Annotated in this window: 49 protein-coding genes and 3 pseudogenes; 19 read left to right on the top strand and 33 right to left on the bottom strand. The window is 61.7% G+C overall.

Annotated features, from left to right (window positions below; genetic code table 11):
- The first annotated feature begins 419 nt into the window (after positions 1–419).
- Positions 420–2,621, top strand: a complete 2,202-nt coding sequence (gene priA, locus AAIL66_RS19555; RefSeq protein ID WP_343497531.1) for a primosomal protein N' — start codon at positions 420–422, stop codon at positions 2,619–2,621.
- A 195-nt stretch (positions 2,622–2,816) separates the two neighbouring features.
- Complete coding sequence (locus AAIL66_RS19550) at positions 2,817–3,938, top strand: asparaginase (protein WP_045840183.1); 1,122 nt, start codon at positions 2,817–2,819, stop codon at positions 3,936–3,938.
- 187 nt (positions 3,939–4,125) lie between these two features.
- On the opposite strand, the gene AAIL66_RS19545 is transcribed toward AAIL66_RS19550, so the two are convergent.
- From AAIL66_RS19545 to AAIL66_RS19525, 5 genes are all read right to left on the bottom strand, one after another.
- On the bottom strand, positions 4,126–5,076 hold the full coding sequence (locus AAIL66_RS19545; RefSeq protein WP_034378058.1) for an AEC family transporter: 951 nt from the start codon (positions 5,074–5,076) through the stop codon (positions 4,126–4,128).
- Positions 5,077–5,203: 127 nt separating this feature from the next.
- Positions 5,204–5,563, bottom strand: coding sequence for a hypothetical protein (locus AAIL66_RS19540; protein ID WP_003065585.1), 360 nt, complete (start codon positions 5,561–5,563; stop codon positions 5,204–5,206).
- Positions 5,564–5,647: 84 nt separating this feature from the next.
- Complete coding sequence (locus tag AAIL66_RS19535) at positions 5,648–6,049, bottom strand: roadblock/LC7 domain-containing protein (RefSeq protein ID WP_034393644.1); 402 nt, start codon at positions 6,047–6,049, stop codon at positions 5,648–5,650.
- The gene (locus tag AAIL66_RS19530) at positions 6,046–6,612 is read right to left on the bottom strand and encodes a GTPase (RefSeq protein WP_034393641.1); all 567 of its coding nucleotides are present in this window, start codon (positions 6,610–6,612) and stop codon (positions 6,046–6,048) included. Before AAIL66_RS19530 ends, AAIL66_RS19535 begins: the two co-directional genes overlap by 4 nt.
- Positions 6,609–7,397: a hypothetical protein gene (locus AAIL66_RS19525; protein WP_193751157.1), complete on the bottom strand. Its 789-nt coding sequence runs from the start codon at positions 7,395–7,397 to the stop codon at positions 6,609–6,611. Before AAIL66_RS19525 ends, AAIL66_RS19530 begins: the two co-directional genes overlap by 4 nt.
- 229 nt (positions 7,398–7,626) lie before the next feature.
- Between AAIL66_RS19525 and AAIL66_RS19520 the strand changes: the two genes are divergently transcribed.
- The 3 genes from AAIL66_RS19520 to AAIL66_RS19510 all read left to right on the top strand — a co-directional run bounded on the left by AAIL66_RS19520 (position 7,627) and on the right by AAIL66_RS19510 (position 11,390).
- A complete protein-coding gene (locus AAIL66_RS19520; RefSeq protein ID WP_343497530.1) occupies positions 7,627–9,699 on the top strand; it encodes a UvrD-helicase domain-containing protein in 2,073 nt (690 codons plus the stop codon).
- A 114-nt stretch (positions 9,700–9,813) separates the two neighbouring features.
- Complete coding sequence (locus AAIL66_RS19515) at positions 9,814–10,137, top strand: hypothetical protein (RefSeq protein WP_343497529.1); 324 nt, start codon at positions 9,814–9,816, stop codon at positions 10,135–10,137.
- Between the two features lie 50 nt (positions 10,138–10,187).
- Entirely contained in the window at positions 10,188–11,390 is a 1,203-nt protein-coding gene (locus AAIL66_RS19510; protein WP_343497528.1) for a phospholipase A, read from the top strand.
- A 38-nt stretch (positions 11,391–11,428) separates the two neighbouring features.
- On the opposite strand, the gene AAIL66_RS19505 is transcribed toward AAIL66_RS19510, so the two are convergent.
- The 8 genes from AAIL66_RS19505 to AAIL66_RS19470 all read right to left on the bottom strand — a co-directional run bounded on the left by AAIL66_RS19505 (position 11,429) and on the right by AAIL66_RS19470 (position 20,147).
- Positions 11,429–12,100, bottom strand: a complete 672-nt coding sequence (locus tag AAIL66_RS19505; protein WP_343497527.1) for a GDSL-type esterase/lipase family protein — start codon at positions 12,098–12,100, stop codon at positions 11,429–11,431.
- Positions 12,101–12,279: 179 nt separating this feature from the next.
- Positions 12,280–12,672, bottom strand: a complete 393-nt coding sequence (locus tag AAIL66_RS19500; protein ID WP_012836821.1) for a RidA family protein — start codon at positions 12,670–12,672, stop codon at positions 12,280–12,282.
- Positions 12,673–12,674: 2 nt separating this feature from the next.
- Positions 12,675–13,136, bottom strand: coding sequence for a thioesterase family protein (locus tag AAIL66_RS19495; protein ID WP_003065610.1), 462 nt, complete (start codon positions 13,134–13,136; stop codon positions 12,675–12,677).
- Positions 13,137–13,213: 77 nt separating this feature from the next.
- A complete protein-coding gene (locus AAIL66_RS19490; RefSeq protein WP_034353026.1) occupies positions 13,214–14,824 on the bottom strand; it encodes a benzoate-CoA ligase family protein in 1,611 nt (536 codons plus the stop codon).
- 53 nt (positions 14,825–14,877) lie between these two features.
- Positions 14,878–16,041 (bottom strand): acyl-CoA dehydrogenase family protein, encoded by a 1,164-nt coding sequence (locus tag AAIL66_RS19485; RefSeq protein WP_343497526.1) that lies wholly within the window; start codon positions 16,039–16,041, stop codon positions 14,878–14,880.
- Between the two features lies 1 nt (position 16,042).
- A complete protein-coding gene (locus tag AAIL66_RS19480) occupies positions 16,043–16,897 on the bottom strand; it encodes an enoyl-CoA hydratase family protein (RefSeq protein WP_034353019.1) in 855 nt (284 codons plus the stop codon).
- 21 nt (positions 16,898–16,918) lie between these two features.
- On the bottom strand, positions 16,919–17,689 hold the full coding sequence (locus tag AAIL66_RS19475) for an SDR family NAD(P)-dependent oxidoreductase (RefSeq protein ID WP_343497525.1): 771 nt from the start codon (positions 17,687–17,689) through the stop codon (positions 16,919–16,921).
- Between the two features lie 145 nt (positions 17,690–17,834).
- Complete coding sequence (locus tag AAIL66_RS19470; protein WP_045840191.1) at positions 17,835–20,147, bottom strand: bifunctional salicylyl-CoA 5-hydroxylase/oxidoreductase; 2,313 nt, start codon at positions 20,145–20,147, stop codon at positions 17,835–17,837.
- Between the two features lie 158 nt (positions 20,148–20,305).
- Here AAIL66_RS19470 and AAIL66_RS19465 point away from each other — a divergent pair, with 158 nt between their 5' ends.
- Positions 20,306–20,788, top strand: coding sequence for a MarR family transcriptional regulator (locus AAIL66_RS19465; RefSeq protein ID WP_223305668.1), 483 nt, complete (start codon positions 20,306–20,308; stop codon positions 20,786–20,788).
- A gap of 94 nt (positions 20,789–20,882) precedes the next feature.
- Entirely contained in the window at positions 20,883–21,305 is a 423-nt protein-coding gene (locus tag AAIL66_RS19460) for a hypothetical protein (RefSeq protein ID WP_046461468.1), read from the top strand.
- A gap of 55 nt (positions 21,306–21,360) precedes the next feature.
- Here AAIL66_RS19460 and AAIL66_RS19455 read toward each other — a convergent pair whose 3' ends face one another.
- A complete protein-coding gene (locus AAIL66_RS19455) occupies positions 21,361–21,834 on the bottom strand; it encodes a universal stress protein (RefSeq protein ID WP_012836812.1) in 474 nt (157 codons plus the stop codon).
- 121 nt (positions 21,835–21,955) lie between these two features.
- On the opposite strand from AAIL66_RS19455, the gene tgt reads away from it, so the two are divergent.
- Entirely contained in the window at positions 21,956–23,128 is a 1,173-nt protein-coding gene (gene tgt, locus AAIL66_RS19450) for a tRNA guanosine(34) transglycosylase Tgt (RefSeq protein ID WP_034353010.1), read from the top strand.
- A 269-nt stretch (positions 23,129–23,397) separates the two neighbouring features.
- Positions 23,398–24,819: a diguanylate cyclase gene (locus tag AAIL66_RS19445; RefSeq protein ID WP_343497522.1), complete on the top strand. Its 1,422-nt coding sequence runs from the start codon at positions 23,398–23,400 to the stop codon at positions 24,817–24,819.
- 29 nt (positions 24,820–24,848) lie between these two features.
- On the opposite strand, the gene AAIL66_RS19440 is transcribed toward AAIL66_RS19445, so the two are convergent.
- From AAIL66_RS19440 to AAIL66_RS19430, 3 genes are all read right to left on the bottom strand, one after another.
- The gene (locus AAIL66_RS19440) at positions 24,849–25,949 is read right to left on the bottom strand and encodes a zinc ribbon domain-containing protein (RefSeq protein WP_034353002.1); all 1,101 of its coding nucleotides are present in this window, start codon (positions 25,947–25,949) and stop codon (positions 24,849–24,851) included.
- 70 nt (positions 25,950–26,019) lie between these two features.
- Positions 26,020–26,877 (bottom strand): DUF2145 domain-containing protein, encoded by an 858-nt coding sequence (locus AAIL66_RS19435; protein ID WP_063665064.1) that lies wholly within the window; start codon positions 26,875–26,877, stop codon positions 26,020–26,022.
- 21 nt (positions 26,878–26,898) lie between these two features.
- Complete coding sequence (locus tag AAIL66_RS19430) at positions 26,899–27,405, bottom strand: hypothetical protein (RefSeq protein WP_343497521.1); 507 nt, start codon at positions 27,403–27,405, stop codon at positions 26,899–26,901.
- A gap of 188 nt (positions 27,406–27,593) precedes the next feature.
- On the opposite strand from AAIL66_RS19430, the gene AAIL66_RS19425 reads away from it, so the two are divergent.
- Positions 27,594–28,367: a DUF3047 domain-containing protein gene (locus AAIL66_RS19425; RefSeq protein WP_343497520.1), complete on the top strand. Its 774-nt coding sequence runs from the start codon at positions 27,594–27,596 to the stop codon at positions 28,365–28,367.
- Positions 28,368–28,377: 10 nt separating this feature from the next.
- Here AAIL66_RS19425 and AAIL66_RS19420 read toward each other — a convergent pair whose 3' ends face one another.
- Positions 28,378–30,330 carry an MFS transporter gene (locus tag AAIL66_RS19420; protein ID WP_343497519.1) on the bottom strand — a complete coding sequence of 651 codons (1,953 nt, stop codon included), beginning with the start codon at positions 30,328–30,330 and terminating at the stop codon, positions 28,378–28,380.
- 105 nt (positions 30,331–30,435) lie between these two features.
- Positions 30,436–31,236, bottom strand: coding sequence for a hypothetical protein (locus tag AAIL66_RS19415; RefSeq protein ID WP_343497518.1), 801 nt, complete (start codon positions 31,234–31,236; stop codon positions 30,436–30,438).
- A 110-nt stretch (positions 31,237–31,346) separates the two neighbouring features.
- Between AAIL66_RS19415 and AAIL66_RS19410 the strand changes: the two genes are divergently transcribed.
- The 5 genes from AAIL66_RS19410 to AAIL66_RS19390 all read left to right on the top strand — a co-directional run bounded on the left by AAIL66_RS19410 (position 31,347) and on the right by AAIL66_RS19390 (position 36,735).
- Positions 31,347–32,078, top strand: a complete 732-nt coding sequence (locus AAIL66_RS19410) for a helix-turn-helix transcriptional regulator (RefSeq protein ID WP_003065639.1) — start codon at positions 31,347–31,349, stop codon at positions 32,076–32,078.
- Positions 32,079–32,278: 200 nt separating this feature from the next.
- On the top strand, positions 32,279–32,683 hold the full coding sequence (locus AAIL66_RS19405; RefSeq protein ID WP_034352986.1) for a YXWGXW repeat-containing protein: 405 nt from the start codon (positions 32,279–32,281) through the stop codon (positions 32,681–32,683).
- Between the two features lie 209 nt (positions 32,684–32,892).
- On the top strand, positions 32,893–33,903 hold the full coding sequence (locus AAIL66_RS19400) for a tripartite tricarboxylate transporter substrate binding protein (RefSeq protein WP_045840198.1): 1,011 nt from the start codon (positions 32,893–32,895) through the stop codon (positions 33,901–33,903).
- Positions 33,904–34,101: 198 nt separating this feature from the next.
- Entirely contained in the window at positions 34,102–35,565 is a 1,464-nt protein-coding gene (locus AAIL66_RS19395) for an NAD(P)/FAD-dependent oxidoreductase (RefSeq protein WP_343497517.1), read from the top strand.
- Positions 35,566–35,580: 15 nt separating this feature from the next.
- Positions 35,581–36,735 carry a peroxidase-related enzyme gene (locus AAIL66_RS19390; RefSeq protein WP_343497516.1) on the top strand — a complete coding sequence of 385 codons (1,155 nt, stop codon included), beginning with the start codon at positions 35,581–35,583 and terminating at the stop codon, positions 36,733–36,735.
- Between the two features lie 241 nt (positions 36,736–36,976).
- Here AAIL66_RS19390 and AAIL66_RS19385 read toward each other — a convergent pair whose 3' ends face one another.
- The 4 genes from AAIL66_RS19385 to AAIL66_RS19370 all read right to left on the bottom strand — a co-directional run bounded on the left by AAIL66_RS19385 (position 36,977) and on the right by AAIL66_RS19370 (position 40,356).
- On the bottom strand, positions 36,977–38,227 hold the full coding sequence (locus AAIL66_RS19385; protein WP_003065653.1) for an FIST N-terminal domain-containing protein: 1,251 nt from the start codon (positions 38,225–38,227) through the stop codon (positions 36,977–36,979).
- Between the two features lie 72 nt (positions 38,228–38,299).
- Positions 38,300–39,172: a PhaM family polyhydroxyalkanoate granule multifunctional regulatory protein gene (locus tag AAIL66_RS19380; protein WP_343497515.1), complete on the bottom strand. Its 873-nt coding sequence runs from the start codon at positions 39,170–39,172 to the stop codon at positions 38,300–38,302.
- A 127-nt stretch (positions 39,173–39,299) separates the two neighbouring features.
- Positions 39,300–39,815 carry a copper chaperone PCu(A)C gene (locus tag AAIL66_RS19375; protein ID WP_034352970.1) on the bottom strand — a complete coding sequence of 172 codons (516 nt, stop codon included), beginning with the start codon at positions 39,813–39,815 and terminating at the stop codon, positions 39,300–39,302.
- Positions 39,816–39,954: 139 nt separating this feature from the next.
- Complete coding sequence (locus AAIL66_RS19370; protein WP_343497514.1) at positions 39,955–40,356, bottom strand: hypothetical protein; 402 nt, start codon at positions 40,354–40,356, stop codon at positions 39,955–39,957.
- Between the two features lie 115 nt (positions 40,357–40,471).
- Between AAIL66_RS19370 and AAIL66_RS19365 the strand changes: the two genes are divergently transcribed.
- Both AAIL66_RS19365 and AAIL66_RS19360 read left to right on the top strand, forming a co-directional pair.
- On the top strand, positions 40,472–41,131 hold the full coding sequence (locus AAIL66_RS19365) for a glutathione S-transferase (protein WP_343497513.1): 660 nt from the start codon (positions 40,472–40,474) through the stop codon (positions 41,129–41,131).
- Positions 41,132–41,175: 44 nt separating this feature from the next.
- On the top strand, positions 41,176–41,589 hold the full coding sequence (locus AAIL66_RS19360) for a VOC family protein (RefSeq protein ID WP_343497512.1): 414 nt from the start codon (positions 41,176–41,178) through the stop codon (positions 41,587–41,589).
- Positions 41,590–41,809: 220 nt separating this feature from the next.
- On the opposite strand, the gene recD is transcribed toward AAIL66_RS19360, so the two are convergent.
- The 3 genes from recD to recC are packed head-to-tail and all read right to left on the bottom strand — an operon-like array spanning position 41,810 to position 51,293.
- A complete protein-coding gene (recD, locus tag AAIL66_RS19355; protein WP_343497511.1) occupies positions 41,810–43,900 on the bottom strand; it encodes an exodeoxyribonuclease V subunit alpha in 2,091 nt (696 codons plus the stop codon).
- Positions 43,897–47,709: an exodeoxyribonuclease V subunit beta gene (gene recB / locus AAIL66_RS19350; protein WP_343497510.1), complete on the bottom strand. Its 3,813-nt coding sequence runs from the start codon at positions 47,707–47,709 to the stop codon at positions 43,897–43,899. Before recB ends, recD begins: the two co-directional genes overlap by 4 nt.
- On the bottom strand, positions 47,706–51,293 hold the full coding sequence (gene recC, locus AAIL66_RS19345; RefSeq protein WP_343497509.1) for an exodeoxyribonuclease V subunit gamma: 3,588 nt from the start codon (positions 51,291–51,293) through the stop codon (positions 47,706–47,708). The genes recB and recC overlap by 4 nt, the downstream gene beginning before the upstream one ends.
- 580 nt (positions 51,294–51,873) lie before the next feature.
- On the opposite strand from recC, the pseudogene AAIL66_RS19340 reads away from it, so the two are divergent.
- Positions 51,874–52,038 (top strand): annotated as a pseudogene (locus AAIL66_RS19340) (IS3 family transposase); the annotation flags it as partial.
- Positions 52,039–52,100: 62 nt separating this feature from the next.
- Here AAIL66_RS19340 and AAIL66_RS19335 read toward each other — a convergent pair.
- The 4 genes from AAIL66_RS19335 to AAIL66_RS19320 form a co-directional block, all read right to left on the bottom strand.
- Positions 52,101–52,598: a hypothetical protein gene (locus tag AAIL66_RS19335; RefSeq protein WP_343497508.1), complete on the bottom strand. Its 498-nt coding sequence runs from the start codon at positions 52,596–52,598 to the stop codon at positions 52,101–52,103.
- Between the two features lie 6 nt (positions 52,599–52,604).
- The gene (locus AAIL66_RS19330; RefSeq protein WP_343497507.1) at positions 52,605–52,910 is read right to left on the bottom strand and encodes an SHOCT domain-containing protein; all 306 of its coding nucleotides are present in this window, start codon (positions 52,908–52,910) and stop codon (positions 52,605–52,607) included.
- A 28-nt stretch (positions 52,911–52,938) separates the two neighbouring features.
- Positions 52,939–53,877: a WYL domain-containing protein gene (locus tag AAIL66_RS19325; protein WP_343497506.1), complete on the bottom strand. Its 939-nt coding sequence runs from the start codon at positions 53,875–53,877 to the stop codon at positions 52,939–52,941.
- A 120-nt stretch (positions 53,878–53,997) separates the two neighbouring features.
- Positions 53,998–55,146 carry a GGDEF domain-containing protein gene (locus AAIL66_RS19320; protein WP_343497505.1) on the bottom strand — a complete coding sequence of 383 codons (1,149 nt, stop codon included), beginning with the start codon at positions 55,144–55,146 and terminating at the stop codon, positions 53,998–54,000.
- 197 nt (positions 55,147–55,343) lie between these two features.
- Between AAIL66_RS19320 and AAIL66_RS19315 the strand changes: the two are divergent.
- A pseudogene (locus AAIL66_RS19315) lies at positions 55,344–55,538 on the top strand (transposase); the annotation flags it as partial.
- A 132-nt stretch (positions 55,539–55,670) separates the two neighbouring features.
- Here AAIL66_RS19315 and AAIL66_RS19310 read toward each other — a convergent pair.
- The 3 genes and pseudogenes from AAIL66_RS19310 to AAIL66_RS19300 form a co-directional block, all read right to left on the bottom strand.
- Positions 55,671–55,989 (bottom strand): annotated as a pseudogene (locus AAIL66_RS19310) (transposase); the annotation flags it as partial.
- Positions 55,990–56,054: 65 nt separating this feature from the next.
- A complete protein-coding gene (locus AAIL66_RS19305) occupies positions 56,055–56,486 on the bottom strand; it encodes a hypothetical protein (protein WP_343497504.1) in 432 nt (143 codons plus the stop codon).
- 537 nt (positions 56,487–57,023) lie between these two features.
- Positions 57,024–57,671: hypothetical protein (locus AAIL66_RS19300; protein ID WP_343497503.1), on the bottom strand; the 648-nt coding region annotated here is incomplete at its 5' end.

Raw genomic sequence — 57,671 nt, 5'->3', positions numbered from 1 at the left:
GGATGCTTCAAGATAACTGCATACCTCATGGCTGCTGGCTCTAGTGCTATTTTTTGAGAAGTTAAGGACTTTGCACAGCGGTTTGGAAGCATTTAGGTTTAGGGAGCTTCTCGGTTGACAGTGACTCGCCGCCTGATTTATGCACAGATATGGCGAGGCAGACTCCCTGCCAACACTCTGCCAAAGCAAGCTCATCATTGCCTCATGAACACATATAAGTCTTTGTTTTAAATAAATTAATTATTCAACCACTCCGCCATCCTGCCGACTTGCAAGCACGAACAGGACTTGCTCAGGCCTTTCGCGCACATTGTTTCTCACAAAGTTATCCACAGAACGCAAAGCCTTTGCAGGCTTCAAAATCTGCTATAGCTCTGAGGAACCGCGGCCTCTGCAGCGCCTTCCCCTGATCCAACTCCATGTCCCATATCGTTTACGTTGCCGTCCAGACCCCTGCCCACAGCGCCGTAGGTGATCTGTTGAGCTACGTTAGCGATGCATGGCTGGAGCCCGGCAGCTTGGCGCGCGTTCCTCTGGGAAAAAGAGAGTTGCTGGGTGTGGTCTGGGATACGCCCGCCGCCCCCGAAGCCATTCCAGACGGGGTGGAACTGCGCAGCATTGCCGGCCTGCTGCAGGGCATAGAACCGCTGAACCAACCCTGGCGACGCCTGGTGGCTTTTGCCGCGCACTATTACCAGCGCAGCTTGGGCGAGATCGCCGTCACCGCCTTGCCGCCTCAGTTGCGCGATATGTCGCCCGAACAGCTGGCACGGCGGCTGGCTCCGCCCAAGACAGCCAAGCCGCCAGCCGGCAAGCGCAAGAAGACACAAGCCGCTGAAGCAGCACAAGCGAGCTCCGAGACGATGGCTCACACACCGGACGCCAGCAGCGCAACGCCTCTGCTCGCCCTCAGTGCCGAACAATCGGCGGTCTTCGAGCAAATTGAGCAAAACCCCGGCCCGTTCCTGCTCTACGGCAGCACTGGCAGCGGCAAGACCGAGGTTTATCTGCGTGCAGTGCAAGCCGTGCTGGATGCCAACCCGGAGGCTCAAGCCCTGGTGATGGTGCCCGAGATCAACCTCACGCCTCAGCTGGAAGAGCGATTTGTCGCCCGCTTCGTGCCTCAGTACGGCAAGGACGCCGTAGTCAGCATGCACAGCGGCATGACCAACCCGCAGCGTCTCAAAAGCTGGCTGGCCGCTCACACGGGCCGCGCCCGCATCGTGCTGGGTACGCGCATGGCTATTTTTGCCAGCGTGCCGCAACTGGCGCTGATCGTAGTCGACGAGGAACATGACGCCAGCTACAAGCAGCAGGAGGGCGCACGCTATTCGGCACGCGATCTGGCCATCTGGCGCGGGCGCGATACCGGCGCCAAGGTCATACTGGGCAGCGCCACGCCATCGCTGGAGAGCTGGCATGCCTCGGAACCCGATGTCGGCCGCTACCTGCGCCTGCATATGCCCAGCCGTATCGGCGCGGCCAGCATTGGCGCGGCCGGCTCAGGCGCGGCCAGCCTTCCCAGGGTGAGAATGGTGGACATGGGCCAGCAGCCCAAACGCGCCGTGTTCTCGCTTCCGCTGATCGAGGCCATCACCGAGCGCGTCAAACGTGGCGAGCAAAGCCTGATTCTGCTCAACCGCCGCGGCTTTGCCCCCGTGCTGTTTTGCGCCGACTGCAACTGGAAGAGCGACTGCCCCCATTGCAGCGCTCACCAAGTCTTTCACAAGGGCGACCGCACGCTGCGCTGCCACCACTGCGGCTTTACCCAGCGCGTGCCGTTTGCCTGCCCCAGCTGCGGCAACCCCGACATCCTGCCGCTTGGCAAAGGCACGGAGCAATTGCAGGAAGAGCTGGAGCGGCTGCTGCGCAATGTGCAGCGCCCCGACGGCAATCCGGCCCGCGTGGCGCGCATCGACGCCGACACCACCAAAGCCAAGGGCAGCCTGGAGCAGCAGCTGGCCCAGGTGCATGCCGGCGATGTGGATGTGCTGGTAGGCACCCAGATGGTGGCCAAGGGCCATGACTTTCGGCGCATCACGCTGGTGGCGGCCGTGCAACCCGACAGCGCGCTGTACTCCAGCGACTATCGCGCCCCGGAGCGGCTGTTCTGCCTGCTGATGCAGGCCGCCGGGCGTGCCGGGCGCGACGCGCAATATGTGCAGGCACAGGGCAGCCATCCAGAGATGTGGATCCAGAGCCACGACCCGCAAAACGCCGTCTACACCGCACTGCGCAAGCATGACTACCCGGCGTTCGCCAGGCAGCAACTCAAGGAACGGCTGGATGCCGGCATGCCGCCCTATGCCTTTCAGGCCATAGTCCGGGCCGATGCACGCATCCAGGAAGCTGCCCAGGCTTTTCTGAATGCCGCCACCCAGGTCGCCAGAGAGGCCAAGCTGCCTTATCTGGACGAAGTGTTCATCTACCCGCCCATCCCCATGGCGGTGCAGCGCGTGGCCAATGTGGAGCGCGCCCAGATGCTGCTGGAAGCCGGCAACCGCAGCGCCCTGCTGCGCTTTCTCAATGCCTGGCAGCAGTATCTGCACTGGCTGCGCACGCTGCCCGAGCACAGGCCGCTGGTGCGCTGGCTGGTGGATGTGGATCCGCTCAGCATCTAAAGTCGTCTGAAATTTAAGGTTTTTAGCTCTTTAGCCCTTTACCCATAAGCGCTGACAGCTATCAATTTATATAAACCGCAGGCGCTTGGCAAATCCATCGGGATTTGCGCGAATGGGCAAGCCGGCATGGCTATTGCATGGTGTGAGGCTCGGCTCCACAAGAGGCCGTTTCATTCAATCACGGAGCACTACTTCATGCAAAAACAAGTCTTCCGCCAGAGCTTGCTGGCCGCCACCATTGCCGTTCTGGGCATTCTGTCCGTCCCCGGCGCAGCTCTGGCTCAGGATGCATCGCCTGCGGCCGCGCAGGCGGCCAAGGCGCAGACAGCCAAGCCCAATGTGGTGGTGCTGGCCACGGGCGGCACGATTGCGGGTGCCGGTGCCTCGACCGTCAACAGCGCCACCTACACGGCCGCCAAGGTACCTGTGGACAAGTTGCTGGCCGGCCTGCCCGAGCTGGCCCAGATCGCCAATGTGCGCGGCGAGCAGGTGTTCCAGATCGCTTCCGAGAGCTTCACCAACGACAATCTGCTGACCCTGGCTAAGCGCGTCTCGCAACTGGCCAAGCAGTCCGATGTGGACGGCATCGTCATCACCCACGGCACGGACACGCTGGCCGAGACGGCCTACTTCCTGAGCCTGACCGTGCACACCGACAAGCCCATTGCCGTGGTCGGCAGCATGCGTCCGGGCACGGCCCTGTCCGCCGATGGCGCACTGAACCTGGTCAATGCCGTCAGCGTGGCAGGCTCCAAGGACGCCCGGGGCAAGGGCGTCTTCGTCACCATGAATGACGAGATCAACACCGCCCGCGATGTGAACAAGGACATCAACATCCAGACTGGTGCCTTCAAGAGCCAGTGGGGTCCGCTGGGCATGGTGGTCGAGGGCAAGAACTACTGGTTCCGCGCGCCCGTCAAGCGCCACACCATGAACTCCGAGTTCAATATCGACAACATCGACAAGCTGCCTCAGGTGGACATCGTCTATGCCTACGGCAGCGTTCAGCCCACGGCCGTAAATGCCCTAGTCGATGCCGGCGCCAAGGCCATCGTCCATGCCGGCACCGGCAATGGCTCGGTGGCCGACCGCATGGTCAAGCCGCTGCAGGATGCACGCGGCAAGGGCGTGCTCATCGTGCGTTCGGCACGCGTGCCCTACGGCTTTGTGCTGCGCAATGCCGAGCAGCCCGACGACAAGTACGACTGGGTGGTCGCCCACGACATGCGCCCCGAAAAAGCACGCCTGCTGACCATGCTGGCGCTGACCAAGGGCGCCAACACCAAGGAACTGCAGCGGATGTTCTGGGAGTATTGATCAACTCCCCCTGAGGCGCTGACGCGCCTTCCCCCTCTCTCGCTACGCGGGAGGGGGACGACAGCCTCGCTGCGGGGCGGCCCTTGCTCGCTGTCTCTTTCGCAAGGGATCTGCATAAGCACGGGGGTTAAAAGCATGAAAAGCGGTTTGCGCAGGCTGGTCTTGCGCAAGCCGCTCTTGTTTTTGATCAGGTCATCAGCGCCACGGCGGCGGAGAAGCTGAGGAAGGCCAGGCTGGTCGACACCAGGATGATGCGCGCCACGCGACCGCTGTGGGCGCCGTAGCGCTCGGTCAGCAGCGACACATTGCTGGCGGACGGCAGGGCCGCCAGCAGCACCAGCACCACCAGGGTTTCGTGCTGAAGCCCCAGTCCCAGGGAGATCGCTGCCAGTCCGACGGCCCAGACCAGCAAGGGATGGACGACAAGCTTGGCCAGCGCGATCGGTACATAGTCGCGCACGGCGACGCGTTCGTGGCTGTTCATCTGCGAGCGGGCCAACACGGCGCCTATGGTGAACAAGGCCACCGGCGAAGCCGCTGCGGCCAGCATGGCCACGGTCTTGTCCACCGGGCCGGGCAATACCCAACCCATGGCAGAGGCCAGGCCGCCCAGCAGAATCGACCAGGGCATGGGATTGGACGCCATGCCCTTGAGCGAATTGCGCACTGCCAGCCAGATTCCTTGCCCTCCCGCCAGATCGAGCCGCGACAGCGCAATGCAGGCCGAGGTGGTGATGACCATGTCGATGGCCATGGTCACGATCACCGGCCCCGCACTCTGCGCGCCCAGCAGCGCCGCCAGCATGGGAACGCCCATGAAGCCGGTGTTGGGGAAAGCAGCGACCAGTGCACCGAATGCTGCATCGTTCCAGCCCAGGCGTGCGCGTGTCAGCAGCACGGTCGTGCCCACCATCAGCGCCGCACAGAGCAGATAGACCAGGATGACGTTGATGTCGAGCAGCTGATGAATCGGTGTCTGCGCGCCAAAGCGGTACAGCATGCAGGGCAGTGCGAAGTACAGCACAAAGGCATTGAGGCCGGGGATGGACGCCTGGGGCAGGATGCCGCGCCATGTGGCGGCAAAACCGCAAGCCACCAGCGCAAAGAAGGGAAAGGTGATGAGTAGAACGGACAACACGCACAAATTGTGACAGCGCCCGACCCCAACCCCCTCACGGCCTGCGATGAAAATTTTTCAGTGCAGACCTACCCAAAAACAAAGCCTGCGCAAGGCAGGCTGCTGTGACGGATACAAGGACAGCACGTCAGAGCTTGAGTTCCTTTTCCACATCTGCAGTCTTGCGGCGCGCCAGCGCCAGGTTGGCACGAGCCTTGTCCAGCACCAGATAAAAGAACACGCCGTCATTGGCGGCCACGGGACGGATGATGTGATATTGCTTGCCCAGAGTGATCAGTATGTCGTCGATCTGGTCGTTGAGATTGAGCATGCGCATGGTCTTGATCTTGGCACGCACGACCTCGGTGTTGCCGGCCGCGGCCAGCTCCATGTCCACGCCGCCGCCGACGCTGCCCATCAGCATGCCGCTTGCGCTGTCCACGAGAGCGCCACAGACAGCACCGTCTGCGGTCATCAGAGCGTTCAGAGAATCCTGGATAGAGGCCATAAATCCACCTTTTGAAAAGCAAGACAAGGAACTCGTGCGACGGATGCGCACCCACTCAGACTCAGAACTCCAGTGAACCTGTGATCAAGAGGGCAGGTACCCTGTGGCAACCTCACCGGCCGCCCAGAGCGCACGACCCAGCAAGGCGTTCTGATCCACCACCAGACAGAGAACGGCCGGGAAGGAGCCGTTCACCGCCTGGAAGACCACCGTGCCCGACTCCGTCTCGAAGGTCAGGCGCTTGCAATCCCTGTGTCCGATCTCATTGGCCACAGCCTTGGCCATGGCCATGAGCGAGCCTGCCATGGCCGACAGTCGTTCGGTCGGCAGATCGCTGCGAATGCGCAGCGCTGAAATCTCGAAACCGTCAGGGGTACAGAGCAAGGCGATGTGGACGCCCGCCACCGGGGAAACCACGCGCGCCAGGATTTCCCGACCTGCCTCCACGGCATGTGGCGGAATCACGAGAGAGTTATGGGTCTTCATAGAGTCTGACTTTGCAAGGACAGCAGCGATGCCAGCACGCTCAGGGCATCCAGCATCTGCTGGCGATCACGTGGATCAGCCTCAACAAGCGGGGTGAGGTCATGGCCTTTGGCAACCAGGGCGGAGCTGAATGCCTCCAGCCTTGCTCCGCTGGCGGGACGGCAACTGAGAATGACCATCAAAGGTGCCTGGTCCAGCTCTGCGATCCCCGTCAGCATCTCGCAGGCGTAGTCCACCGCGCCCGCATCGTTGACGTCCACCATCAGCAGCGCTCCCACCGATGCAGAAAGCACCCAGCGGCGCACGAAATCAAAACGATCCTGACCGGGGCTGCCTACCAGCTGCAGTCGCTCGCCAGAGCCCAGGTCGATCTCGCCAAACTCCGCCCCTACCGTGGTGAACTCCTTGCTGTGCGTCACCTTGTCCAGGTTGCGCACATCGCTGCCTGCCATGAATTCCCCGCACAGGCTGCGCAGCGCCGTGGTCTTGCCCACGCCCATGGGCCCCAGCAGACTCACCCGCAGCAGGCCCAGGCCGGGCTGCATGGGCATGAAAGATGTCATGTACGTCCTCCACGGGTAATCCAGCCCGTCAGCCTGCTGAGCCATTGACGCGTCACGGATGCGGCTGGCTGCTTCTGGGTAATTGATTTCTGCGCAGCGGAGGGGTCCTCGGAGCCGCGCAGACTACAGCGCAGGACTGCCTGAATCTGAGGCAGGGACAGCAGGGTCGATAGTTGCGACATCTCAATGCCGGCGTGCTCGGCCAGCGATCTGGCATCGATAGGCCCACGCGCGAGCAGCGCCAGCGCACGCATGTTCTGCGCGCTGTTGACGCTGCCAGGCAAGGCGACCCAGGATTTGATTTGAAAGCAATGCGTACAGTCGACTCCCTGCGACTGAAGCTCTTGCAAGGCACGCTGCAGCGGCAGGGGCTCACCGGCCCTGTGCCGGGCTCTCCAGTCCATGAGGAAAACCGCGGCACGGTCAAGCATGTCGATCAGGTCGGACAGCGTGAAGTCCACATCAAGATGTACTGCCCAGCCCTGGGAAGAACGCCCCAGCGGCTGCATGGCCGGCTCGCCGCCGAGATAGACCACGCAAGGAGCTCTCGCCTCGGCCCTGGCCAGCAGGCTCTCCAGCCCTTCGATCACCAGCACTTCGGCCGCATGGCGCGGAACCTGACGCCAGCCGGAAAGCGACTTGCGCGCGGCCACGGCGAACAGCGCTTCAAAGCGCTGCTGCACGGCAGGCGTCCAAAGTTCTGCGGCCAAGCTCACTTCACCGATGGTTCTCGCCATGCACAACACCCTGAGGGTTGAGGAAAAGACAATGAATCCCTCAACCATCGAAAATTCGCTGGCGCTGTCGGGATCAAGGCCGGACACGATGCAATCTTCACGCTACAAAACTAACATCTTATTACAACAATTATTCAGATAACAGGAGAGTGCACGTGTAGGTGAAACGCTCGCTGAGTCCCTGATTTTTGTCAGTTGTGAACGCTGTCATCAGGGCTCTTCACAGCGAAGCGGTATGCTCCCAGTCCTTGTTTTTGATGATGGGTCACTCTGCTTCATGTCTGCTGGTCTCAACCTCGCTCAGCTCCAGGCCGTGCATTACACCGAAGGTCCATGCCTTGTTCTGGCAGGCGCCGGCTCGGGCAAGACCCGTGTGATTACGCACAAGATAGGCCGTCTGATCGAAACCGGTCTGGCGCCGCGCCGCATTGCCGCTATCACTTTTACCAACAAGGCCGCCGCCGAAATGCGCGAACGCGCCGCCGGTCTGATCGGCCGCCAGGCCAAGGAGGTGCTGATCTGCACTTTCCACTCGCTGGGCGTGCGCATGGTTCGCGAGGACGGCCACATTCTCGGTCTCAAGCCCCAGTTCAGCATTCTGGACACCGACGACGTCACCGGCATCCTCAAGGACTGTGCGGGCGGCACCACCGATGTGGCGACGGCTCGCCAGTGGCAGTGGACCATCAGCGGCTGGAAGAATCAGGGCTGGGACAGCCGCAAGGCCCTGGCCATGGCGCAGGACGACAACGAACGCAGCACCGCTCTCATCATGCAGCGCTATGAAGAGCGCCTGACCGCCTACCAGAGCGTGGACTTCGACGACCTGATCGGCATGCCCATGCGACTGCTGCGTGGCCACCCCGAGGTGCGCGAGAAATGGCAACGCCTGCTGGGCCATGTGCTGGTGGACGAGTACCAGGACACCAATGCCACGCAGTACGAGCTGCTCAAATTCCTGGTGGGCGAGCGCGCTCACTTCACGGCGGTGGGCGACGACGATCAGTCGATCTACGGCTGGCGCGGCGCCACGCTGGACAATCTCAAGAAGCTGCCCGTGGACTTTCCGCAGCTCAAGGTCATCAAGCTGGAGCAGAACTACCGCTCCACCAGCGCCATTTTGCGAGCGGCCAACAATGTGATCGGCCCCAACCCCAAGCTGTTTCCCAAGACACTGTTTTCGGAACTCGGCGAGGGCGAACCCGTGCGCATCGTCGACTGCGACACCGAAGAGCATGAGGCCGAGCGCGCCGTGGCCCGCATTCAGGGCCTGCGCGCCAATATGAACCCGCAGCCCGCGTGGAAGGACTTCGCTATCCTCTACCGCGCCAACCACCAGGCCAAGCCCTTCGAGAAGGCGCTGCGCAAGGCCAATATCCCCTACAAGGTTTCAGGCGGCACCAGCTTTTTCGACCGCGCCGAGATCAAGGACCTGTGCGCCTGGTTCCGTCTCTGGATCAACAACGACGACGACCCGGCGTTTCTGCGCTCCATAGGCACGCCCAAGCGCGGCATCGGCCACACCACGCTGGGCAAGCTCGGGGAATTCTCTGCCGCGCACAAGCTCAGCATGTTCGGCTCGCTGTTCAATGCCATGCTGGAGGAGGCGCTGCCGCGCAAGGCCTTCGAGAGCCTGCTGGAATTCGGCCGCTATATCAACGACCTGGAATACCGCGCCCGCCACACCCTGGGGTTTGAGGCCTCGCGCGGCTTTCTGATCGACTGGCTCAAGGAAATTGGCTACGAACAGTATCTGTATGACAGCGAAGACAGCGAGTCTGTCGCTGCCGCGCGCTGGAGCAATGTGCTGGAGTTCTGCGACTGGATGGCCCAGCGTGCTGGCGGCCAGATAGAAGATGCTGCAGGCACCAGCACCCAGACCGAGGTCAAGAGCCTGCTGGAGGTCTCGCAGAACATCGCCCTGCTCTCCACCATCAGCGAACGCGAGAAGGAGCAGGACATGGTCGTGCTCTCCACCCTCCACGCTTCCAAGGGTCTGGAATGGCCCCATGTCATGCAGGTCGGCGTGACCGAGGGCATGCTGCCATTCAAGCTGGACGATGACGACGGCAAGCAGCAGCAGGTCAGCGATGAAACGGCAGCACGGCTGCAGGAAGAGCGCCGCCTGATGTATGTGGGCATCACCCGCGCCCAGCGCACGCTGGCCGTGAGCTGGACCAAGCGCCGCAAAAAGGGCCGTGAGATGGTGGCCTGCCAACCCAGCCGCTTCATCAAGGAGATGGGCCTCGATGCGGCCACGGCCAAGGAAGACCCGCGCGAGAAGCTGCGCAAGCTGCGCGAAGAATTTGCCGCGCGCAAGAACCAGGCGGCGCCAGGCGCCGCCAACTGATGACTCCACATGACTTTGAGATCTTTGATTTTCATAGCTGCCAGCACTTTCTCCATAACAGCTTGCGCGCAGTTTGACTCCAAGCCTGTCAGCACTTGTGCGCGAGACTGGCAGATGAGCGACAAGCAGTTGCAAGGGGAATGGGTGGGTTCCGTCGCCGGCAGTGAGGGAACCGCCCTCATGGTGCTGGGCCCGCATCCCGAATGGCAAGGCAATGTCAAAGGCAGCGTCAGCCGCCTGGGCAGCAACCATCCCATGGTGGGCGATGTGAACGAGGGCACGGTCACGCTTGAAGAAAGCGCAGACGGCTCACGCATCACCGGCACCTGGCTGGGCGAGGTGGTCAAGGGCAGCTGCGGTACAGAAATTCACGGCAGTTACCAGGAGGGAGAAAATGTTCCACCACGTGCGTTCATCATGCGCAAGGTCCGACCCTGAGCAGGGCTGGGTGTTGCCAACCGCAACCGGCCTGTGCATTGATTGATCCCATGAGTATTCGCTTTTTCACCCCGCATCCCCTGACCCTGAGCATCGGCCTGGCGCTGGTCGGCAGCTTGAACCCAGTTACCGCCAACAGCGCAGAACTACCCTCCCCCGAAAGCTGGCAGCAATGCGCAGCCACCACCAGCAACACCGACCGTCTGGCATGTTTCGACGCCTGGGCAGTCAAGCAAAGCCCGGCTGTTGCGCCACCCGCTACCAGCTGGAGTTCCCCAGCGGCCAGCACACAAGCAGCACCGGATCCTGCCTCGGCAAACCACGCCACGCCAGCCAGCTCAGCGACGGCGAGCACAGCCGGCGCCGACAGCGGCCTGGGTCTCTCGCCTACCAACGGCGGCTGTCGCGATCCTCGCTACACCGAGGTCTCGCGCTACTACGAACTGGAGCCCGGCACGGACTGCGGCACCTTCAACTTCCGCGGCTACCGCCCCATGTCCGTTTCCGTGGTCGTGGGCGACGAGGTCAATCAGCAACCCTATTCGCCCAGCCGCGGCCTGACGACCGAGCAGCCATACCAGAAGCACGAGATGCGCCTGCAGCTCTCGGCCCGCACCAAGATTGCTTCCGGCCTGCTGACCGGCCCCACTTCGACGGGCAAGGATTCGCTGTGGTTCGGCTATACCCAGCAGTCCTACTGGCAACTGTTCAACGGCGATATCTCGCGGCCCTTCCGCACCACCGACCACGAGCCCGAGGTGTTCTATGTCTACCCGACGGACGCCCAGCTGCCGCTGGGCTGGCGCTGGCGCTACTCGGGCATAGGCATAGCTCATCAGTCGAACGGCCAGAGCAACCCGCTGTCGCGCAGCTGGAACCGCTGGTATCTGATGACCGGGGCCGAGCTGGGCAACCGCTGGCAGCTGCATCTGAAAGCCTGGCAGCGCATGAAGGAGAGCGCGCTTGAGGACGACAACCCCCATATCCAGGACTACATCGGTCGTGGTGAAGTCAAGCTGGGCTGGAACGTCAACGAGCAGAACTATCTGGGCCTGACTGCACGCGGCTCGCTGGGCCAGGGCAAGGGATCCGGTCGTATCGAGTGGCTGCGCACCCTGGGCGAAGGCTGGAACGGCGGCAAGAGCAATCTGCGCCTGCATGTTCAGCTGTTCAGCGGCTATGGCGACAGCCTGGTCGACTACAACAACAAGCGCACGGTACTCAGCGTGGGCCTGAGCCTGCTGGACTTCTGAAGCCGGCCTGGTCCGCAGCCGCTGGGCCGAGCCGTGATTTACGCCAGAAAGCCAGAAGCCCGGGCCTGAGCCACCAGCAACTCGGTAAACCGCGCATAGCCTGCTGCATTGGCATGTACCTGATCGGCGCGCAAGGCACTATTGCCCAGCACCTCGCTCCAGGCATCGGCCAACAATGCCACCCGGTTGTCCTTGGCCAAGGTTTGGTAGATGGAGTGATCCTTCATGCGCCCCGTCAACGCTGCACTCAGGCTCAGCTCCGGCACGGCCACCAGCAGCACGGGCGTCGCCCTGGCTTTGCACAGCTGCAGCATGCGCGTGATCTCGCCTTGCACAACTTGCTCGCTCCTGCGCTGCAGCCAGTCGTTGCCACCGGCGCACAGAATCGCCAACGATGGCCCGTGCTCATCGAGCAGCCCCGGCAGACGGTCCGCAATCTGTTTGCTGGTCTCGCCCGAAACACCGGCATTCACCACCTTCCAGCCCGTGCGCTCGGCCAGCAGGGTGGGGTAGCCGGCATCTGCATTGGCGCCAACACCTTGTGTCAAGGAGTCTCCAAGCGCCAACACGGTAGCCCCGGCAGGAACGGCTGCGGCCTTGGGTGTCTTCTTGCCACAGGCACTTAGCAGCATGGCGCCCCCCGTCAGCAATGCTGCGGCACGCATGCCTTGAAGAACATGGCGTCGGTACGGGTCAAATATCGGCTTCATGGCATCTCACAAAACAGCGGGCTTGCAACGGCTGGAGGGTAGCTCCTTGGGCGCGAGGATAGCTCGGCCTCCGCTGCCCCAATGCAAACCGCGCTGCACAACGGTAAAACTGCAAAGCAGCAGCCGTAAAAAAACCGCTGCGCCCAAGGCCCAGCGGCTATGCGTGCCCAGATTGCCAATCAGTCGGGCACGACTGCAGTCACCTCGATCTCCACCTTGGCCCGGTCCTCGATCAAGGCGGCCACCTGCACGGCCGTCATGGCCACGCTGAATGAGCCGATCAGCTCGCGATAGGCCTTGCCGATCTCGGCCTGCTGCGCCAGATACTCCTTCTTGTCGGTGATATACCAGGTCATGCGCACGATATGCTCGGGCCTGGCTCCACCGGCCTGCAGCACCTCGACGATATTGTGCAGGGCCTGTCTGGCCTGCGCCGCGAGGTCGTCAGTATGAAACCGGCCTTCGGCGTCCCAGCCTATCATGCCGGCCACATAGATCTGGCGGCCGCTGACGGCCACGCCATTCGCATATCCCTTGGGCCGGGGCCAGCCCGGAGGCAGCAGTACTTGCATGTTCAGCTCCTGTTTTCTGTTGGATTGGATGAACTTTGCCAACGCTCGATTGCGTGGCGGATATGTTGCGGCGCAGTGATGGCCTGATGGGTTTGAAGACTGGTGAAGACCAGCACTTTCTGCGCCGTCACGCGCAGCTGTCCCTCAGGACCTGTGCAATCCACATCGAGCGTCAGCGAACGATTGCCCAGCTTGGCAACCGACAGGCCCAGACTCACGGTTTCACCCATGCGGGTGATGGCACGAAAGTCGCACTCCAGATGCACGATGGGCAGGCCCACCTTGTCCTTGTGCAGCATGTCCGCATAGCTCAGGCCCAGCGCCTGGTTGAACCAGTCTTCGACCAGCCCGTTGAACAGCACCAGATATTGGGGAAAGAAGATGATGCCCGCCGGATCGCAGTGCGCAAAACGAATCGGCACCTGCGTCACAAAGCGTTTTGAAGCCATTGCCACTTCATTCATACCCAAACAATTCCTTCAGCAAAATCTGCCTGCAGCGCTTTTCAATCAGGCGCATGCAGCTTTTAAAAACATAGCAATCAGGTTTGATGCAGGCGAAAGCGCTGCAACTTGCCCGTGGCCGTGCGCGGCAGCTGATCGACGAACTGTACGGCCCGTGGATATTTGTAGGGAGCGACCCGGCTCTTCACAAAATCCTGCAGCTCCATGACCATGGCATCGCTGGCCACATGGCCGGCACGCAGCACCACAAAGGCCTTGACGATCTGGCCTCGCTCGCTGTCGGCCACGCCAATCACCGCGCATTCAGCCACAGAACCGTGCTGCATCAGGGCCTCTTCGACTTCGGGTGCAGCGATGTTGTATCCGGCCGAGATGATCATGTCGTCGGTGCGTGCCTGATAAACGAAATAGCCGTCGACATCCATCAGATAGGCATCGCCCGTCAGATTCCAGCCCCGGCTCACATACTTGGTCTGACGACTGTCGTTGAGATAGCGGCATCCCGTTGGTCCCTGCACGGCCAGCCTGCCCACGGTGCCGGGCGGTACCTCGACCCCCGCATCATCCACCACCTTGGCACGATAGCCGGGCACGGCCTTGCCGGTGGCACCGGGACGAGCCTCCTCTTCGCGGTGCGAGATGAAGATGTGCAGCATCTCGGTAGAACCGATGCCGTCAATGATTTCAATACCGGTCGCCTCCTTCCACAGCGCGCGTGTGGAGGCGGTCAAGGCCTCGCCCGCCGACACGCATTTGCGCAGCCGGGTGCGGCGGATGCGTTCGCCCTGCTGGGCCATCACACGGTAGGACGTGGGCGCCGTGAACACCACACTGGCACCAAATCGCTCAATGCCATCGACCAATTGCACGGGGCCGGCTTTCTCCAGCAAGGCCATGCTGGCCCCGATGGACATAGGGAACAGCACCTGCCCACCCAGCCCGAAAGTGAATGCCAGCGGAGGACTGCCTATGAACACATCGTCGGCATTGGCACGCAGCGTATGCACGGGCCAGCAGGCGCAGACCGCCATCACATCGCGATGAAAATGCATGGTGGCCTTGGGCACGCCCGTGGTGCCCGAGGTGAAGCCCAGCAGGCAGGTATCGGTCGCTGCAGTTTCCACGGCCTGGAAGTCATCGCCCACCTGCTCCATCAGGCGCTCCAGTGCATCGGCTTCCACACTGTTGAAATAGCGCACGGCCTTGAGCGTGCTGGTTTTTTCCTGCGCACCCTGCACCTCGGTGCGCAGCGCCGCATCGCACAGCGCATGGCTGATCTGCGCTATGTCGATGATGGTGGACAGCTCCTTGGCCCGCAACAGCGGCATGGCGGCCACGGCAATGCCCCCGGCCTTGATGACGCCAAACCAGCAGGCCACCATCATGGGATTGTTGGGTGCGCACAGCAACACGCGGTTGCCCGGCTGCAGTCCCAGCTCCTGCGTCAGCACATTGGCGATGCGATTGGCCTTGAGCTGCAGATCCGCATAGCTCCAGCGCAGGCCTTCGGCCTGAATGCACAAACGGTCGCCGCGCCCCTCGCTCACATGTCTATCCAGCAGCTCCACGGCACAGTTCAGGCGCTCGGGGAACCTCAGCTCGGGCAGCTCGAAAATGAACTCGGGCTGCTGCTCGGGCGGTGGCAGGTTGTCGGCAGCAAAGGTATCGATATGCGCGGTGTAAGACATGATTCCGATCTTTCAGGCGAAAACAGGATCAAACGCTTGATACAAAAGCGCCATCAGCTATGACTTTTGATAAGGTCACGCCCAATGATGAGCTGCTGCACCTCGGTCGCGCCTTCGTAGATGCGCAGGGCGCGAATCTCCCGGTAAAGGCGCTCCACAGGCTGCTCGCTGACCACGCCCAGGCCGCCCCAGATCTGCACGGCGGCATCGATCACCTGCTGGGCGTTTTCCGTCGCCGTCATCTTGGCCATGGCGGCCTCCCGTGTCACGTTCTCGCCCTGGTCACGCAACCAGGCTGCGCGATAGGTCAGCAGCGCCGCACTGTCGATCTGCGTGGCCATCTGCGCCAGCTTGGCCTGGGTGAGCTGAAAATCAGCCAGCACGCCACCGAACATCTTGCGGCTGGTCGCGCGCTGCAATGCCTCATCCATGGCACGACGCGCAAAGCCCAACGATGCGGCGGCCACCGAGGTGCGGAACACATCGAGCGTGCGCATCGCCACCTTGAAGCCCTCGCCGGCCGCGCCCACGAGCTGGGCGACAGGCACGCGGCAGTTCGAAAACTTCAAACGCGCCAGCGGGTGTGGCGCGATAACGTTGATACGCTCGGCAATCTCAAAGCCCGGGGTGCCGGCCTCCACAATCAGTGCCGACAGACCACGCGAACCCGCAGCCTCGCCGGTACGCACAAAAACGACATAGAAGTCGGCAATGCCTCCGTTGGAAATCCAGGTCTTCTCGCCGTTGATGACATAGTGATCACCTTCCAGCCTGGCCTCGCAGGCCATGGCCGCCACGTCCGAGCCGGCGTCGGGCTCTGACAGCGCAAAGGCTGAGATCGCATCGCCCCTGGCCACCAGGCTCAGATAGCGTTTTTTCTGCTCTTCGCTGCCCGCCAAAGAGATCGCCCCCGAGCCCAGGCCCTGCATGGCAAACGCAAAGTCGGCCAGCCCGCTATGACGCGCCAGCGTCTCCCGGATCAGGCAGATGGCTCTGGTGTCGATCTGCTCTCCTGCGCCGCCGTAGGCCGTACCCGCAACCGCATGCCGCAGCCAGCCGGCTTCGCCCAGGGCCTTGACCAGTTGCCGGCATTCGGCATCCACATCGGGGCCATGGGAATGCGCAATGTTCTGCCTGGCCCAGGCATCCAGCGACTGGGCCAGACGAGCGTGATGGGCTTCAAAAAAAGGCCACTTCAGATAGCTGGTGTCTGCCATATCAGTTTCCTTGAAAGACTGGCTTTTGCTTGGCCACGAACGCGTGATAGGCACGCGAGAAATCCTCGGTCAGCATGCACAGTGCCTGGGCCTGGGCTTCGGCTTCGATGGCCTGCTCAATCGTCATGGCCCATTCCTGGTGCAGCATGGTCTTTGTGATGCCGTTGGCAAAGCTGGGCCCGGCGGCCAGATCGGCGGCCAGCTTCTGCGCATCGGCCAGCAAGCTCTCGGGTTCACACAGACGGTTGAGGAAGCCCCAGCGTTCACCCTCCTCGCCGCCCAGGCTGCGTCCCGTATAGAGCAACTCACTCGCACGGCCCTGACCAATGATGCGCGGCAGCATGGCGCAGGCCCCCATGTCGCAGCCCGCCAGCCCCACGCGGTTGAACAGGAACGCGGTCTTGCTGCGCGCAGTGCCAAGGCGCATGTCCGAGGCCATGGCCATGATGGCCCCAGCCCCCGCGCACACGCCATCGACTGCCGCAATGATAGGCTGCGGACAGGCTCGCATGGTCTTGACCAGTTCGCCCGTCATGCGGGTGAACATCAAAAGCTCGGGGGCCTTGAGCGCGACCAGCGGACCGATGATTTCGTGCACATCACCGCCCGAGCAGAAGTTGCCGCCCGCGCCGACCAGCACCACGGCCTTTACATCCTGCGCCCACTTGAGCTGGTGAAACAGGTCGCGCAGCTCGGCGTAGGAATCAAACGTCAGCGGATTCTTGCGCTCCGGACGATTGAGAGTGATGGTTGCCACGCCAGCCTGCACCTGCCACTGGAAATGCGTGGCCCTATAGCCCGCCAGCTGCTTGTGATTGCCAGCTTGCAGCGCTGGATCGATTGCATATTCGCTCATGTCTGTCTCCAAAAATCCGGTTCACATGACTTCGCCACCAGCGACGGCTATGGCTTGCCCGGTAATACTTGATGCGCCTCGCCCACATAGCCACAGCACGGCGTCCGCCACCTCGTGCGGCTGTACCAGGCGGCCTTGGGGGTTGGATTTGACGAACTCGGCCATTGCCTGCTCTGGTGTGCGACCGGTCTTGGCTACGACGCGGTCAATGCTGGTTTTGACAATCTCTGTTTCGGTATAGCCGGGGCAGACGGCGTTGACGGTGATCCCGGTCTTGGCGTACTCCAGCGCCAGGGCTCGTGTCAGGCCCACCACGCCATGCTTGGCCGCCACATAGGCTGCGACATAGGCATAGCCCACCAAACCAGCCGTGCTGGCCACATTGACGATACGTCCCCAGCCCGTAGCGGACATGGCCGGCAGCACTTGCTGGATGCAGTGCATGGTGCCACTCAGGTTGACGGCCAGCATCTGCTGCCAATGCGCGGCATCCATCTTCATGAACGGTGCACTGCCGGCCTGACCTGCGTTGTTGATCAGGATACTGATGGCACCTTGCGCAGCCACTGCCTTCTCAAACGCCGTTTTCACCTGTGCTTCATCCGCCACATCGGCCAGCACCATCCGGCATTGACCGGGATGTTCTTCCACCAGTTTTTGCAGCGGCTCGGCGCGACGCCCCAGCACCGTGACGCGAGCGCCCTGCGCCAGCAACTGGCGTGCAATCGCCTCGCCAATGCCCTGGCCCGCGCCTGTCACCAGCGCATGTTGATCGTTCCGATCGCCTGTCATTGAGTTCTCCATCGCTCACGAAACTGGCGCGAACCGCCCCTCGGACACCAAGGAAGAGCCGCCCCACGCCACGGGTGTCGCCCCCTCCCATAGCGCGCAGCGTGTGGAGAGTGGGGGGAAGGCGCGCAGCGACTCAGGGGGCGCTTCATTTCAAGGCCTTTTCGCGCTCGAACAGGGCTTCCATCTGGCGCTTGCCTTGGAAGTATTGTTTGGGCCAGACGATAGGCGTGTAACCTATCTTGGCGGCCTCGGTCAGCGTCCAGGCCGGATTGGCCAGATGCGGTCTGGCAATCGCACACAGATCGGCACGTCCTGCAGCAATGATGCTGTTGGCATGGTCGGCCTCGCTGATCGCGCCCACGGCCATGGTCGCAATACCGGCCTCTTGTCGGATGCGGTCTGCAAACGGGGTTTGATACATGCGGCCGAACACCGGCTTTTCGAGCTTGCTGACCTGCCCCGATGAGCAGTCGATCAGATCGGCACCTGCGGCCTTGAAGGCCTTGGCAATCTGTACCGCATCTTCGGGCGTGATGCCGCCAGGCACCCAGTCATGAGCCGAGATACGCACGGACATGGGCTTGTCCTGCGGCCAAACGGCGCGCATGGCCTTGAACACTTCCAGCGGGTAGCGCAAGCGGTTTTCCAGGCTGCCGCCATATTCATCGCTGCGCTGATTGGTCAGCGGCGAGATAAAGCCCGACAGCAGATAGCCGTGCGCACAGTGCAGCTCCAGCCAGTCCACGCCTATGTCGGCCGCCATTTGCGCAGCATGCACAAACTGCTGCAGCACCTCATCCATGTCGGCGCGTGTCATGGCCCTGGAGATCTGGCTCACTCCCTGCAGATATTGCTGCTCCGACGCTGCCATGACGGGCCAGTTGCCCTGCTCCAGCGGCAGATCCGTACCTTCCCAGGCCAGCCGCGTCGAGGCCTTGGCACCCGCATGGCCGATCTGCATGGCGAACTTGGCATCGGTGTTGGTGTGAATCCAGTCGCTGATGCGTTTCCAGGCCTGCTTTTGCTCAGCGCTATAAGTACCTGGGCAGCCGGGCGTGATGCGCCCCTCGGGGCTGACACAGGCCATCTCGGCAAACACCAGACCGGCGCCACCAAGCGCACGCGCCCCCAGGTGAACGAGGTGAAACTCACCAGGCACGCCATCAACCGCAGAGTACTGCGCCATGGGAGAGACCACGATACGGTTCTTCAGCGTGATGCCGCGCAGGGTATAGGGCAGGAACATGGGCGGCGGCGCCTTGGCATCGACCGCGACACCGTTTCTTTCGGCCAGCCATTTCTCATAACCACCAAGCCACTGCGCATCACGCAGGCGCAGGTTTTCATGGCTGATGCGCTGACTGCGCGTGAGCATGGAATACATGAACTGCTCGGGCTCCAGCTGGTCGCAATAGCGCTGGCCGCAGACCTCGAACCACTCCATCGCATTCCAGGCCGCATTCTGAATGCGCAGCGTCTCAACGCGACGCGCTTCCTGATAGGCCGCCAGCACCTCGGGAATATGCGCAGCCGCATCACCCCGCTGCTTGAACTGGCGTGCCAGCTCGATCGCATCCTCGATCGCCAGCTTGGTTCCTGAGCCAATGGCGAAATGTGCCGTATGCACGGCATCGCCCATCAGCACCACATGGCTGCCCTTGCGGTTTTTCAACCACCACTGATCGCAGACCACGCGCTGAAAGTTGATCCAGGCCGAACCGCGCAGATGGCGGGCATTGGTCATCAGTTTCTCGCCCTGAAGATTGTCCGCGAACAACTTTTCACAGAAGGCAATGGACTGCTCTTGATCGGCGGTGTCGAGACCGCTGGCTTTCCAGCATTCCTCCGTGGTCTCCACGATGAAGGTCGAGGTCTTGTCGTCGAACTTGTAGATATGCGCCTGAAACCAGCCATGTGGCGTGCGCACGAAATCAAAGGTGAATGCCTCGTAGACCTTGTTCGTCCCCAGCCAGATATAGCGATTGGGGCGGGTGACGATATCGGGCTTGAAGATGTCGGCGTACTTGCTGCGGATGCGCGAGTTCACGCCATCGCAGGCAATCACAAGGTCGGCATCCGGATAGTCCTCGTCGCTTTGCACATCGGTCTCGAACACCAGGTTCACACCCAGCTGTTCGCATCGTGCTTGCAGGATATTGAGCAGATGCTTGCGGCCAATCCCCACAAAACCATGTCCTCCGGAGCGAATCTTGCGCCCTTTGAACAGCAACTCGATATCGTCCCAATGGTTGAAAGCCTGCTCGATCTGCGCGGCTGTCACCGGGTCCCAGTCGCGCATATTGTCCATGGTGGCATCGGAGAAAACCACGCCCCAGCCAAAGGTGTCGTAGGGCTTGTTGCGCTCCACCACCGTCACCTCATGCTCAGGGCTCATCTGCTTCATCAGCAAAGCGAAGTACAAGCCGGCGGGGCCACCACCTATGCAGACAATTTTCATGACAGTGATCCGTTCCTGGCTTTTGAAAAATTACTTTATATCTAAATTATTAATGCATGAAATTTTCACTAGAATCCGGCCAAACCCTGAACCCAAAGCACGTTAGTTTGCGCACCATGCCAACCATGGCCCAACACAATCCGGATTTCTCCATCGACATGCCCGAAGCCCCGGGACGCGAGGCTGGCCTGTCCCACTCCGACCATCAGGCCGTGCGCCTGTGGCTTCGCCTGCTGACCTGCAGCACACAGATCGAGCAAGTCATTCGCAGCCAGCTACGCACAGAGTTCGGCACGACCTTGCCTCGTTTTGACTACCTGGCACAACTCAGCCGCTTTCCCAAAGGTCTGCGCATGAAGACCCTGTCGGAATATCTGATGGTGACCGGCGGCAATGTGACCGGACTGACCGATCAACTGGTGGCCGAAGGCTGGGTGGAACGAGTGGCTGACGAGGAAGACCGCCGCTCCATGATCGTGCGCCTGACCCGCTCGGGTAAAAAGCAGTTCAAGGCCATGGCTGCCGCGCATGAGCTATGGCTTGAGCAGTTGCTGACTCCGCTGGGCAGCAAAAACGCCAGCGACCTGTATGAACAACTGGGCAAGCTCAGACAGGTGCTGAGCTCGCCAGAAAGTGCCTGAGCCCGAAAAAACACCGTTTTGTGACAATTTCATGGAGAATGTCCTGCACGCAGTCCTGCGTGACACAGGCTTGGGGGCATGGTTCATGGATTTACTGCATCTGCGATATCGGCTCAAGTCCGGGTTCTACTATCTCTACGACATGCGTGATGCGCCCAACGCCATCACGGGAGAGCGCCCCTATCGCCTCAAGACCGAGCTGGTCGCCATCGCGTTTGACCGAATCACAGGCCGCGTACACCAGCATGGTCACCCCACCCGCATTCACTCCTGGGCCATGGGCGCACAACGCCGTCTGCGCATGGCAGGAGACTGGGAAGGCGCAAACCGGCTGGTCGTGGTCTCCGGGCCGCTGCCCGAAGAAGAAATCAACAAATGCCTGAGCGTGCAAGGCTATTGCCGCTGGATGCTGATGCGTCTGGCCAGCATGCCGCATGGCAAATTTGCAGCCCATCGTGCAGGCAGCCGCAGCAGCTGGCAAAGACGTGAATCCGGCCAACAGCGCCGTGCGGCCTGACCTCCAGTCAAGCTTCCTTCCAGCGCTTATTGATCAATCACATAGCGCTATCAAATCAGGAATCAGCATCTTCAGCGGAATTGTCATCCGCCTCGGCCACTTCGGGCATTTTCACAATCGTCACCGGCAGCCGACTGTGCCTGGCCACCTCGCGTGAGACCGAGCCGATCAGAATGCTGCCCAGGCCGCTCTGGCCCGTGGCACCGATGATGATCTGATCGCATTCATTGCTCTCGGCAATATCGATCAGGGTATTGGCCTCTTCGCCCAGGCTGATCTCCACTTCATAGGAGGCCCCGGCCTCCTTGAGAAGATCCTGTGCAGGCGCCACCAGATCCATGCCGGCTTCGATGCTGGCGTTGGCGATCAGATCTGAATCTGTGGTTGCAAGCTCCAGCAGCGTGGCTTCCTTCTGCACATGAGCTATCACAAAGTGAGCATCCAGTCCGCTCTGCAAAAGCTTGATGCCGTGGCGTACGGCCTCAAGTGCGACATCCGATCCATCCACCGCAATCATGATCTTGAGCATGGCAACCTCCTGTTCGTCTTGCGCACCAGTGTAGGCCCAGGCTGCAAAGACGGGTTGCGAATCTGGGGCAAGCACCGGCTATTGCAGCAGTGCTTGCGGGCATCTGGGAAAATAGCAGGCTATGCTGCAGTTTGACCTTCTCAAGACCGACCCGACCAGCCACGCGCGCCGTGGCACCTTGACGCTTAATCACGGCAAGGTCCAGACCCCCATCTTCATGCCCGTGGGCACCTATGGCACCGTCAAGGGCGTGATGCCGCGCAGCCTCGAAGAAATGGGCGCACAGATCATCCTGGGCAACACCTTCCATCTGTGGATGCGTCCAGGCCTGGACATCATGAAGTCCTTCGGCGGTCTGCACGACTTCGAGAAGTGGGACAAGCCCATACTGACCGACTCGGGGGGCTTCCAGGTCTGGTCGCTGGGTGCTATGCGCAAGATCACCGAAGAAGGCGTGCATTTCCAGAGCCCCGTGAACGGAGACAAGCTGTTCATGTCGCCCGAGGTCAGCATGCAGATCCAGACGATTCTGAATTCGGACATCGTCATGCAGCTCGACGAGTGCACGCCCTACGAAACCAACGGCAAGAAGACCACCGAAGCCGAAGCGCGCAAGTCCATGGAGATGAGCCGTCGCTGGGCCAAGCGCTCCAAGGAGGAGTTCCAGCGCCTGGAAAACCCCAATGCCTTGTTCGGCATCGTGCAGGGCGGCATGTACACCAATCTGCGCGAGGAATCGCTGCAGGGTCTGCTGGAAATCGATTTCCCCGGCTATGCCGTGGGTGGTGTCTCCGTGGGCGAGCCCAAGGACGAAATGCTGGAGATCATGGCCCACACGCCGCATCTGCTGCCCGCCAACAAGCCGCGCTACCTGATGGGCGTTGGCACACCCGAAGACCTGGTGCAAGGCGTGGCCGATGGCGTGGACATGTTTGACTGCGTGATGCCTACCCGCAATGCACGCAACGGCACCATCTTCACGCGCTACGGCGATCTGAAGATCCGCAACGCTCGTCACAAGGTGGATCACCAGCCCATAGACACCACCTGCACCTGCCATGCCTGCGCGGGCAAGAGCGGCGTGAGCTGGGACGATGGCGGCCGCGAAGGCTTCAGCCGCGCCTATCTGCACCATCTGGACCGCTGCGGCGAGATGCTGGGCCCCATGCTCACCACCATCCACAACCTGCACTATTACCTGAACCTGATGCAGGAAATCCGCAACGCGCTGGACGCAGGCAGCTTTGCCCAGTTTCGCACCCAGTTCAAGGCCGATCGCGCACGCGGGGTCTAAGCCTTCGACTCCATCTGCTGCAGCAGAACACAAAAAAGCCAGAGCCAGTCTCTGGCTTTTTTGCTTTCAGATTTCACCATTGAAACCTTCAATTGAAAAATTTCGTCAATTGCCCACTGCAATGCAGCGTAAGAGGCCGATTTTCTGTATGTTTTTGTTAAAACATCAGCACATTGGGCGACAACAACCGGCATCTTTGGCGATTGGCATCGAAATCCACCAACAGCCACTGAACAGCACGACACGAAACGCTCGCGGCATCCCCCTCCATGACCGAAGCTTCCTCACCCAAGCAAACGCCTTCGCTACAGACCACCGCCACCCAGGCATGGACGGTCGCGCTCGCCCTGGGATGCATGGTGTTCGTGGCAGCCTTACTCGGTATCCTGGGACGTCCTTTGGGGTTTTTCTCGGCGATCTGGCCAGCCAACGCGCTCTTGTTGGGGGTGCTTCTGCACAAGCCTGGCTGGCTGCGTCCTGGCTCGATCCTGGCGGTCTCGGCAGGCTATATCGCTGCGGATCTGCTGACAGGCAGCCGGCTCGATGTGGCGATCCTGCTGAGCATGGCCAATATGGCGGGCGTCGGAATGGCCTGGGCGCTGATGCACAGGCAAAGCCGCGCCACCTTGTTCATGCAACGCCAGTCTTCCGCCTTGCTGCTCTTTGTCGGCAGCGGCATGGGCGCACTGGCAGCAGCAATACTGGGCGGGCCGGTGGTGACTGCCGTGTTCGGAACACCGCACTGGCAGGCTTTCTCCATGTGGTTGAGCAGCGAGTGGCTGAACTACATGACATTTTTACCCATTGTTCTGGCCTGGCCGACACGCAAGCAGCCTGCACCGAACTGGACCGAGCCCTCCCCCATGCGCCGCGTCCTGCCTTTGCTGTCTGTCATTGCGCTGGAGGCCATCAGCTACTGGATCAAAGGTCCCGGCTCGCTGGCGTTCTCGCTGCCGGCTCTCATATGGTGCGCGCTGAGCTATCGCATCTTCAGTCTGACGCTGATCACGGCAGCACTTTGCCTGAGCAGCATCATCTTCATTTCGCTTGGCACGCTTGAATTCACACCCGCTCATTTTCTCGAAACGCTGTCATTTCGCGTGGGGCTATGCATGCTGGTGCTGGGCCCGCTGGCGGTGGCCGGATCGCATATGGCTCGCAACGAGCTGATGCAAAAGCTCAGTCATGCCGTCAACCACGACTTTCTGACCGATATGCTGGCACGCGGTGCCTTCATGAAGCAGGGGCAAAGAATACTGGAGCGTTGCCGCCAGGATGGCCAGCCCTTCGCCATTCTGATGCTGGATCTCGACCACTTCAAACAGATCAACGACAGCTTCGGCCATGCGGGAGGCGACCAATTGCTGCGCAGCTTCAGCCAGACCCTGAGCCAGGTGCTGCGCGCTCAGGACATCGTGGGCCGTATGGGAGGCGAGGAATTCGCCGTGGCCCTGCCCAAGGTGGACGCAATCGCTGCGCAGGAGATCGCCAAGCGCATCAACCGCGCCATCCGGGAGCTGCGCGTGCCCATGAATGACAAGACGATGAGTGCCACGGTCAGCATTGGCCTGGTCCATACCGCAAGCCTGCAAGCGCATCAAAGCCTGGACCTGCTGCTGCAGCAGGCAGACCAGGCTTTGTATGAGGCCAAGGCCGCCGGGCGCGATCGCGTCAGTTCACAGCTTTGCTGAGCGCGACACGCCGATAGCCCGGCCCAAGGTCATCCGGGCTCGCCGGACCCGGAGGCGAGCGGTGCTGCCTCCGCCGCATCGGGACGCGGCAGCATCTTGCCGGCCGCAGTGCCGCAGCTATGACAAAAGCGTGAGAACGCGCTCTTGCGGGTATTGCAGCTGCCGCAATGGTCGAACAGACCGATACCGCAATGGGGGCAGAAGTCGATCTCGGTGTTCTTGAGATCCACTGGGCGCTCGCAGCCCGGGCACACATTCTTGGACAGACGCTCCAGCGCCACGTCATAGCTCAGCTCCTCACGGCGCTGCTCTTCGGGCAAGGACTCCTGCAGCTTCTGTTTTTCCAGATAGCGGTTGAGCGCCAGAATGGCATAGCGCCCCAGCAATACCGTCACCAAAATGCCTACGATATAGCGCACATAGCCGCCGTAGTCGGGCAGATAAGGCACCAGCTCGACAAAGAAGGCGAACAGCGCAAAAAAGATAAAACCCCAGACAAATGGCCACCAGGTGCTCTTGCGCTTCTTGGCGAACAGCCAGCCCGCCACGCCCAGCAGGGGCAAGGTGATGGCCAGGCGGAACAGAAACACGCGCAGCTCGCTGGCTCGCATGGCGGCTTCGTACTGAGGATAGGCCTGCTCGCGCAGATTGCTCATCTCCGCCTCGGCGTTGGAGACTGCCTGATTGGCCTCCAGATGGGTCTGGGCCTCTTTCTCGCGCTCCTGGCGGGCCTTGTCCTCAGCCTGCTTGAGCTCGTCCAGCGCCTTGCTGCGTGCGACCAGCTCGGCGTCCTGCTCGGGGCGCTCTGTCGCACGGCGGGTCGCCACCCAGTTGTCAAAGGTGTCGCGCGCCGACTGGTAGCGCGCACGCTCGGCGTCGAACTTGAGCTGAGCCCTGTCCAGTGCCTTCTGGGTCACGCCGGCCGTCTTCTGGGCCTTGTCGATTTCGGCCCGCACACGTTGTGCATCGGCCTGCGGAATAAAGGACTCCACCTCCAGCGAGCGATCAGGCTGCGGCAGATTGCCCACCACCAGCCCACCCAGACCGATCAGGAAGAAGGCAAACACCAGCGCCACCAGCCAGAGGCCGCGGCGAAACCATTTCTCGGGCAAACGCAGAGACTTGCTCATTTTCAATTACTCCAAAAACGTAGCGCCATGCGCATATTCAGCAAGGCCTTGAAGCCAAAAAGGCTCAAACTCACTGCACGGTACGCACGGCCGATGCCAGTTGCGTGCGCTGCAACCACTGGGTCACGGAGTCCACCGTCACCGTCTCGATGCGGCTGGCAAAGCGCTTTTCATTCGGATGATCGTCAAACGCGATATTGGCAGCCGTCATGCGCCCGCCCAGTCGCGAGAACGCCCGGATGATGAGCGCGCTGGGCTCATAGCCCTTGGACTGCAACCAGGCCTGAGCCTGTGCGCGGTTCTGAATCGCCGCCGGCTCCATGGCGGCTGCCAGCGTCTCGGTCGCCCATTGGTTCGACTGCTGGTATTTGCTGCTCCAGACATAGCTGACCATGCTGTAGGGCTCGTTTTGCAGGCGCAGCACCGTGGGAGCGCTCAAGAACTTGAGCAGGGCCTGCTGCACCGCTGGTGTCGGGATCTGGATGGCGGCTTCGTAACGCCACATATCGTCAAGAAAGAACTCGCCCAGGCCCTGGCGATAGATATGGCCGGAGGCAGTGCCGCACTCGTTGAGCTTGTGGGCCACGCGCCAGGGGCCGGCGGGCGTTCTGTAGGCCCAGCCATAGTGCGAGTACTTGAGATCGTATTTGCTCAAGTCCTGCCCTTGCCGAGCCAGCAGCACGACCTGGGTACCGTTCTTCTGAAACTCGGCATCCAGCGCCTTGGCGGTGCGCGCGGCCAGATTCAGCCCCTTGGCCATCACATCGGCGGTCAGCGGACGGTCTTCACAGCTGCGGCCAGCCTCTGCCGAGCCTGCCCAGGCAATCAACGCAGCGCCCAGCGCCAGCGCCACAGGGCCGGGGATGGGCATGCCGGCGCGTCGAGCGGGCGCCATGGCTTGTACAACGCTTGTCGCGTCCTTGATCATGCGAGCCTCCAGTTTCTTGAATTACAGACGCTCGTTGTGCATCAGCGCCTTGCCGATTTCGTTGGGGATGAAGGCCAGCACCTTGCCTGCCGTGGACAGAATCACGCCGGCCGCCGTGGCGCTGGTCTGCACCACCGTGCCCACGCCGACCGACAGGGCTCCTGCAGCCTGGCCAGAGACCTTGACCACGGCCGAAGTGCCGTCGGCCACATTCTTGAGCACATAGGTCACGCCTGTGGCACTGCTTTCCACGGCCTCAACGATCACGGATGCACCTGCCGCCGACAGAAACAGGGGTATTGCCACGACTTCCTCCGAAGCGCCACCCGATGCCGCTGCAACCACCGATGCCACAGGCAGGACCGACAACACCAGAGAGGCTTCGCTCTGGGCGTGGACCGCACTGCCGCCCAGCAATGCAAAGGCCGCGCCCAGGGCGCACAGGCTGTTGCGAAGAGGACGGATAAAGGTCAGGACGTTGATCACAAATGGCTCCCAGTGGTTATTGAAATGGGCCGCGATTTGCATGCGGCGCCGAACGAATCATCCATGCGCCCGAAACTTCGGCCCTGTGTTTTGTCAAAATCAGCAAGCGGCAGGTCTCGCAGTATCGCAAAGTGATACTCCCCGCCTGCTGCCAGCGCTCAAACCAGTTGCAGCTTGCACATCTTGCCCCACTCCCGCGCCCACAACTTTCAAAAATCATCAGGCAATCCATGCGGCTTCACTCTCAGACCTTCGCCCTGCACAAGCCTTCACGCCGGCAAAGCCGGCTTGCTGCAGCGCTCGCCACGGCCATGTCCACGCTAGCTGTCTCTGCACTGGCGCAGGGCAGCAGCATTCCCGCTTTTTCGCAGATGCCGCAGGGCCCTCTGGGAGGGCCCTGGCACTTTGCCACCCTGCCCAACAAGAACCCGACGGCATTCAATGTGGTGGACCAGGATGGCGGGCATGTGTTGCGCGTGAGCACACAGGACGCCTACGGCAATATGGTTCACACGCTGCGCCTGACTGCTTCGCCCGATCTGCAACTGCAGTGGCGCTGGCGCGTGGATCAGCTGATCGACAAGGCCGACATCAAAACCAGGGCCGGCGACGATGCTGCGCTCAAGCTCTGCATGTCCTTCGACTTTGACAAATCGCAGCTGAGCTTTGGTGAACGGGCCAAGCTGCGCCTGGGCAGAATCAGCACCGGAGAGGATATTCCGGCCGAGACGCTGTGCTATGTCTGGGACAACAAGCAGCCCGTGGGCTCGGTTCTGCACAATGCGTTCACGCATCGCATGCGCTATATCGTGCTGCGAAGCGGCAGCACGCACAAAGGCCAGTGGGTGACGGAACAGCGCAATCTGATGTCCGACTATCTGCAAGCCTTTGGCGACGAGTCCCAGGCCATGCCCACCATCATCGGCGTCACCGTCTCGGCGGACTCGGACAACACCCATGGCGAAGGACTGGCCTACATGGGTGATATCCGGCTCCTGCCCTGATCATCCAGCCTCAACGCCGGAGCAAATCCGCCACGTTCTGCTGCAGCAGGGCCGGCGTGACAGAGGCAGCCGCCACGGGCTCGCCCACTTCCAGCCCCACACGATTGAACAGGCCGCGGCGCAGCGGCTTGACCATGGCCACATTCCTGCCGCCGCGCGACTCGATGCGGCTGAAGTAGGAGCCCCAGAGATTGGTCAGCGCCATGGGAATGACGGGAACCTGCAGGCCGTCGTCTCGCGCGTGGTCGAGAATCTTCATGATGCCGCCCTTGAACGGCTGCAGCTGGCCGTCAGAGGTGATGCCGCCCTCGGGGAAGATGGCCAGCAGGTCGCCCTCGCGCAGCACCTCCGCGGCCCGCGCGAACGCGGCTTCATAGGTTGCCGGGTCCTCCTTGTGCGGCGCGATCGGGATCGCCTTGGCCAGCTTGAACAGCCAGCCCAGCACCGGCGTCTGGAAGATGCGGTGATCCATCACGAAGTGAATGGGGCGCGGGCTGGCCGCCATGAGCAAGATGGCGTCGACAAAGCTCACATGGTTGCAGACCAGCACGGCCGCGCCATCGCGCGGAATATGCTCGTCGCCACGCACCTTGAAGCGGTAGACAAAGTGGGTGATGACCCAGGCCACAAAGCGCAGCAGATATTCGGGCACCAGCAGGAACACATAGAGCGCCACGATGGCGTTGGCAATGCCGGTGATCAGAAACACCTGGGGAATGCTGCAACCTGCGGCCAGCAAGGCACCGGCCAGCACGGCCGAGGCGATCATGAACAGCGCGTTGAGGATATTGTTGGCCGCGATGATGCGCGCGCGGTGCGTGGGCTGGCTGCGCATCTGGATCAGCGCATACATGGGCACGCTGTAGATGCCCGCCGACAGCGCCAGCAGGCCCAGATCCAGCATCACGCGCCAGTGTTTGGCCTCGCCAAAAAAGGCGCTCACACCCATCAGCTCGGACGGCGGCAGCGCGCGCGTGGCAAAGAACAGATCAATCGCAAACACGCTCATGCCAATCGCGCCCAGCGGCACCAGGCCGATCTCCACCTGGCGACGGCTGAACACTTCGCACAGCAGCGAGCCGATACCTATGCCCACCGAGAAGATCACCAGCAGCAGCGATGCCACATGCTCGTCGCCATGCAGCACCTCCTTGGCAAAACTGGGGAACTGCGAGAGAAACACCGCGCCGAAGAACCACATCCAGCTGATGCCCAGCAGCGAGCGGAACACCACGGGCTGCTGGCGTGCCAGCTGGAGGTTGCGCCAGGTTTCGGTGAACGGGTTCCAGTTGATGAGCAGGCCCGGATCGGTCGCGGGCGCATGAGGGATGAACTGCGCGCAGATGCGGCCCACGACCGCGACGGCCACGCAGGCCATGGCGACCTGCATATGACCGACCTCGGGCACGGCAATCAAGAGACCGCCAGCGACCTGACCGAGCAGAATGGCGACAAAAGTGCCCATCTCCACCATGCCGTTGCCGCCCGTGAGTTCGCGGTCGTTGAGCACCTGGGGCAGATAGGCGAACTTGACGGGGCCGAACAGCGTGGAGTGCAGCCCCATGAGGAACACGCACAGCAGCAGCACCGGCACATTGGCCTGCACAAAGCCCCAGGCCGCAATCAGCATGATGGCGATCTCGAGGTTCTTGACCAGACGGAACATGCGGGTCTTGTCCCACTTGTCGGTCAGCTGACCCGAAGTGGCCGAAAACAGCAGATAAGGCAGGGTGAACAGCGCGCCTATCACCAGCCCCGCCATGGAAGGCGGCAGCCAGGAGACGCTGAGCTGATAAGTGACCATCACCGTGAAGGCGAACTTGAAGAGATTGTCATTGCCCGCACCGGCAAACTGCGTCCAGAAAAACGGCGCAAAGCGGCGCTGGCCCAGCAGGGCGAACTGGTTGGGGTGGGCATGCTGCGGTGCAGCGGCGGCCGTATGCACGGTCGGCGTGGAATTCATGGATCTCTCCCTGTGGCGCTGCAGGCATTGTGCCAACTTGCCCGGATCTTTTTGTAGGTTTTATGCCGCTGATGCTTGATGAACATGCGCCCGCCGCTATGAATATTACGACTCACGCCACTGCTTCAAGGCACGCAGCACAGGCCACGCAGCGGCCGCGGCCATCCAGTGCTTGAGGCTGTGGCCGGAGACTGCCTGCGTGGTCACATCGAACACATCGCCGTCCGACAGCTCCAGCAGCTTGGCAACGAGGTACAGACCGATCACCCAGCCCAGCTCCACGGGCAGCGCGTGACGACGCGGCGCCACAAAGGCCAGCCACAGGAGAATCAGCATGCCGCCGCCTTGCACCAGCACCCAGGGCAGCACATTGCTGGTCTGCACCCAGACCGCCACGCTGGCAAGTGCGGCCACCAGCAATACTCCGGCAGTGATACGGGCGCTGATGTCGTCAATGCGCGTCTGTGCCGCCAGGCCCAGCAAGCCGGCGAAAGCCAGGCCCATGCCCAGCCGATCCCAGACCAGGCTCGAATCCTGCGGTGCCCAGTGATAGTACGCAGACCCTGCCCCCGAGCACAGCAAGCCCGTGAAGAACAGGGCGCACAGGGCACGCGCCGTGCCGTTGAGCCTCTGGTAGTCGGCACGGGCCAGTGCGACCCAGCCCGCCAGTCCCGCCAGTACAAACCCCAGATTGCTCAACACATCGGCCGCATGCGGCACGCCCAGCCAGCCGCGCCGGTCGGCAAAGGCGTGATAGTGCTCGGGCTGAGCCATGCCGGGCATCAGCAGCGCCAGCGTGAACAGCAAGGCCATGCCCCCGAACAAGGCAAAGCGCTGCTCCAGCGTGCCCGAGGTCTCGGGGCTCGTCATTTCCACCGTCGTGATCGATGAGGTATGCAGTTGCATGGCGCTTCCTTGTGTGAATGCCGCGCAGTATGGAAATCCGCCGAAGCAGCGGCATCAATCTTCTAAACTTGCGCCATATCGCTGCACTGCCAGTACTACCAACCGATACCATGAGCACGACTGCCGATCTCGTCACCGCCATCAAGAAAGAACTCAAGGCCGCGCAGATGACCTATGCCGACCTGGCCCAGGCCATAGGCATGGCCGAATCCAGCGTCAAGCGCATGCTGGCCAAGGGCGACATGCCGCTGTCGCGCATCGACGAGATCTGCCGCGCCCTGCACCTGGACTTTGCCGATCTGGCGCGCAATGTGGCCGACAGCCGGCCGCTGCTGCAGCAGATCACGCGCGAGCAGGAGATTGCCGTGGTTGCCGACCGCAAGCTGCTGCTCACGGCGATCTGCGTGCTCAGCCAGTGGACGCTGGAGCAGATCGTCGCCACCTACCGCATCAGCGAGCCCGAGGGCATAGGCTATCTGGCGCAGCTGGACCGCATCGGCATCATCGAGCTGCGTCCTGGCAACCGCTACAAGCTGCGCCTGGCCAAGACCTTCCGCTGGCAGACCAACGGCCCGGTGATGGACTTCTTCCGTGAGAACGCCGTGCTGGACTATTTTGGCGGCACTTTTGCCGGCGAGGACGAGACCATGCTGCTGGTGCATGGCTCCATCGCCCCCAGCCTGGCGCCCAGCTTCGTGGAGCGCATTCAGCGCATCGGTCAGGACTTTTCACAGCAGCATCTGCAGGATCAGCGCCTGGGCCCCAACAAGATCGAGGGCTACACCCTGGTGCTGGGCATGCGCAAATGGGAGCTGCCCGCCTTTGCGGCCTTGCGCCGGTAGACCTTCACTCCCAAATATGCAGCTAAATGCGCTTGCTGTATCTGCATCAGCCGCCTGTTTTATACATTCTTCACCAAACAGACACACAAGATTGCAAGACTTCGCACAGCGGCAACCCACGGTTGACGCTGGCCTTCCAACATGGAGCCCAAGGGATGCCTGGACCCACAGACAGCCCGCTACCCATGAAGGAGGCGTATATGCTGACAATCCGCAACACCATCCACACCGTCGCTGCCGCAGGCGCACTCGCCTTGCTGGGCTTTGCCGGTAGTGCACAAGCCCAAAGCGCTTACTGGGCGGGTGCCAGCCAGGGTGCCTATGTGAACGTGCAGTTCAACGCACCGCCCCCGGTCCGCTATGAAGCCGTGCCCGCTCCGCGCCGTGGCTATGTCTGGGCTCCTGGTTACTGGGAGCCGCGCGGCCACCGCCATGTCTGGCGCGCCGGCCACTGGGTGCAGAACCGCCCCGGCTATGTGTACCGCCAGCCCACCTGGGTGCAGCACGGCAACCGCTGGGACTACCGCGCCAGCCGCTGGGACAGGGATGGCGACGGCGTGCCCAACCGCCATGACCGCAACCCCCACAACCCCTATCGCCGCTAAAAGCCTGTTGAAGCTTTAAGCCCTGATCGCTCCCTCCGCTGGCCCTCCGAGTCATCACTTTCCAGCGGATTTCAGCCCATATCTCGCAAGAGATCTGGGCTTTTTTGCATTAACCCCACAAGCTTAATGCTGCATAAGCATATAGAAGCAAATCATTAAATTACGGACACAATTCACAGCATTCAAGGTTCCTCTGGACAAGTCCCATCATGCGTTTGCTGCCCCGTTTCATCTCCGGTCTTGTTGCCACAACGGCGGCCGCCGCCCTGCTTCCCCTGTCCAGCCAGGCGGCCGACCCCGGCGCTGCCAGCTATCCGCATCAGCCCATCACCATGATCATGGGCTTCAACGCAGGCTCGGGTGTGGACGTGATCGGCCGCGTGGCGCAGGAGCCGCTGGGCAAGATTCTGGGCCAGCCCGTCATCATTGACTACAAGAGCGGCGCCGCCGGCAATATAGGCAGCGAGTTCGTGGCCCGCGCCAAGCCCGATGGCTACACCATCTACTTCGGCACCGCCGCCACCCACGGTAGCAATGCCGCGCTGTACAAGAAACTGCCGTTCGACGTGGAGGCCGACTTTGTGCCCGTCGCACCGCTGGTGGACGTGGCCAATGTGCTGACCATCAATCCCAATGTGATCAACGTCAAGAACCTCAAGGAGTTCGTCGACGAGGTCAAGGCCCATCCCGGCAAGTACAACTACGCCTCCACCGGCAATGGCGCAGGCACCCATATGGCATTCGCCGAGTTCAACTCGCGTCTGGGCCTGGACATGGTGCACGTGCCCTACAAGGGCGGCCCCGAAGCCATCACCTCGGTGCTGCGCGGCGAGACCTGCTGCATCATGAACCAGGTGCAGACCGTTCTGAGCCACTACAAGGCCGGCAAGGTGCGCCTGCTGGGCGTGACCACGGCCAAGCCCGTGGAAGCCGTCAAGGAAGTACCCACCATTGCCGCCAGCGGCCTGCCGGGCACCAAGGGCTTCAACAGCTCCATCTGGTTTGGCATCTTCGCGCCCAAGGGCACGGACCCGGTCATCGTCAAAAAGCTCAACCTGGCCGTCAACGACGTGCTCAAGCAGCCCGAGGTGCGCGAGCGCTTTGTCTCCCAGGGCAACACCATCCGCGAAGAGACACCCGAGCAGTTCAAGAAGACCGTGCATGAAGATCGCATCAAATGGGCCAAGGTGGTCAAGGATGCCAAGATAAGTATTGACTAACACCCCCTGAGCGGCCCTGCCGCGTCCCCCCCTCTCTCTACGCGCTGCGCGCCAAGGGAGAGGAACGACACCCTCGGTGCGGGGGCCCCTTCCTCGGTGTCTCTCACTTGGTCCTGCTTCGGTTCAAGCAGTGTTAAGTTATCGGTGTTTGTTTGATGCGTCTGCGGCTCAAGCCTCAGGCGCTTTTGGGTTTTAGCTATGTCTTATTCAACTTCTACGGCAGGCGCCGCCACGGGGCTTGCAGTGCTGGAAGAGCGCCTGCGTGACGACTTCGTCACTCTGGGCTGGCCTGCCAAGGCCTGGATTCCTCCCTCCACGCGCAAGGGACTGCCGGTGCATGACGTGCTCGTCATCGGCGCCGGCCAGGCCGGTCTCTCGCTCAGCATGGCGCTGCAGCAGGTCGGCATCAAGCCTGTGCTGCTGGACAAGTCCGCGCCAGACTTCGAAGGCCCATGGGCCACCACGGCGCGCATGGAAACCCTGCGCTCGCCCAAGGAGCTGACCGGCCCTGCCATGGGGGTTGCAGCTCTGTCCTTTCGCGCCTGGTTCATCGCCCAGTTCGGCCTGGATGCCTGGACGGCGCTGGACAAGATCCCGCGCCTGCAGTGGATGGACTATCTGCGCTGGTACCGCCGCGTGACCAACGCCGATGTGCGCAACGGCCATGAAGTCATTGCCGTGCGCCCGCAGGCCGATGGCGTGGTGGAAGTCGATGTCAAGGCCAATGGCGTGACCGCCACCTGGCAAACCCGCCGCCTGGTGCTGGCCACAGGCCGCGACGGCCTGGGCGGCGCCACGGTTCCCGCCTTCATGCGGGGCGTGGACAGGAAATTCTGGGCCCATTCCTCCGATGCCATGGACTACGCCACGCTGGCGGGCAAGCATGTGGGCGTGGTCGGCGCCGGGGCTTCGGCCATGGACAGCGCCGCGACGGCTCTCGAAAACGGCGCGGCCAGCGTGGACATGCTGATCCGCCGCCAGCAGTTGCCGCTGATCAACAAGTCCAAGGGCTCGGGCGTGCCCGGTCTGACCCACGGTCAGTATCTGCTGCCCGATGCATGGAAATGGCGCATCCGCCACTACATCAACGCCCAGCAAGTGCCGCCGCCGCACGGCAGCACGCTGCGTGTCTCGCGCCATGACAACGCCTTCTTCAACCTGGGCTGCGCTGTGCAGAGCGTGGAAAAAGCAGGCAACAAGCTGCAGGTGCAGACCTCGGCCGGCGTGTTCGTGCTGGACTTTCTCATCGTCTCCACAGGCTTTGCCATCGACTGGAGCCTGCGTCCCGAATTTGCGGACATCGCTGCCCATGTAAAGCTGTGGAACAGCCGCTTCACGCCCGAGACCGGCGATGAGGATGCCGAGCTGTCGGCATCGCCAGATCTGGGCCCGCTGTTCGAGTTCCAGGGCGACCTTCCCGGTCTCGACCGGATTCACTGCTTCTGCTACCCCGCTGCGCTCTCGCACGGCACGGTGTCGGGCGATATTCCCGCCATCAGCGACGGGGCGCGCAAGCTGGCCCAGGGCCTGGCCTCGCTGTTCTATCTGGACGATATCGAGCAGCACTTCGACAAGCTCAAGGCCTATGCCGAGCCCGAACTGGACGGCACGGAATGGACCGCAGCCGACAGCGCTGCGCGCATCCGCCAGCTGCAACCCTAAATCAAGAGACTTCGCATGACAGACACCATAGACCGACTGGCCGGCCTCGAACAGGGCAGCCCCACATTCACCACTCGCCACGAGCGCGAAAAAGTCGCTCTGGCCACCCAGGCCTGCGAAGACCTGCTGCTGGGCAATCAGCTGGACAGCGATCTGACCCAGGCCGAGCGCCTGGTGCTGGCTGCCGAGCAGGCCCGCGTCAGCGGCGTGAGCATGCTGGAAGCCGAATACCGTGCGCGCGCCGAGGCCTTGGGCCAAGCCATCACGCCCGAGCTTCGCGCCATCCTCGATCAGCCCGGTGCCCAGACCGGCAATGCGCGCCTGGACGCCATGCTGCACTTTGTGCGCACGCTGGCCCTGAACCCGGCCCAGAGCGATCAGGCCGCGCTGCTGGCCATTCCGGCCGCCGGCCTGTCGCTCAACGACACCGTGCTGCTGGCCCAGCTGATCGGCTTTGTCTCGTATCAGGCCCGCCTGCTGGCGGGTGTGAAGGCCATGGGAGAGCTGGGCGGCGCGACCGAAGCGTCGGCCCCCCAGCCTGCCGATGCCGCGCCCTTTGTCCACCCCGCCAATCTGCCGCCGCCCGGCGAGCCGCTGCGCCGCAACGGCTTTACCAGCGAGACGCTGGACTGGAAGGCCTGGCTGCAGGTGCTGGACCCCGACACCGCAACGCCCGAGCAGCAGCAGGTGCTGGAGGTCAGCCACCCCAAGGCCAAGAGCATGGACTTCTATCTGCTGCTGGCGCGTCAGCCCCAGGTGCTGCTGGAGCGCTCCCAGGCCTTCAACGCCATCATGTATGCACCCGGCGGCCTTTCCCGCGCCGAGCGTGAAGTGGCGGCCACTGCCGTCTCGCGCTCCAACGGCTGCGTGTACTGCGCATCGGTGCACGCTCAGCGCTTCGAGCAGCTGGCCAAGCGCAACGATGTGATGGCCCAGCTGTTTGACGAGCCCGAGACCGCCGGCACCAATGCCCGCGAGCGCGCCATCATCCAGGCTTCGCTGACACTGACGCGTGCGCCGGGCAGCTTTGGCCCGCAGGATCTGCAACCGCTGCGCGATGCAGGTCTGTCCGATCTGGAAATTCTGGACATGCTGCACTCAGCCGCACTGTTTGGCTGGGCGAACCGCCTGATGCTGAATCTGGGCGTGGAAATTTACGCCACCCCCTGAGTCGCTTTGCCTAGGCGGCCCAGCGCCTTCCCCCTCTCTCTACGCGCTGCGCGCTACGGGAGGGGGACGACAGCGTCGCTGCGCGGCGGCGCTTGCTTGCTGTCACTGGTTTCAGGCCGTGCCGGTTTTTGGCACAGCTTTTCTTTTTTGATAGCAGCTTGCGCAATTAAAACCGTAATCTCAGAACAAATATCTCCTAAAACCTATTTGAATCAAGCGTTAGCAGCTATCAAATTTCAGGCTATTTACCAGTGAACACCGTCAGCACGCCGGCCAGCTGATGCACATGCGCATCCATCAGCTGTGCCTCGGCCACCAGGCCGATCAGAGGCACCGGCCCCAGCGCATGGCGCAGCAGCTTGAGCTCGGCATCGGCGCCGCCAAACAGCTCGCTGCCCCGTCCCTTGCTGCTCACATAGATGGCACCGCGTATATGCTGGGGCTGGGCCGCCTCGGCCATGGTCTCGGGGCCGGCATCGGCAAAGTCGGGCTGCAGCGCGTCTTTGAGGGCCGCGCCCATCTGCATCAGCTCATGACGGGCCGCGCTGCTCTGGCGCTGGCAGAAGATCACCGTATGCTCGGCCTCCACGGGCGACGACAGCGCAACGCCCTGGCGCACCGGATCCAGCCCCACAATATGCAGCACCTGGGCCTCGTCGGTGAGCGCCCCGCGCTCCAGACCCCGGCCCAGCGGGGCAATCGCGGCCTGGGTCTTGCGCAGCTGCGACAACGCAGCCTGCCAGCCGCCTCCGGCGCTGGGGCTGGCTTCCACATCCAGCATCTGCAGCAGTCGGGGCAAGGCGGGCTCGCCTTCGAGCTCCAGCACCACCGGGCCTCTGGCCTCGGTAATTTCGAGCCCCGCGCCCAAAGGCGCGCAGCCCTGGGCCAGTCTTGAAATACAGGCTACGTCAGCATCGAAGGCCACGCCGGAAAAGCCGGCATGAAAGATGCCGACGCTGGCCTGGGCACGCAAGCGGGGCAGATCTTCGGCACGGCAGGCAAACTGCACGCCCTGCTCGCTGCTGAGCGCCCCGAACAGATTTCCAGAGCTGATGCGCTCGGAAAGCTCTAGCAGCAGCTCTGCGAGATCAGGCTGATCGATGCTGGAGTGCACCAGGGCCGAATGCGCCTCGAATCCGGCTTCGGCGCCGCTTTGCGCCAGCGGTGCCACGCCGGAATAGACGCGGTAATGGGCTGCGGGCAGGTCCAGCAGCATGACCGCCAGCGAGGAGCTTTCGGAATACTCATGCTCCATGGCCAGTACGGCGTGACCGGAGCTGCCCACCCAGTCGGTAACCTGGGGCAACTCGCGCGCCAACAGCGCCAGCAAGGGCTGCGCATGAGGCACCAGCCCCTGCGCGATATAGACCAGACCCAGCCGATGCGGCTGCAGTGACTGGCGCAGCAACTGCCCACGCAGCTGCAGCACGACTTGCTCAGTCGCAGCGCGCCAGTCTTCATGGCTGGCATGAGCGACGGGAAACAGTGACATAAGCCCTCCTGTTCTTGCTGGAGCGTGGATGCCTTGCAACCACGATTTTCCACCTTAGCGGGAAGGGATTGCTCAGGGCTTGCGCGAGGTAGCAGAGGTTTTGGCTGTAGTCTTTTTGGCGGCAGGCTGCTTGGCAGCAGTTTTTTTAGCGGCTGTGGTCTTGCTCGCTGCCGTTTTGGGTTGACCGGTCTTGGCCGCAGCCTTGTGTGCAGGCTTGGGTTCAGCTGTCGCGGCGCTCTTTGCCGCATTCTTTTCCGCAGTTTTCGCCGCAGCTGCAGTGCCAAAGCCGCCAGCCTGCGCCATCACCTTTTCCATGGTGGACTTGGCAAAACCGCTGGCCATCTCGGTGGCGCGCTGGGCGGCCGCCAGCGTCTCGGGCGGCACGGGCTCGGCCATGGCCTTGGCCGCGATCTGCTGGAACTGCTGGGTCAGCGCTCCCCACCATTGCATGGCCTGGCTCAGGGCGGCCTGAGAAGAGGGGCCCGCCTGGGTCCGGCTGTCGGCCTCGGCCGCTGCGGGCTCTGCTTCAGGCTCCGGCTCTGCCGCAGGCTCGGCGGCTGGCGCGGCCGTGGCGGCCCCCATGGGCCAGCCGGTATTGCCGGTCGCAGCGGGCTCTGCCGGCGCTGCACCGGGGAACGGAAAGGAATTGGCCAGCTCACTCATGCTGACATTCATGTCCTTGAGCGTGGACAGCGTCATGCGCTGCACTTCCAGCGCCTGGATGGTGGCAGTCAGGGCGCGGCTGTTTTGTTCCAGCCAGAACTGCACGGCTTTCAGCTCGGCAATGCGCTTGTCAACCTCTTCCACGCTTACGGTGGGAGCCACCCATTGCGGCACGCGGCCCATGGGATTGGCTGCAGCGCCAGCGCTTTGCGCCAGCCCCTGCAGAAAATCAAAGCCGGGAATGAACTTGCCGAAACCAAATGCCGATGCGTCGCCGCTCATAGTGCTCTCCACTGCAGGGATGGATACCAGAATCCGCATCCGGACGGGACCGGACACGGAACTAGCTTACTGCACTTGCGATGTTTGCTGCAAACAAGGGAGCAGGTCGCGCGCCTGGCTCAAGTCATCAATGCTGATGACCACCATGACCCATGTGCTGGTGCCCGGCACCGGCCGCCGCAGGGGCAGCCACACGCACCGGCAGCTGCAGGCTCAGGCGCGACACTGCGCCCTTGGCATCCTTGAACACCAGGGTCACGGGCACCTGGCTGTCCTTGACCAGCGGGGCCTTGAGCTGCTGCAGCATCAGGTGATAGCCGCCGGGCTTGAGATCCACGGCCACGCCCTGAGGCAGATCCAGGGCCTCGATGGCGCGCATGCGCATCACGTCGCCCTCCATCTTCATCTCGTGCACCTCGGCCACGGCTGCGGCCGTGGTTTCCACACCGACGAGCTTGAGCGGCTCCTGGGCCGTCAGGCGCATAAAAGCCCCCGAAGCCTGCTGACCCGCCACGCTGGCGCGGGCCCAGGCGTTCTCGACCTTGACATGGGCGGCATCGGCATGGGCCCAGGCGGCCCCCGAAACCAGCAGCGAAGCGACCAGCGAACCCAGGGCCATCACGGTAAAACGACGCGTATTCATGAAACCATCTCCATTCAAATTCAGTCTGGACTTACGCAAACGAGGGTGCATCAAGATGCTCTCCTTGAAACCAAGACCTTGCTTGGGCCTGATTTGCGTATGTCGTGTCAATCTCAAATCGATCTGAGACGCTTGACCATCAAGCGCCTTCAGCTATGTTTTTCAGGGTTTCAAAGGGCGGCGCACGTACGGGCGGAAGGGGGGAGACAAAAGCTCTGTGAGCGACATCGGCCCAAGGCCGGGCATCGAGAACGGCGCGGTGACTGCCCTGATCTGACTGCTGCGCTGGCGGCGGCGCCAGCAGCGGCAGGCACAGCGCGCAATCCAGTCCATGCGGGGTGGCGGCATCGTCGCTGGCGGGGCTGGGCACCCAGTGTGTGCTGCCGCTGGCCGTGCACACCGCCTCCCAGCCGGCAGGCGGCGTGGCGCGCGCCCAGGGCGTGAGCATGCTGACCAGCAGCACGCAGAACCACGCACCCAGCACCCAGCGAGCCAGAAGGGCTGCCGGTTTGTGCCGAGGAGGGTGCGCGCGCCAATGCATGGAGCGATTGTAGAAGCCGGCCCGCTATCCGGTTGGCGACGCAGGGCTTGCGCCACTTGCCTCTACGATAACTGGCCACGTATACCTATTCACAACCACCGATCAGGAGACAAGCATGCTGACTTTGTGCGGATTTTCGGCCAGCAACTACTACAACAAGGTCAAGCTGGCCTTGATGGAAAAGCAGATTCCCTTCGCCGAGGAGCTGGCCTGGCTGGGCAGCACCAACCCCGAGGAATCGCCGCTGGGCAAGGTCCCTTATCTGCGCACCCAGCATGGCGCCATCAGCGAGTCCGACGCCATCATCGAATATGTGGAAGCACTGTCCAGCAAGGTGCCGCTGCTGCCCGCAGACCCCTTTGCTGCCGCCAAGGTGCGTGAGCTTTGCGTCTATCTGAATCTGCACCTGGAGCTGGTGGCGCGCAACCTCTATCCCCAGGCCTTCTTCGGCGGCAAGATCAGTGACGGCACACGCGACAAGACGCTGGAGCAGTTGAAAAAGAACATCGCAGCCTTTGCCAAGCTGGCCCGCTTCGATACCCCGTTCATCGCGGGCGACAGCTTCACGCTGGCCGACTGCAGCGCCATCGTGCATCTGCCGCTGGTCAGCAGCGCCAGCAAGATCCTGGGCGGCAGCGATTTGCTGGCCGAACTGCCGGTGCGCGACTATCTGGCCCGCATGAGCCAACGCCCCACGGTACAAAAGGTCAACGCCGACCGCAAGAGCAACACCGAGGAGCTGATGGCACGCATGCAGGCCAAGGCTGCGCGCTGAAGCGTGCCGGGTACGGGCCCGGTGATGCTACGCTCGGCCCCATCATGCAAAGCGCTTTTCATCTTGCCTACCACGTCACCGATCTCGACCAGGCCCGCCGTTTCTACGACGGCGTCCTCGGCTGCCGCGAGGGCCGCAGTACCGACACCTGGGTCGATTTCGACTTCTTCGGCCACCAGATCTCCCTGCACCTGGGCCAACCCTTTGCCGTGAGCAATACCGGCAAGGTCGGCAACCACATGGTGCCCATGCCCCACCTGGGCGTGATCCTGCTCAAGCCCGACTGGCTGGCCCTGGCCGAACGCCTCAAAGCCGCTGGCACGGCCTTCATTCTGGAGCCTCAGGTGCGCTTCGAAGGCGAGCCCGGTGAGCAGTGGACCATGTTCTTCACCGACCCCTGCGGCAATCCCATCGAGGTCAAGGGATTTGCCAACTGGGAAGCGGTTTACGAGCACTGATCTCCCCTGAGCCGCTTCGCGTCTTTCCCCAAAGGGGGACGACGACCTTGGCTGCGGGGCGGCACTTGCTGGCCGTCTCGCGCTTGGACTGCGCCAGTGTCACAGACCCATCACTTCGAGCAAGGCCAGATGGGGAGCCTGTATAGATTGAGCGGAATCAGCACTCCAGCGCTTACCTGGATTGCGGCAGCAGCCATCAAATCAGAATCTCACCTACAAGCTACCGAGCACTCTCCATGAATCCCAGCAAACCGCTGCTGCGCTGCGTGGGACTGCCCATCGCCGACGCCAGCAGGCCGGGCACTTCGGTCCACAGCGAAAACGCCTTGCGCGCCCGCGTGATGCCGGTATAGACCAGCTCGCGGCTGAGCACGTTGCCGCCCTGCGCGGCCAGCACCAAAGCCGTGTGCTCGAACTCCGAACCCTGGCTCTTGTGCACCGTCATGGCGAATGCGGTCTCCACATGGGCCAGGCGCGCCGTGCTGACATGGTGCAGATGTTCGCCCTGCATGAAGTACACGCGCAGCCGCGCCGAGTCGGCAAAGCTGGGCAGGGCCATGCCGATGTCGCCGTTGAACACGCCCAGCTGCGCATCGTTGCGCGTGACCATCACCGGACGACCCATATACCACTCGCCCTCCTTGCGAATGACGCCCATGGCCTGCAAGGCCTGCTCCACCGCGCGGTTCAGGCCCGCCACGCCCCAGCTGCCATCGCGCACGGCGCACAGCAGGCGGTAGCGGTCGAAGGCGGCCAGCACCTCCCTCACCCATTGCCGGTGCTCGGCCTCGGTGGCAAAGCCGCGCCCCTTGCCCTGCCCATGTCTTTCCAGCACCTCGGCATAAGCGGCATAGCTGGCCATGCCGCCACGGCCTTGCACGGCGCTGCGCACCACGGCATCGACCTCACCGCCTTCACGAGCCCAGAGTTCGGCATGCTGACCAGCCTGGGTTTGCGTGCGCAGCAGCGCCATGGCAGCCGGTGCATCGCCGGCATTCACGGCCTGTGCCAGCTGACCGATAGGGCCGCCAAAGCGGCGGCTCTCGCGCAGCATGACAGTGTGCTGGGCCAGCGGCAAGGCCCTGGCCGGCGCCAGGTACTGCCCAGGCAGAGACTGGCCCGTCACGCGCTCGACATAGGCCGCGGTGTCCGGCTCGTAATTGCCCCGCTGCGCATCGCGGCACAGATCGCCCAGCACGGCACCTGCCTCCACCGAGGCAAGCTGATCCTTGTCGCCCAGCAGAATCAGGCGCGCCGTAGGCGGCAGGGCCTGCAGCAGCGCGGCCATCATCTCGAGGTGGATCATGGAGGCCTCATCGACAATGAGCACATCCACATCCAGCGGATTGCCTGCATGGTGGGCAAAGCGCCGCGTGTCAGGCCTGGCCCCCAGCAGCGAATGCAGGGTGCGTGCCGCCCCCATGCGTTTGACCAGCGCTTCCAGATCCAGCTCGCGGCCCACGGCTTCCTTCAGCTCCAGCAGCGAGCTGTCGATGGACTGCTTGAGCCGCGCCGCCGCCTTGCCGGTTGGCGCAGCCAGCGCGACGCGCAGCTGGGCGGCATCCGGCGCCGTGGCAAACAGCAGCGCCAGGAGGCGGGCAGCGGTATAGGTCTTGCCCGTGCCCGGCCCGCCGGTGATGACGGACATGCGCCCGCGCAGCGCCAGCGCGCAAGCCAGCTTTTGCCAGTCCACAGCATTCGCGGCAACGGCGGACGAGCTGAAAAGCCGCCCCAGCCAGTCGCGCACCCTGGTCTCGTCAAGCGCCACCGCATCGGTTGCCGTGCGCTGGGTGATGTGTGCGGCCACGCTGCGTTCATAGTCCCAGTAGCGGCGCAGATACAGCATGGGCGCAGCGCCGTCCAGCAGCACCAGCGGCTGACCTCGGTCTGCCGCTACCGTTCCCGGCTGCACGACACGCACCACGTGGCTGCGACGCAGGGCCTGCAGCCAGTCAGCCAGCCGGCCTGGCAATTGCTCCCATAGCGATTGCTGCAGGCGCTCGGCCTCCTTGGGCCAGGCAAGAATCTGATTGGGATCGCCAGCCAGCGCCTTCAAGGGCAGGCAGCTGTGACCGCGCCCCTCCATCTGCGCCAGCACGGCGGTGGCTACCAGCAGCGCAGGCCCGGCTTCGGCGTCCTGCGCTGCTACAAAGGCCGCCAGGGCGCTGTCCAGGCGGCGCAGCAGACCCGCATCGGCCAGTCGCTCCAGCGCGGCCAGCCAGTCCGTCGTGCCTAGTGCAATCGTGTCACCATCCGCGGGAGCTGCAAACAGGTCCAGCGTCTGCAGATCGGCTTTGCGGCGGCCCTTCATGGCTGCACCTCCTTCGATTCTTTCTCGCAGTCGCCAAGCAGCGCCTCAAGCCCGTCCAGCAGCGCCAGCGGCGGCTTCAGCACATGCATGCCGGCGGCCTCGCCATCAAGACCGCGCAGGAAGAAGTAGAGCGCGCCGCCCAGTTGTTCGCGGGGGTCGTAAGCCGCGCCCAGCCGACTTTGCAGCAGGCGGTGCAGAGCCAGCAGATACAGCGCAGCCTGCACGTCATAGCGGTGCTCGAGCATGGCCTGCTCCAGCGCCTGAGGGGCGTAGGCCGCGCCGTCCTGGCCCAGGTGGTTGGTCTTGTAGTCCAGCACCCAGTAACGACCGCCATGGTGAAACACCAGATCGGCAAAGCCCATCAGCATGCCGTGCAGCTCGCGCTCGGGCAGCACCGGGCGCGGCTGGCCGGCAAGGATGTGCCGGCGGCACAGCACGTCGATACGCGGTGCCGACAGGCGCCGCGCCGGCAGCCAGAACTCCATCTCGGGCAATAGCGCATCACCTTCGCCCAGCTGCGCCAGCGAGACGCCGAGCGGCGCCAACGGCTGGTGCACCACTGCACGCAGCCACTGCAGCACATCGGCGGCCTGCTCCTTGCGGCCCGCGCGCTCGCAGCGGCGCAGCAGGCGGGCCGCCAGGGGTTCACTGTTGTCGGGATCATCCTCGGGCTGCAGCGCAAAGTCCTCAGCGGCCAGCCATTCCAGCTGGTCGTGCAAGAAATTGCCCACCACCGGGCCGCGCATGAAGCGGTGCCACACCGCAGCATCGCTGCGCGCACCGGCGGCGAATCCGGTCAAGTTGGGCAGGGCGGTCATGACCTCGTTGATGACGCCCGGGTCCAGCGCAGCTTCACCCGCCTCCAGGGCCTGCAGCGCACGCTCGTCCTCGGCGGGACTTTGTGCGGCCACCGGCAGGACCGGCAGGCTGGGTGCGGCCATGGCGCGGGTCAGCGACGAAAAGCTGCCAATGCCCCAGCAGCGGTCGAACTGCGCCTCGTACACGGGCGCGGCGGCCAGGGCGGGCAAGGCCTGCGCGGCAACATAGCGCGTGGGCACGGGCAGTTCGGCCGGCAGATCCACGACGGCGATCTGCGTGCAACGCTCGCTCAGGGCCTGGATGCTGGCGCGCCAGCTGGCTGCGGCCTGCGAAACATCTCCGGCCAGCAGATAGCCTGCCGCACCCTGTTCGTTCGCACAGTTTTTGCTGTTGCCGCGCTTCATGGGGGCCAGCCCCATCCACAGCGCATGGCGCGGGCGGGTCAGCGCCACATACAGCAGGCGCAGATCCTCGCGCAGACGTTCCTTGTCGGCCTGCGCCAGCTGTGCATCGTCATAGTCCAGCACCAGCTCGCGCGCGGGTGCGCCATCGATCTGCACGGGCAGCGAAAGATAGGCTGCCTTGCCGTCCACAGGCCGGAAGCTGCCGCCAAACGGCAGGCAGACCAGCGGGTACTCCAGCCCCTTGCTCTTGTGCACGGTGACGACCTTGACCAAATCGGCATCCGATTCCAGCCGCACGATCTGAGCATCGCCGGCCGCGCCCGGGCTCTCGATCTGGGTGGCCAGCCAGCGGATCAGCGCCTGCTCGCCCTCCAGCTGGGCACTGACGCCTTGCAGCAGCTCGGCCAGGTGCAGATAGTTGGTCAGACGGCGCTCGCCGCCCATGTCCTTCAGCCAGCGCGCCGGCAATTCAAAGCGGTACAGCGTCTGGCGCAGCATGGCCAGCACGCCCAGGCGCAGCCAGAGGCTGTGCAGCTCCTTGAGCAGCTCGCTGCGCGCATCGAAGGCCTCGTCATCGCTGGCCAGCCATGCGAGCTCGTCAAACGACAGCCCCATCATGGGCGTGGCCAGACCGGCACGCACGGCCAGTCCGTCCAGAGGCGCTGCCACGGCACGCAGCCACAGCAGCAGATCCTGTGCCTCGCCGCTGGCGAAGACCGAGTCCTGATCGGACAGGTAGACCGACGCCACATTGCGCCGCGCCAGCGCACGGCGCACGGCAGTGGCCTCCTTGCCCGTGCGCACCAGCACCGCGACATCGGCCGGGCGCAGGCGCTGCAGCGGCTGGCCGGCCTCGGCAAAGCCCGTGGCACCGTCCATCAGCCACTGCACGATCTGGCTGGCGCAGAACTCCGCCCCACGGCGGCGAATGTCGTCATTGCTCAGCGGCTCATCGCTGCTGCCATCCCAGGCAATGGTCAACGCTGCCATGCGCTGGCTGCCCTGCATCAGCCGCTCCTTGCGGCCATTGGCCTTGACGCTCTCGAACGGCAGCGGATTGCTCTGCCCGGCGCGGAACATGAACGCACCCTCGCCTTCGCGCACTTCAGCCTGCACAAACCACTGGTTGACCGCATCGACCAACGCCTCGGTGGAGCGGAAGTTGGTGTCCAGCACATAGTGGCGGCCCTCGGTCGCCTGCCTGGCCTGCAGATAGCTGTAGATGTCCGCACCACGAAAGCCGTAGATGGACTGCTTGGGGTCGCCGATCAGCAGCAGTGCGCTGTCCGCGCTGTTGTCTGCCGTGCGATAGATCTGGTCGAACAGCCGGTATTGCAGCGGCGAGGTATCCTGAAACTCGTCAATCAGCGCCACCGGATACTGGGCCAGGATGCCGGCTTGCAGCGCGGGGCCGTTGTCGCCAGCCAGAGCCGCATCCAGGCGCTGCAACATATCGGCAAAACCGAAAGTGCCGGCCTGGCGCTTGAGCCACAGCAGGCGCTGCTGCACGTGGACTGCCGCATGAAGGCGCAGCGCCACTTTGATGGACGGCAGCTCGATCAACGCTTTCAGCAATTGCTCCAGCTCGGAAAATTCAGTGGGCAGCAGCAAGTCCATGGTCGAGCCCTTGAAGGCCTCGGCCATACCCTCTGGGCACAGGCGCTTGCGGGCGGAGTCGCTGAGTTCCAGAGGCTGATTCAGTGGGTCTTGCGCCCAAACGGTCAGCGCCGCAAACCAGCCTGTGTAGTAGCGAGCCTGCAGCTTTCGCTTGTCCCACAGCGCGGCGCGGCCGTCTAGCTCACCCTCAATCCAGCGCAACATGCGCTCGGCCTTGGCTTCCCAGCCATCAGCCAGCGCTTGCAGTCGCTGCGCACGCTCTGCATTTGTCTGCGTAATGCATTCGCCCAACGACCCGACACCTGCCACAGCGGGCACGTTTTCGCGCAGCAGCGATTGCATGTCTTTGACCAGCGCATGCACATCGGGCCAGACCTGCAGTGCCGTCTCCAGCACCTCGCCCGACAGCGGGTAGCACTGCTGGCGCCAGTAATCCTGGGCAGCCTCGGTCTGACGCTGGCTTTCATCGGCCTCCAGCGTTTCATCAAACAGATTGCCGCTGTCGAAGGCATGCTCGCGCAGCATGCGCTGGCACCAGGCATCTATGGTGTGGATGGCTGCATCGTCCATGCACTGCGCAGCCATGTCCAGCCGCCAGGCGGCGGTATCGCGCTCCGAGCCTTCAACATAGGCATCGCGCAGGTCGCGCAAGAAGCTGTCGTGCGCCGCCGGTTCGGCCTCGCCGCGAAAGCATTGCACGGCCTCGATCAAGCGGGCACGGATGCGGTCCGACAGCTCGCGCGTGGCGGCCCGTGTGAAGGTCATGACCAGAATATCGGGCGGCATCAATGCTCGGGCAAAGCCGTTCTCTGCACCGTGGCCCAATACCAGCCGCAGATAGAGCGCGGCAATGGTCCAGGTCTTGCCTGTGCCCGCGCTGGCTTCGATCAGGCGCGAACCCCAGAGCGGGAAATGCAGGGGCTGCAGCGCCTGGCTGCCGGGCTTCATCGGGTTGGCGGGCGTGCTCATGCCGGCTCTCCTGGTTGTTCGTCCTGGTCTGCGCAATGCAACAAGGGCAGATCCTCGGTCTGCACCTGCGCGGCCAGCCAGTCATGCAGCGGGCCATAGACCTGCTTGGCCAGGACGTGGAAGCGCAGATCGGCCGTCAGCGCCTCCCAGTCGGGGTAGCAGCGCGCCCAGCAGGGGTCTTCGCATTCGCCGCCCAGCATATAGCCGCCCTCGTAGGCCTGCGCGGCGGCGCTCGGATCGTCACGACCGGCTGCGATGGCTGCTTTGAGAGGCAGCGGCAAGGGCTCGTTCTGGCCCGCCAGCCACAGCTGCATCAAGGCTTGCAGGCGCTGCGTGGCCGCCTCCGGCTCCAGCGGCTGCACCCAGACCAGGGTGTCGCGTGCGATCACGCCCATCAGCGTGTCGCTGCCCCTGCTTGAAAGCGCCAGACTGCGCACATAAATGGGCAGCAGCTTGTGGGCCTGAAGCTCGCCTTTCTTGTTCAGCAGCGTGCGCGGCTCCAGCGCGAACCAGCAACGGCTGTGGCCCGCATCCGAAGACGGCTCTTCACGCTCCTGCAAGCCATCCATCCAGTCATCCAGCGTGACCGCATCGGAGTGCAGCAGCAAACGCTCGCGCGGCGCCGCATGGGGCCATAGCCCCATCTGCTGCTGCCAGGCCAGCAACGACGGCGTGGCCTGGGCCTGCAAGGCCTCGGCCTCGCGCCTGCCAAGACCTGCCAGCGGCAACACGCCGGCACGCCCCAGGCGCTGCACCTGACGTTGCACCTGCAGGCCCACGTCCAACGCGGCATCATGCGCCAGCTGCGTGCGCACGCCTTGCTGCAGCTGCTGAATCAGGCCGTAGGCGGTCAGGCCATCGACGCTGAAAAGCTCGTCGTCCTCCAGCAGCTCCTCGTCCTGCTCAAAGCGCACCTGCAGGCGATTGCGCAGAAAGCTGCGTGCGGGATGGCGCAGAAATTCCGTCAGGCGCGCCAGCGTCAGCGGCACTTCGGGATCGGGCTCGAACGCGGCCACGACCGGCAGCACCTGCGCGTCCCGCTCTTCATGCGCGCCATACCATTCGCGCGCGAAAGTCGACAGCCCCGAAGCCTGCTCAAAATAGCGGCGGCTGAAGGGCTGCAAAGGATGCTGCCGGGTACGCTGGGCCAGCAGCAGACCCCCTCGCTCCCTGGCGGAAAGTCCTGCGCAGCCTTCGCCCTGCCAGCCCTGGCTCAGATAGTCGCGCAACTGCGAGACCAGCACCGAGGGGGGCTGCTCGCTGTTGTCGCGCACATGGCGACCGGCCCAGCTGATATAGAGCTTGCTGCGGGCCGACAGCAAGGCATCCAGCATCAGCTGGCGGTCATCGTCGCGGCGCGCGCGGTCGCCGGGACGCTGCTGCCCGGGCAAAGCCATCAGATCGAAATCCACGCGCGTGGCACGGCGCGGGTAGTCTCCATCGTTCATGCCCAGCAGACACACCACGTCGAAGGGAATGGCGCGCATCGGCATCAGCGTGCAAAAAGTCACGCCGCCGGCGCGAAAGCGCTGGTTGAGCGCGGGCTCGGACAGGGCCTGCAGCCAGGCTTCCTGTGCCACTTCCAGCGGAATGAGGGCCTCAAAACCCGCTTGCTCGCAGGCAGCCTGCCAGCCGACCAGGGCCGTGTCGAGTGCGGCGCACAAGGCCTGGTCTTCATCGCCCTGCGCGACAAAGAAATCATCGAGCAGTGCACGAAAGCGCTGCGCCCAGGCCTGGGGGGCAGCCGCCTCGCCGGCGGTTTGCCACCATTGCAGCATGCGCCCCAGCAAGCTGGCCAGCGATCCGGCCAGCTCGGCCGTCAGGCCGCCCACTTCGTCATAGGGCTCCATGCCGGCAAACACCTGTGCCTCGTCGAAGGCGGCCTCCAGCGCCGGCCCGCTGGCATAGCCCAGCAGCATGCGGCGCAGGCCGAACCCGGCGCTGTTGGGATCACCGCAGGCCGCCAGGCCCAACTGTGCGCGCTGCGCATGGTTGAGCCCCCAGCGAATGCCCGCACCGGCCATCCAGTGCGTGAGCTGAGGCAGATCGTCGGCCGCCAGACCCACGCGCGCCGCCACGGCGGGGACATCGAGCAGATCGCACAACTCGCTCAGACGGCAGCGCTGCTGCGGCAGCTTGAGCAGCCATTGCAGCGCCGTCACCAGCGGACTGCTGGCACGCGCGCCCACGTCGGCGATATCAAACGGAATATGGCGCGCATCGTGGCGGCCGTACTGGCCGAACACGGCGCGGATGGCGGGTGCAGCCTCTTCGATCGACGGCAGCATGACCACTACCTCGCGCGGCGCCAGCGCTGCGTGGCCTGCCGCGGCAGGCTCGGCCAGCCATTGCAGCAGCTGGTCGTGCAGCACTTCGAGCTCGCGCACCAGGCCATGGGCCTTGTGAAAGACGATGGACTGGTCGGCCGCTGCGATCTCGACCACAGGGTGCTCCGACATGGGCACCAGATCGCGAATGCGCTGCTGCACCTGGGTCAGCAGCGGTGCGTCGATCAGCTCGCTCGCGTCGGCCTCGTCATACACATCCACACGCGGCCAGCCCCATTGCACGGCCGTGTCCCCCGTGGTGTCGAAGGCATCGAGCTGGCGCACATAGTCGCGGCTCTGCCGCCCCCATGCCGCCAGCAGCGGATGGGCATGGGCGTGCATGGCCGCCAGCGGAATCTGCGCCAGGTCCTTGCCGCCCTTGTCGGCATGACGGCGGCGCTGCTGGCGCAGCAGCTCGCGCCCGTCGATGGCATCGGCCCAGTGAAAGCGGCAGGGGTTGGGCACGGCAATCAGCACCTGGCTGTGCTGGGCAATGCCGCTCAAAAACTGCATCAAAGACAGCGGCATCTGGCTCATGCCGAACACCACCACGCGGCGCGCCAGCGGCGTAACGGGCGGCTGGCCGCTTTGCAGCGCGTCCAGAATCCGCGCCAGCAGGGCCGGGCGGGTGGCGGCACGCTCCTGCTCATCGAGTTCGGCCAGCACCTTGCGCCACAGCTGGGGCTGCCAGAGCTGCCCTTCGGGCACTGGCTCGTCGGAGCGGCCCGCCGTGCGCAGCACATCCTCGCCCTGCTCCCAGGCGGCCAGCCAGTCGGCGCGGTAGATCTGGTACTGGTCGAACAGGTCGGCCAGCTTTTCGGCCAGCTGCAGCAGACGCTGCGGCTCGCCAGGGCGCAGAAAGTTGGCAATCGGTGCGAACGCAGGCTCGCCCAGGCATTGCGGCAGCAGACGCATCAGGCGCCAGATCATGGGCGTCTTGTCCAGCGGCGATTCACGCGGCACCTCATGCCTGCCCAGAATCTGCCGGTAGCTGCGCCAGACAAAGCGCGCCGGCAATTCGACCTGTGCAGCGGCGCACACGCCCTGCTGCTCGGCCATGCGCATCTTGAACCACTCGGCCATGCCGTTGCTTTGCACCAGCACGATCTCGGGCTCCAGCGCCTGCAAGGGATGCGCCGCCAGCCAGGCCAGCACGGTATCGGCCAGCGCCTCGGTCTGGTTGCCGTGAATGGCGATCAGGCCCGGCTGCCAGTTAGCTGCCGGTTGCGACGCCCTTGATTGCTGCTCTGCTGTCACACGCGCTCCTGTGCCTGTCTGTGCACGATGAAAGCTGCAAGCTTAACGGCAGCATGCAGGCGCTATCAAATGGAAAGCTGGTTGCGCATACCAACAAAGCGAACTGGAGCTGAAACGCTTTGAAATCAAGCAAAGACAAGCGCAATCCGCTCTACTTTTTATTACCCAAAGCCCATTGCGGACATTCCGAGGCGGCAATGAGAAAAGCCCCAGATCATTGCTGATCTGGGGCTTTGAATCTGGTGGCCTGGGACGGAATCGAACCGCCGACACAAGGATTTTCAATTTTTTGAACACTTGCGCAGCAGGTTTCGGCCCCTACAACGATCTGCCAAGTTTCAAGGTAGGCATACAAAAATCTTCAATCCGCACTACAAAGGGCCTCGCTACGTCTGAGCAATTTGTACCCATTTGGAGAAGGAAAACAGCGCCAACTTCCAGCCGAAAACCGGACATCTTTCGGTCACATATCCTTTTCTTATTACTTGATAAGTACTTGCTCGCTCACATCGCAAACCTTACCGATGTGACCAAAAAAAATCTCCGGAAGAACACCGCAAGCTTTTTTTGCATGAGCAGCTACAAACGCGTGCCAAGGAAAACGCGAGAGTCATTGGAGCTGGCAACGCGGCAAGGCGTGCACTGGTTTAACCACGGCAGACTGCTGGAGCCCATGGGACATATCCCGTCCGCAGAAACAGAGGCTAACTACCGGCGGCAAGTTGCCAAATCAGTGCAGGCCTGAGCCTGCACTTCAACTAACGAGCCTCCACCAAATCCGGTGAGATTCAGGCTTCCATGTGGACATCAGGCCCTGAGAGGCTCTTGAACGGAGGCGTTTTGAGCCAGCATTGCACGCTTGGCGACCTCATAGCATTCATCTACGTGGGAGTTCCCCACCAATTTCATGGCGCCAAAGCTGATGGTCGCGGCCAAGGCCTGTCCAAGGAAAGGAATGTATTTGACCACCTGCTTTGTGGCAACACGGATGCCGATCCGCTTCAGAACAACCAAGAGCAATTCCTTGGTGACAAGCTTCCCAACCATTTGGCTTCCGATGCTGGTGGCGACCACCAAAATCGTCTGCTTGATATGCGGGTCAAGCTGATCAATTTGTTCAGGAGCTAAACCAAATTTCCGGTTGATCATGGGAATCATTTCAAGCAACAGGGCAACATCGGCTCCGAGGTCGGCCCCGGGCACCGGGATGACCGCCGCACCTGCCGAAATTCCGGCGCGTTTCGTGACCATGGATTTGCATTCATCACGAATGGCTTCCAATTCTTGGCTTGTGGTTGGAATCATGCTCGGTTACTCCTTTTCTGTTTCGTTTTCTGTGTGAATCAATGACTTCAACAAATCCTGTTTCAGGTGCTCAAACTCAGCACGCGTGAGCGCACCACTTTGATGCAAGGAAAACAGGGTTTGCAGTTCGGAAATGTGCTTCTGACTAAGCGTGGAAACCGCCACGTCCGAACTGACGGGTAAGGTGGCAGAAGGTTTACGCGACGAATTTTTTGGTGCTGCTGCTTTACGAATACCGTTAAAAACCGAAAAAACTCCCCATAAGAAGCAGAAAAGCAAAAAAAGTAGAACGAAAAAACCGCCACCTTTCATAACCAGCCCTTCAGAGAAAAACGATGTGTTAAACGGATGTCCGAGCGGCTGTGTTGTCGGGCGCCCATAATTCCAGCGCCTGCACCAAGCCTTGGACCATCGCTTCGTGCCACTGCGCCGGATGCACAATTCGAACATTCGGCAACCAGTAACGAACGACGGGCAGCAACTGGTTCGGGTGGTTGATATGTGTGGTGACCAGTAGTGAGCCATCCGTATCAGTGCGCTGCTGTTGTCGGGGTAGTAATTGCCGCCGGGTAAAGTAGTGCGCCACTGTGGGAGCCACACGCAAGATCACTTCGGTGGTTTCCGTGGTGAACCAAATATCATCCTTGGCATTGATGTATTCGCTGTGGGCAGGGTTGCGCGTGAAACTGCTCGTAGTGTTCACCCGCAGTTCCTGGAGCAAAGCAACGCTGAAATTTTTGAGCTTGCCACCTTCTTCAGCAGCCAGGTACCAGATGCCGCTTTTATGGATGAGTCGGTATGGCTGAGCCTGGCGAGGCTTGTTTTTGTAGAGGAAGTGACAGAGGTGCCTGCTTTCAATAGCCTGCTGCAGCATGATGAAGGCATCCGTCCCCCCGAGATCTTCGTGAGGAATCGGCTGTACCTGCGTAGCTCGAAGCGATTCAGGGATGTCCAACTGAGGCAGCAGATAAGAAAGACTCATATCTGGGAACAGCTGCTCGGTACCTGCCATGCGCGCGTAGTTGCGCAAGTGTTTAGCGGGAATGGTGCTACGTGCCGTATTAGTAAGTTGCCAGCGACCTGTAGCACCACGTTCGACAATGCCGCGCAGGCGTTCGCCCAGGTCGCGTTCGATCGTGCGTACATCAACTAGGAACTCATGTGCCAACTGATTCTTGTCGATGGCCTCGCCCTCATGCAGCCGGGCAAGGATACGCGACAGACGCTGGGCCAGTTTTTCTCCTTTGGAGCCGGACCCGGTTACGAGTGGTGCAGACATGAGTGAACGAATGAGCGAAAGCAATAGTAACTATAAGTGTTAATTGAGACAATTTATGTCTTGCACATATTTTCTCAAGATCAGGAGAGGTCGCGCTGCGGCCTCGATAGGCAAACTGAATCACAGTGTCACCACGCAATTTCGGCCAGTGTTCTTGGCTAGATACAGCGCCTTGTCGGCGGCAGCCAGCATGGTCTGGCCATTCGCAGAGCCCCCCCGATTCAGAGTGTGAAGGCCAATGCTGACGGTGACTGAATGAACGCTGCCATCGCTGGTCACAAAGCGTTTTTTTTGTGCCGTTGCCCGTAAGCGCTCGGCCAAAGCACTTGCGCCGATAGCATCGGTGTGGGAAAGAATAAAAATGAACTCCTCTCCTCCCCAACGGCCGGCGATATCGCCTGAACGCAACTGTGTTTTTAGGCAAGTCGCCAAATCCTGGAGCACTTGGTCGCCACAGAGGTGACCATATGCATCGTTAATACGCTTGAAAAAATCCACATCGACAATCAATAAAGACAGAGGCTGTTGCAGGCGCTGCGCATAGGCTATCTGTTGCTCCAAAGCATGCCGAACGTAACGACGGTTATAGAGCCCTGTGAGATCATCCGTGAAGGCCAGTGCGTGGTTGCTAGCATCGGCTCGCTCCTTCAGCAGAATTGCAAGACCAAAACTGGAGATGACCATGGCAACAGAGGCCATTGAAAAAACCAACGTCTGCATCGGGAGCCACTCCATGATTGCCTGCACACTCATGTGCCCCGCAAGGACGGCACTAGCTTTCGTCAGTAACGCAATCATTGACAGGGCAACTCCAGCGAGCAAAAAAAACTTGCCTCGACCTGGCGTTTCATGCCACTGCCGAAAAATCGTCCGACCAAAAAGCACGATTTGAAAGCACAGCAACGTCATCAGTAAAGCGCCCCTTATTGCCGCGTGCTTGAGCAATAGAGGGAAAAACATACAAACTACGAGCACAGGGAACCAAATCAGCAGCCGCGCAGGCTTGCTGCCCTGAACCTGATGAAAGCCTTCCAACATCAGTGAAAATGCGGCAGTCAGCAAGATATTTCCCAGCACCACGGAGAACCCATCGTTGACCTGTTGACGCAGCATGTAAAGCACGTGTGCGCCGCAAATCGCAGTCAAAGCTAGTCCCCAGAAAACCATGCCATTCTTATGCTCACGTCGAGTGATCAGCCCTAGGCATACTGCAAGTGTGGCCAAGATGAGAGCGTTGATGAATGCAAAAGAGGGAACGTGCAAGCTCATGGAGTGGCAAGAAATCCTGATGTGAGGTGATGAAAAGCACCAGATGGCGAAATGCGTCCATACCATGCCTCAGATGCTGTTACGACCTCAATCATGTCAGGCGACTGCGACAAGGTATGTCGCTGTTGATTGAATTGCACCCGTCCCTTCCACCGTGCTAGCCCAAACCCAAGAGACGTTATCGCATCACCAATTGGATGCACTAAAACTCATGCTTGGAGGCTTGAGGCTTCCTGACGACTTGGTGGGATAAGACGATTTCTTGGTTTGCCGCAGCAAGTGGCAAACGTGGGCGTAGCCCGAGGTTTTCGGATACAGCGATCCCGCCCTGTTTGACGCTCAAGAACCTATTTGTTCTGGCCCTTCGCCAAACCACTGGACCTGTCCGGTCATTCCCGTTGTTGTGCACATCTAGCACAAGGCGTACTCTCCCGCCCCGGCGGTAACTAGACCATGGACGGCGTCTGAGAATGGCCTAATTCTGTAAATCGATTCAAGATTACTGCTCTGATCTAGCTGCGGGTGTATGGCACCTGGACCTGCAAATCCAATTGCCACCTGCACAAGGTGCTGAAGTCCGGCACCGGCCAGATAAGGCTGTACAGTTTGAGCACTGACTCCACAACGCACGTCGTTTGCCTCAGCGCAAATCAAACAGCTGCTTGAACGTCAAGCAAAATTGGATGGCTGTATCCGAAAACTTCGGCTACACCCGCGCATGCAACTGCCAGCGGCAAATCACACCATGCTCTTGTCCAGTCAAGTCGACAAGGAGCCACGGGCGTTGAGCGCGGCGTTGTATTGTTTCTTGTCGATAGTGCGGTAGCGAGGCTTGTGAGACATGGCTCATGTTCCAAGTCTACCGCTTGCAGCGGCAATGATTTAAGCAGCAATTCCTACTCTATTAGCTATATCGTTCCGCATGCTCCATAGCTGCCAAGAGTCACCAACGAAATAACACCCTTAAAAAACTCTGTAACAGAATTAACAATCGACCCTATTGACATCGTCAGCAATGGTATTAAGTTTCTTACAGTGTCCAATGGATTCAATACCGTACCGACAAGAACGCCGATCATCGAATTGGCCATGCCAGCGGCAACCTCCGCTAGGTCAAAGAACACGCCAAGAGAAGCATCTATAAACTGAGTACTCTGCCCTTTTCTATATCGCTCAATCTGGTAAGAAAAATAATTAATTTCTTTTTGAGGAAAATTAATTATCGTGCTTAGTGCATAAACTATATGAGTTGCACCGTCCCACTCAATGACATTCCAACGTCCTGGCCCATGATGATCATAGACAAAGAAATGATAGCCTTTAGCCCACACTCCGGTCATATATGCTCTCTCCATATTAATATCAGAGATTGTGCTAACAAATCTGCTCGGCCTTTTCTCTTCCCAAGGTTTGCAAGATGATCTATCCAAATAGGAGTGCTGAACCGTATTAATCCAGATAGTGTTTAGCTCATGCATGCCTCCGGAATTTTGCTGTATTACATGCTGCGACTCACACGAAGCGCGCTCAGAAGTCAAACTCTCCACAGGGTGCCGTATTGCACAATAGCCCTTTCCGATCGTCTTACCTACGATTGGAAAAAACTCATTACCTCCACCAATCAGTACTAGGCATATCAAGAAAAAAGCGAATAAGTTTTTCATGTTCTAGCTATTTTTTGCTTGTAAAAATCACAATTTGATACATTTTACAAAAGTTCTAAAACACCGCAAGAAAAAAATGCCAACAACTTACGCATGCACTTACTCTCAAATTTCTTAACCAAGGAATTCAAGCATATGTAGATGCACGTTTGCTTCCCCTGCTTCCCCTGCTTCCCCTGCTTCCCCTGCTTCCCCTGCTTCCCCTGCTTCCAACTAGCGTCTCACTAGGCTCTTCAAATCCTTTAGATCCTGTGGGGCAGGGAAATAAATATCATCAAACTCATCGCCATGTTTTCTTTGTTTGAATGGGGTTTCAGCGTCCTTTCCTCTATTCTCTGCTTGACCTGTTTTAAATAATTTCAACCAAGCTTTAGGCATAAAAAATCTCATGCTTTGAGAGCCCTGCCCAGCAATCGGATTTAGTTTCAATCTAATGAAAGTACCGGAAGTCAAGCCCAATGGAATAAGCAGTGTTTTTACCATCTCATCATAGTCGCCCAACTTATCCCTCATCACCCACTCTCTCATCTTCATTGATGAGCGACTCTTCTCAAAATTTAGATGAAATAATTTCGGTTGTAAATCATGATAGTTTTTTCTTTTTAAGAATACAATTTGATTAGAAGAATATTTAGGATCAGAATACTTAACTCTTTCGTCATCCCCTTTAACACAGCAACCTTTAAAAACATCAGTAATCTGAATCAGATCACTAAGAGTTGAAGAAAATTCTGGATTCTTCTTATCCCTATAATTTACGCCAAGAATTGCCAATGCTGACATTATCCGAAATGCATCATCAGAGTTACCGGATTCATACCCATATAAATCTACCAAATTCCATCGGGGAGTGACATCCAC

Source organism: Comamonas sp. F1-6 (assembly GCF_039581415.1).
Taxonomy (GTDB): Bacteria; Pseudomonadota; Gammaproteobacteria; order Burkholderiales; family Burkholderiaceae_C; genus Comamonas; species Comamonas thiooxydans.
Note: the sequence above shows the minus strand (reverse complement) of the source record. Positions and strands in the feature narration are given on the sequence as shown.

Coding starts and splice junctions, on each gene's coding strand:
- AAIL66_RS19435 (WP_063665064.1), bottom strand. CDS start 26,877: ATGATCAAGGACGCGACAAGCGTTGTACAAGCCATGGCGCCCGCTCGA.
- AAIL66_RS19365 (WP_343497513.1), top strand. CDS start 40,472: ATGCTGACTTTGTGCGGATTTTCGGCCAGCAACTACTACAACAAGGTC.
- AAIL66_RS19440 (WP_034353002.1), bottom strand. CDS start 25,949: ATGAGCAAGTCTCTGCGTTTGCCCGAGAAATGGTTTCGCCGCGGCCTC.
- AAIL66_RS19395 (WP_343497517.1), top strand. CDS start 34,102: ATGTCTTATTCAACTTCTACGGCAGGCGCCGCCACGGGGCTTGCAGTG.
- AAIL66_RS19330 (WP_343497507.1), bottom strand. CDS start 52,910: ATGAAAGGTGGCGGTTTTTTCGTTCTACTTTTTTTGCTTTTCTGCTTC.
- AAIL66_RS19495 (WP_003065610.1), bottom strand. CDS start 13,136: ATGAATGAAGTGGCAATGGCTTCAAAACGCTTTGTGACGCAGGTGCCG.
- AAIL66_RS19485 (WP_343497526.1), bottom strand. CDS start 16,041: ATGGCAGACACCAGCTATCTGAAGTGGCCTTTTTTTGAAGCCCATCAC.
- AAIL66_RS19490 (WP_034353026.1), bottom strand. CDS start 14,824: ATGTCTTACACCGCGCATATCGATACCTTTGCTGCCGACAACCTGCCA.
- AAIL66_RS19400 (WP_045840198.1), top strand. CDS start 32,893: ATGCGTTTGCTGCCCCGTTTCATCTCCGGTCTTGTTGCCACAACGGCG.
- AAIL66_RS19510 (WP_343497528.1), top strand. CDS start 10,188: ATGAGTATTCGCTTTTTCACCCCGCATCCCCTGACCCTGAGCATCGGC.
- AAIL66_RS19390 (WP_343497516.1), top strand. CDS start 35,581: ATGACAGACACCATAGACCGACTGGCCGGCCTCGAACAGGGCAGCCCC.
- AAIL66_RS19515 (WP_343497529.1), top strand. CDS start 9,814: ATGAGCGACAAGCAGTTGCAAGGGGAATGGGTGGGTTCCGTCGCCGGC.
- recD (WP_343497511.1), bottom strand. CDS start 43,900: ATGAAGGGCCGCCGCAAAGCCGATCTGCAGACGCTGGACCTGTTTGCA.
- tgt (WP_034353010.1), top strand. CDS start 21,956: ATGCTGCAGTTTGACCTTCTCAAGACCGACCCGACCAGCCACGCGCGC.
- AAIL66_RS19470 (WP_045840191.1), bottom strand. CDS start 20,147: ATGAAAATTGTCTGCATAGGTGGTGGCCCCGCCGGCTTGTACTTCGCT.
- AAIL66_RS19530 (WP_034393641.1), bottom strand. CDS start 6,612: ATGACATCTTTCATGCCCATGCAGCCCGGCCTGGGCCTGCTGCGGGTG.
- AAIL66_RS19405 (WP_034352986.1), top strand. CDS start 32,279: ATGCTGACAATCCGCAACACCATCCACACCGTCGCTGCCGCAGGCGCA.
- AAIL66_RS19455 (WP_012836812.1), bottom strand. CDS start 21,834: ATGCTCAAGATCATGATTGCGGTGGATGGATCGGATGTCGCACTTGAG.
- AAIL66_RS19475 (WP_343497525.1), bottom strand. CDS start 17,689: ATGACAGGCGATCGGAACGATCAACATGCGCTGGTGACAGGCGCGGGC.
- AAIL66_RS19375 (WP_034352970.1), bottom strand. CDS start 39,815: ATGAATACGCGTCGTTTTACCGTGATGGCCCTGGGTTCGCTGGTCGCT.
- AAIL66_RS19360 (WP_343497512.1), top strand. CDS start 41,176: ATGCAAAGCGCTTTTCATCTTGCCTACCACGTCACCGATCTCGACCAG.
- AAIL66_RS19465 (WP_223305668.1), top strand. CDS start 20,306: ATGCCCGAAGCCCCGGGACGCGAGGCTGGCCTGTCCCACTCCGACCAT.
- AAIL66_RS19305 (WP_343497504.1), bottom strand. CDS start 56,486: ATGACCGGAGTGTGGGCTAAAGGCTATCATTTCTTTGTCTATGATCAT.
- AAIL66_RS19325 (WP_343497506.1), bottom strand. CDS start 53,877: ATGTCTGCACCACTCGTAACCGGGTCCGGCTCCAAAGGAGAAAAACTG.
- AAIL66_RS19550 (WP_045840183.1), top strand. CDS start 2,817: ATGCAAAAACAAGTCTTCCGCCAGAGCTTGCTGGCCGCCACCATTGCC.
- recB (WP_343497510.1), bottom strand. CDS start 47,709: ATGAGCACGCCCGCCAACCCGATGAAGCCCGGCAGCCAGGCGCTGCAG.
- AAIL66_RS19535 (WP_034393644.1), bottom strand. CDS start 6,049: ATGAAGACCCATAACTCTCTCGTGATTCCGCCACATGCCGTGGAGGCA.
- AAIL66_RS19370 (WP_343497514.1), bottom strand. CDS start 40,356: ATGCATTGGCGCGCGCACCCTCCTCGGCACAAACCGGCAGCCCTTCTG.
- AAIL66_RS19540 (WP_003065585.1), bottom strand. CDS start 5,563: ATGGCCTCTATCCAGGATTCTCTGAACGCTCTGATGACCGCAGACGGT.
- AAIL66_RS19380 (WP_343497515.1), bottom strand. CDS start 39,172: ATGAGCGGCGACGCATCGGCATTTGGTTTCGGCAAGTTCATTCCCGGC.
- AAIL66_RS19335 (WP_343497508.1), bottom strand. CDS start 52,598: ATGATTCCAACCACAAGCCAAGAATTGGAAGCCATTCGTGATGAATGC.
- AAIL66_RS19430 (WP_343497521.1), bottom strand. CDS start 27,405: ATGCAAATCGCGGCCCATTTCAATAACCACTGGGAGCCATTTGTGATC.
- priA (WP_343497531.1), top strand. CDS start 420: ATGTCCCATATCGTTTACGTTGCCGTCCAGACCCCTGCCCACAGCGCC.
- AAIL66_RS19500 (WP_012836821.1), bottom strand. CDS start 12,672: ATGCAAGTACTGCTGCCTCCGGGCTGGCCCCGGCCCAAGGGATATGCG.
- AAIL66_RS19505 (WP_343497527.1), bottom strand. CDS start 12,100: ATGAAGCCGATATTTGACCCGTACCGACGCCATGTTCTTCAAGGCATG.
- AAIL66_RS19420 (WP_343497519.1), bottom strand. CDS start 30,330: ATGAATTCCACGCCGACCGTGCATACGGCCGCCGCTGCACCGCAGCAT.
- AAIL66_RS19385 (WP_003065653.1), bottom strand. CDS start 38,227: ATGTCACTGTTTCCCGTCGCTCATGCCAGCCATGAAGACTGGCGCGCT.
- AAIL66_RS19525 (WP_193751157.1), bottom strand. CDS start 7,397: ATGGTTGAGGGATTCATTGTCTTTTCCTCAACCCTCAGGGTGTTGTGC.
- AAIL66_RS19425 (WP_343497520.1), top strand. CDS start 27,594: ATGCGGCTTCACTCTCAGACCTTCGCCCTGCACAAGCCTTCACGCCGG.
- AAIL66_RS19410 (WP_003065639.1), top strand. CDS start 31,347: ATGAGCACGACTGCCGATCTCGTCACCGCCATCAAGAAAGAACTCAAG.
- AAIL66_RS19415 (WP_343497518.1), bottom strand. CDS start 31,236: ATGCAACTGCATACCTCATCGATCACGACGGTGGAAATGACGAGCCCC.
- AAIL66_RS19480 (WP_034353019.1), bottom strand. CDS start 16,897: ATGAGCGAATATGCAATCGATCCAGCGCTGCAAGCTGGCAATCACAAG.
- AAIL66_RS19445 (WP_343497522.1), top strand. CDS start 23,398: ATGACCGAAGCTTCCTCACCCAAGCAAACGCCTTCGCTACAGACCACC.
- AAIL66_RS19520 (WP_343497530.1), top strand. CDS start 7,627: ATGTCTGCTGGTCTCAACCTCGCTCAGCTCCAGGCCGTGCATTACACC.
- AAIL66_RS19320 (WP_343497505.1), bottom strand. CDS start 55,146: ATGAGCTTGCACGTTCCCTCTTTTGCATTCATCAACGCTCTCATCTTG.